Origin of the sequence: Pseudomonas sp. yb_5 (assembly GCF_043103865.1) — a bacterium.
Classification (GTDB): domain Bacteria; phylum Pseudomonadota; class Gammaproteobacteria; order Pseudomonadales; family Pseudomonadaceae; genus Aquipseudomonas; species Aquipseudomonas putida_Y.
In genome coordinates this window covers 1-45,703 of record NZ_JBICKE010000093.1, presented here as the reverse complement: position 1 = coordinate 45,703, position 45,703 = coordinate 1, and the positions used below count along the sequence as shown (strand labels likewise).

Below are 45,703 nucleotides of genomic sequence, written 5' to 3'. Positions count from 1 at the left end.
CACCACAAAACCTCAGTTTTTCTCCGCCCGCTCGCGCAGCCCTTTCAGGGTATTGAACGGCGCATCCACCACGAACTTGTTGGCCACCATCGCCGGCACGCTACCACCTGGCTCGGTGTGCACCTGGTAGGTCACTTCAGTGCTGTCACCCTTGGGCACCAGCTTCCAGAAGCCGTCGACTTTTGCCACCCGAACAAAACCCTTCTCTTCCGGCAGGTAAGTCGGCTCTTCTTTCAGGTTACGGGTCAGGCTGCCATCCGCCTCCTTGACGGTCGTAATGTGCAGCACGGAATCACGCGGCGTCACCGGCCATGGCGTATTGAACTGGGTATAGGTCCAGCTCTGGTCACCTTCGTGCTTGAGCAGCTTCTGCGACTTGCATTCGTGAATCCAGGCACAGGCCCCGGACACGTCCTCCTGCAGCGCCTCGACCTTGGCCAGCGGCGCCTTGATCACGGTCACACCGCGATAGGCCTTGTACTTGGACCCGGCCACCTCACTGAGGGACACCTTGATGCCCTCCTCGTCCTTGGCCACTTGCCAGTTTTCAGCCCAGGCCACAGGCGACAGCAGAACACCCACGCCACACAGCAGTGCAATACGCTTGAACGATCTCATCATGTTTATCCTTGTTGTCGAAGATCCAGCCTGTCACGCCGCCGTCATCTGCTCCCACCAGCCAAGAATCCTGATAGCGTCGTCACGATCACTGCCACACACCTCGACATCTGCCTTGAAACCACCACACACCGCGGGCCGCTCAGGCTTGCCGAACAGGTCGCAAAGGTTGGCCGCAGTCAGGTGCAGGCAGCGCTCTCCTGCCGGCTTGCCATTGGGCATTCGCGGCATCGCGGAAGTGATGGACGGGGCGATGCAGCAGGCACCACAGCCCTCACGGCATTTCATGACTGTTCACCAAAATCAGGACTCCCTGGAACAAAACGGGACGAACGTCCCTGGATAGTAACGGCTCAAACAGACGTTTGAAATTGCTGGCACGATGAAATCTGCTGTGACCCGGCAGTCAGTTCGCGCCTATTGGCGATACTCGAAATCGATGGCTGCTCCTTCCACGTCATGACGGCTGTCATTGCGCAGTTGCAGCTGCATTTCGTTGTTGATCAGCCGACCATTGAGCTGGAACGGGCTGTCATTGGTCTCTGGTCTTTCTGTGAACATGGGCGGCAACAATGGTTTGCGCCGCTGGATTGGCGAAGGCGCGCCCACATTCGGCTCAAGGTTGTTGACCATATCAACTGGCAGGCTGAGGTCCAGTTCCGTCTTGGGTAATGGTTTGGCAACCGCTTTGCTGAGCGGCTTGTGCGCGGGCTTGGCTGTCGCCTTTTTTGGCACCTGCTTACCCTGAGCGGCCTGAGCCTGGCTTGCCGGTTGCGCAGCCAAAGCGGGGGCGACCGGGCAGCAGAACGGCAAAAGGCACACGATCAGAACGAAGCAGCGCGAAGCGTTCATGGCAAATGGACAGACTGGCAGGAAAAGTGCGTATGCTCCCTGTTCCACAGACGGCTTGCAAGCCTTACAAAAGCGTGACCGCAGTCTCCCTGCACAACTGCTGCGCCAGCAAACCGAGCGTAATCACAGCCCGTTCGGCCTCTTTATTCCATGGAATGCCGCAATTGAGTCGTACACAGTGGTTGAACTGCTCTGTGTTACTGAATATTAGTCCTGGTGCAATGCTGATACCCTGCTCCAGCGCGCGCACATGCAGCTCCTGGGTATTGACCCGACCCGGCAGGCTTACCCAGAGGATGAAGCCACCTGTCGGCCGAGTCATCTGGGTGCCCTCGGGGAAGTGTTGCTGCACTGCCAGCTGATAGGCGCTGAGGTTCTTGCGATACTCCTGGCGCATGAAGCGAAGATGCCGGTCGTAGCCGCCATTTTCCAGGTAGGCTGCCACCCCCATCTGCGTCACGCTGCAGGCCGAGTGGGTGGTAAAAGTCTGCAAGCGCTGAATCTCGTCCTGGTAACGCCCCGCGATCATCCAGCCAACGCGCACGCCGGGGGACAACGTCTTGGAGAAGCTCGAACAGTAGATGACCCGGTCCAGCCGGTCGAACGCCTTCAGCGCCTTGGTCTTGCCCTGCTCGAACATCAGTTCACCGTAGATGTCATCCTCGATGATCTGGATATCGAAGTCCGAGGCCAGTCGCAGCAATTGCTTTTGCCGCTCTTCCGGGACGGTGCCGCCCAGCGGGTTGCTCAAGCGCGCAGTCAGCACCAAAGCCTTTATCGACCACTGGTTAGCCGCCAATTGCAAGGCTTCGAGGCTGATACCGGTGGACGGATCGCTGGGAATTTCGATCACTTTCAAACCCAGCAGGTCAGCCAGTTGCAGCAAGCCGTAATAGGTCGGCGACTCGGCGGCGATCAGGTCACCTGGACGGGTCAGCACACGCAGCGACATCTGCAGGGCGTCTACACACCCATGGGTGACGATCACTTCACGCGGGTCGACCAACACGCCGGCATCGCGCATGCGTATGGCGATCTGTCGGCGCAGCGGCTCGAAACCAGGGCTGAACATGTAGCTGAAGGCACGCGGGCTATGGAAGCGCGTCACCTTGGCGATTTGCTGATGCAGGGCGCGCACGGGCAGATAGTCGACATGCGGCACTGCAGCGCCAAACGGGAACACACCATCGCGACGCGCCTCAGTCAGCACCTGCTGAATGATGCTGGCGCGCGTGACCAGGCCGGGGCGCTCCACCCGGGCGATGTCCGGCGTTTGCGCGGTCAAGGCAGGTGTCTGGTGCACGTAGTAGCCAGACTGCGGCCGCGCCCGGATAAGCCCTTGGTCCTCGAGATTGGCATAGGCCTGCAACACCGTGGCATGACTGACATTGAGCTGGGCGCTCATCTTGCGCACGGAGGGTACCCGCTCGCCTGGCTGGTAGACACCGCGACGGATATCATCGGCCAGTTGCTGGGCGATACGCTGGTACAGCAGCAGGTTGGTCATGTCGACATGCTCGTTGTTCTTGTACGGGTCACTGACGGTAAAGGATACCGTAACAGTTGCAAAGTGTACTGGGACAGATTGCAACATAGTCGACAATACAACAGCGTGGCAGCTATCGAAACGATTAAACCGACATAAAACGGGCCGCAAAGCGGCCCCTTTTCCGAAAGACTCAGCGCGCTGGCGCGAGCCGCCCCTTGTCATCGGAGAATACGATCTCAACCCGTCGGTTCTGCGCCCTGCCCCGCTCCGAGGCATTGGCCTCAATCGGGTACTGATCGCCATAACCTTCAACCTGCAGGCGCTTTTCGTCGATACCCAGGTCTACAAGCATGTCGGCCACGGACTGCGCCCGATCGCGCGACAGCTTAAGGTTGTCCTCGCCCGCGCCAGTGCTGTCGGTATAGCCCTCGATGCGCACTACCCGGCGCGGGTTGAGCTGCAGGAACTGCACCAGCTTGAGCACAGTCCGGCTGGCCGAGTTCTTCAGGTCGGCACTGCCGGTATCGAACAGCACATCGCCCAACGTCATCACCAAGCCACGGTCGGCCTGTTCCGAAGCCAATGCGGCAATCTGCGATTCGACCCACTGGCCCTGCTGCTGCACGCTGGCCAGCTTGGCCTCACGCAAAGCCAGCTGCAGGCGCTGACGCTCCAGGTCAAGCTTGGCCTGGCGTTCCTGGTTCAGCGCCAGCTTGGCATGCTCGCTGGCAATCTCGCTGTAGCGCTGACTGAGGTACGCATAATGCCGCACATCAGAACCGGTGCCGATGTAGCTGGACAAGCGCTCGGCGCGGGCCAGCGATTCGCCCGCGCGAATCACGTCGCGCGGCGCGCTGCGCAGCACATCGGAATCATCCTTGACCCCCTGGAAGGCGACAGCGGCCTCATCCAGCGCGGCACTGCTGCGCTGGCTGGCGCAACCTTGCAAGCCTGCCGTCAGCGCCAACAATACCAGTGCAGCCAAAGGCGTACGCCGGATCATGGCTGCACCCCCAACTGCTTGCGCAAGCGCTTGATCCGCGACTGCAGTACCTGCAACTGCTCTTCGCTCTTCTGGTTCAGCACCTGGGCCTCGGCCAGGCGTGCATCCAGCTCGGCTTGCTCGGCGCGCATGCGCGCATCGCGGTAGTCTTGGGTAAGCATGTTGGCCTTGGCGCGGGCCAGCTTGTCTTCAGCCAGTTTCAGCGTTTCGACCTGCTCAGTGGCGCCGACGGCCTTGGCCTGGTCCAGTGCCTGTTCGGAAATGCGCATCTGCTCGTCAGGGGCCGGATCATTGGCGCAGCCAGCCAGGCCGAGCACGGCCAGGGCAAGGATTAGTGGTTGGGTTCTCACGCAATCTTCCTAGTGTTTGGGGGCTTCCGCCGGCACCTGCAACTGCGCTTTCCAGCGCTCGAGATTACGTTGCAGTACAGCTTCGGATGCACCAGAGATCGGCAATTCTGTCAGTTTTTTTGCCAATTGCCCACGCAACCAGCTGTCATTGCACGCCGAGTTGTGCGACAGCGCCAGGTACAGGCCCGGCCTGTCCACCGGCAAGCCGCGGGCTATCAGGTCATTGCTCATGCCCAGGCTCTGGGCCATGGCCATACCGGAGTAACGGCCAGCCAGCACATAGTCCACCTGGCCGAGTACCAGCTTCTGGAACGCCTGGGTCAGGTTCTGCGCCGGCACCAGCTTGAGTTGGGCCTTGGCGAACGCCGTAAAGGCCGGGGTCAGGCGCGCACGGTCAGACAAACTGCCCTGGTACCTGGCCAGATCGGCCGGGCCATCAAAGATCACCACTGCATCATGGCGGGTCCACACCAGGTACTCATTGAGCTGCAACGGCGGATGGATGTAGTCCAGCGCGGTCAGTTGCTCCACCTGCATAGGGGTGTCGAGCAGCAGGTCCATGCGCCCACTGCGTACCTCTTCCAGCGCCTGATCACGGCGACCAGCACTCAGCACCTCGACCTTCACACCCAGTTCGCCAGCCACCTGGCGCAACAGGTCAACGTTGGCGCCTATCAGGTGCCTGGGATCTTTCGGATCTTGCCAGGAATAGGGCGGCGCATCAGGACTGCCAGTCGCCACCAGGCGTTCGCACTTGCCTGCTGCCATCGCCAGTGGCGGCAGCAACAGCGCCACGCATGCCAGCACCCTGCCCGTTCCGCGCAACGTCATGCCTTACTCCTCAACCCATAAAAAAACCCGACCCTCAAAATGAGGGCCGGGTTCTTTATAAGTGAAGCAGGCGGATCAGACCAGCTTTTCCAGCTCTGGAACCGCTTCGAACAGGTCAGCGACCAGGCCGTAGTCGGCCACCTGGAAGATCGGCGCTTCTTCGTCCTTGTTGATCGCCACGATCACTTTGGAGTCTTTCATGCCGGCCAGGTGCTGGATCGCGCCAGAGATACCGACGGCGATGTACAGCTGTGGCGCAACGATCTTGCCGGTCTGGCCGACCTGCATATCGTTCGGCACAAAGCCTGCGTCGACTGCGGCGCGCGAAGCACCGACAGCGGCACCGAGCTTGTCGGCCAGGCTGTACAGGTGTTTGAAGTTGTCACCGTTGCCCATGCCACGGCCGCCGGAAACGACGATCTTGGCAGCGGTCAGCTCTGGGCGGTCGGACTTGGCCAGCTCTTCGCCAACGAAAGCCGAAATACCGGCGTTGTGCGCAGCGCCAACAGCTTCGACAGCAGCCGAACCACCTTCGGCGGCCACGGCGTCGAAACCGGTGGTACGTACGGTGATCACCTTGATGGCCGCGCTCGATTGCACGGTGGCAATGGCGTTACCCGCGTAGATCGGGCGCTTGAAGGTGTCGGCGGACTCGACCGAGATGATCTCGGAGATCTGGTCCACGTCCAGCAGCGCGGCAACGCGCGGCAGGATGTTCTTGCCATTGGTGGTAGCCGGGGCCAGCACATGGCTGTATCCCTTGGCCAGCTCGACGATCAGCGGCGCGACGTTTTCCGGCAGCACGTGGGCATAGGCCGCGTTGTCGGCAACCAGCACCTTGGCCACGCCAGCGATCTTGGCAGCAGATTCGGCAACGCCACCGACGTTCTGGCCGGCGACCAGCACGTGCACATCACCACCGATCTTGGCGGCTGCGGCGACAGTGTTCAGGGTGGCCGGGGCTACGGCACCGTTCTCGTATTCAGCGACAACCAGGATAGTCATTTAGATTACCTTCGCTTCGTTCTTCAGCTTCTCGACCAGTTCGGCCACCGATTTGACCTTGATGCCAGCACTGCGGGCAGCCGGGGCTTCAACCTTCACGGTCTTGTTGGTGGAGGCGAGGGAAACGCCCAGTGCGTCTGGAGTAACAGTCTCCAGCGGCTTCTTCTTGGCCTTCATGATGTTCGGCAGCGACGCGTAGCGTGGCTCGTTCAGGCGCAGGTCGGTGGTGACGATCGCTGGCAGGTTCAGTGCAACGGTCTGCAGGCCGCCATCGATTTCACGGGTGACATTCAGCTTGTCGCCAGCGACTTCGACCTTGGACGCGAAAGTGCCCTGGGCGAAGCCAGTCAGCGCGGCCAGCATCTGGCCGGTCTGGTTGTTGTCACTGTCGATAGCCTGCTTGCCGAGGATGACCAGCTGCGGCTGCTCCTTGTCGACAACGGCCTTCAGCGCCTTGGCCACGGCCAGGGAGTTCAGTTCGTCAGCGGCTTCTACCAGGATGGCACGGTCGGCACCCAGGGCCAGGGCAGTACGCAGTTGCTCCTGGGCAGTGGTCGGGCCGACGGAAACGACGACGATCTCGGTCGCAACGCCTTTTTCCTTGAGGCGTACGGCTTCTTCCACGGCGATTTCGCAGAAGGGGTTCATGGACATCTTGACGTTAGCAAGGTCGACGCCGGAGTTGTCCGCTTTGACGCGAACCTTGACGTTGTAGTCGACCACTCGTTTGACAGCTACAAGAACCTTCATGGATTCCTCGTTACTCTCCGGTGAATAGATAGTCGCCTGGGGCCATGCCCGGCGATGCGCGTGGGTACAAGGGCACCTCTAAAAACGTATCGGGTGGCAGCAACTTCACAGTGACCAAACAGTCTCGTTCGGACTCTTGCGACAAATCCTCACGGGTCATTTCCTGTCGTGGCGTGTAAACTCCACTACAAACCGGCCCAAGCCCGCAAAACCCTGCTCCACACCTGGTCTTTAGAGGTGTACCTGCGCCCGGCTGCAAGCCTACGGCGAACGTAAAACCGCTCGTATCTTGACCGTAACACCCATTCCGGTCAATACGGCAAATCGGTCACCCTCCAGCCGCGTTCCTGTGATTTTACTGGCCTGCGGCAAATTCAAACAAACGTTTGTATTGGACCCGCCAAGTGGTGTAGATATAATGCGCGGCCAAGACAAAACGGTGTAGTCCGTCATTTGCCCAGCTACAGTTCCGCCGTTGCGTAGAACCGCCGCGAATGCCCCGCACCCATAAGACAAAGCAACAGCACGAGCCTTGATGAGTAGGAGAGAACCAGTGGAACGCGAATACATGGAATTCGACGTGGTCATCGTCGGCGCCGGCCCGGCGGGCCTGTCCGCCGCCTGCCGCCTGAAGCAGAAGGCCGCCGAAGCCGGTAGCGAAATCAGCGTCTGCGTGGTGGAGAAAGGCTCTGAAGTCGGCGCCCACATCCTCTCTGGCGCGGTGTTCGAACCCCGCGCCCTGAACGAGCTGTTCCCCGACTGGAAAGCGCTCGGCGCACCGCTGAACACCGAAGTGAAGCGCGATGACATCTACGTGCTCAAGGACGCCGGCAGCGCGACCAAGGTGCCTGACCTGTTCGTGCCCAAGACCATGCACAACCATGGCAACTACATCATCTCGCTGGGCAACCTGTGCCGCTGGCTGGCCCAGCAGGCCGAGAACCTCGGCGTGGAGATCTACCCAGGCTTCGCCGCCCAGGAAGCGCTGTTCGACGACAACGGCGTGGTCCGCGGCATCGTCACCGGCGACCTCGGTGTCGACCGTGAAGGCAACCCCAAGGATGGCCTGTACACCCCAGGCATGGAACTGCGTGCCAAGTACACCCTGTTCGCCGAAGGCTGCCGTGGCCATATCGGCAAACAGCTGATCAAGCGCTTCAACCTCGACAGCGAGTCCGACGTCCAGCACTACGGCATCGGCCTGAAGGAAATCTGGGAAATCGACCCGGCCAAGCACGAACAGGGCCTGGTGGTGCACACCGCCGGCTGGCCGCTGGACGTGGTGGCCAAGGAAAACACCGGTGGCTCGTTCCTTTATCACCTGGAAAACAACCAGGTGGTGGTCGGCCTGATCGTTGACCTGTCCTATGCCAACCCCTACCTGTCGCCGTTCGACGAATTCCAGCGCCTCAAGCACCACCCGGTGATCAGCCAGTACCTCGAAGGCGGCAAGCGCATCAGCTACGGCGCCCGCGCCTTGGCCAAGGGCGGCATCAACTCGCTGCCGAAAATGGTCTTCAATGGTGGCGCGCTGATCGGTTGCGACCTGGGCACCATGAACGTGGCCAAGATCAAGGGCAGCCATACCGCGATGAAGTCCGGCATGCTCGCCGCCGAAGCAGTGGCCGACGCTTTGATCGCCGGTAGCGAAGGCGGCGATCAGTTGAACAGCTATGTCAGCGCCTTCAAGGCCAGTTGGCTGCACGAAGAACTGTTCGCCAGCCGCAACTTCGGCCCGGCCATGCACAAGTTCGGCCCGCTGCTGGGCGCGGCGTTCAACTATGTCGACCAGAACTGGTTCGGTGGCAAGCTGCCGTTCACCCTGCATGACACCAAGCCGGACTATGCCTGCCTCAAGCTGGCCGCCGACTCGAAAAAGATCGACTACCCGAAACCGGACGGCAAGCTCAGCTTCGACAAGCTCAGCTCGGTATTCCTCTCCAGTACCAACCACGAAGAGGAACAACCCTGCCACCTGAAGCTGACCGATCCGAGCGTACCGATCGCCAGCAACCTGCCGCTGTACGACGAGCCTGCCCAGCGCTACTGCCCGGCAGGTGTGTACGAAGTGGTCACCCAGGAAGACGGCAACAAGCGTTTCCAGATCAACGCGCAGAACTGCGTGCACTGCAAGACCTGCGACATCAAGGACCCGGCCCAGAACATCACCTGGGTCACCCCTGAAGGCGCTGGCGGGCCGAACTACCCGAACATGTAAGGCCCCTGCCCTTGCGGCAACAAAAAGCCCCCGGTTCTCATGGGCCGGGGGCTTTTTGTTGGCTGCCATTATCAGGCAGTACGCACTTCCTCAAAGAGTTCTGGATGGCGATCCAGCAGCTTGAGCAGTTTCACCAACGCCACTGGCGGGGTGGTCTTGCCGTTTTCATACCGGGAGAACGCATTGACCCCACCACCGAAGATTTCCCCCGCTTCACGCTGGTCGAGGTCGAACTTTCTGCGTATGGAGGCAATAAAGGAAGGATCCACAACATTTGCGTTGACCTGGCGCTCGAATGCCGTCATCAAGTGACTGACGCGCATGGCTTCATCATGACTCAGTACGCATTCACCACATGCGGAGCAGTAATCGCCACTTACCTCCGGGATCACTGTCATCTCGCCTTTGTAGCTATAGGGCATGCCCTGAATGTCAGGTGCAAGCTCCGAGCCGCCGCATATTGGACATCTCATGGTTACAACTCCTTGAAAGACACGATGAGCACGTCGTCTACCACGGACAATTTCAAATAAACGTACCCAATTGCTGTAAGCGGGCGATACACATCCTGCCAAACCCGGTGGTCAATATGGCTGGTCATGCTCTTGTAGAAATCAGTGCGCTTCAAGCTGGTGATCACCTCAAGCATGCCCGGAAAATCCATTCCCAGCGCCTTGGCGCCTTTCAATGCAGCACCCGTAGGACGGATTCGCCTTGCCGCAGCCAGGGCTTTTACCCGCTCCAGCGGGCAATGAGGCATTCTCTTTTCCATGAGAAATTAACCTTCCAGGTTAAATTTGGCTAATAGGTTATTCCAATAGCCCCCACCTGGAAGTCTGCCCCAATGCCCCGCAGCCGTTACCGGCTCATTTGTCGCCGCACATGACCGGCATCGGCTCCGCAGCAAACACCAATGGCTCACGACGCCCGAAATACAAGGCCGTCAGCAGCCCTACCGCGCCCATGATCAGACAAAACCCGACACACACCCATGGGCTCCACGGCATCAGCGCAATCAGTGCCAGCGGCGTGGTACTGGCCCACACTGCGTAGGCCACGTTGTAGGTGAAGGAAATGCCCGATACGCGGATCTGCGCCGGGAACAGCCCCACCATCACCGAGGGCACCACACCCACCACGCCGCAGCTCAATCCCGCCAGCGCATAGGCCAGCCAGGTCATGCCCCACTGCCCCACCAGGCTGGCGTACAACGCGCCGATACCCAGCGGCAGCAACAGGCTATACAACATCAGCGCGCGCCAGGCACCCACACGGTCGACCAGCAGCCCGGCCAGCACGCAGCCAATGTTGAGGAAGACGATGCCCACGCTGCTCAGGGCGAAGGTTTGGCCGGCACTCATGCCGAAACGCTGCTGCATCACCGTCGGGGTGATCACCACCAGCACCACCACCGCCGAGGTCAGCACACAGGTCAGCAACGCGGCAGGGATCAACGCCCGGCGGTGCTCGCCCAGCACTCGCCGCAGCGGAAACGTCACAGGTTGCTCCTGGCGCGCGCGCAAGGCGAGGAACACCGGTGTTTCACTGAGCCAGCGGCGCAGCCACACACCAATCACACCGAACACCCCACCCAACAGGAACGGGTAGCGCCAGGCGTAATCGAGGATTTCCTGCGGAGTGAACAGTTGCGCCAGCAAGGTTGCGGTCAGCGCCCCCAGCAGGTAGCCGAAGGTCAGCCCGGCCTGCAGAAAGCCCAGGGCATAGCCGCGCCGCCCGTTTGGCGCGTGCTCGGCAACGAACGTCCAGGCGCTTGGGACTTCACCGCCTACGGCAGCACCCTGGAGGATGCGCAAGGCCAACAGGATCAGCGGGGCGGCATAGCCGATGTCGGCATAGGTCGGCATCACCCCGATCAGCAGGCACGGCAGGGCCATCATCAGGATGCTCAGGCTGAAGACCCGCTTGCGCCCCAGATGGTCGGCGAAGTGCGCCATCAGGATGCCGCCCAGCGGCCGCGCCAGGTAGCCGGTGACGAAGATCCCGAAGCTTTGCAGCAGGCGCAGCCATTCGGGCATCTCCGGCGGGAAGAACAGCTGGCTGAGGGTCAGCGCGAAGAACACGAAAATGATGAAGTCGTAGATTTCCAGCGCGCCGCCCAGCGCCGCCAGGCCCAGGGTCCGATGGTCGCCGCGGCTGAACCGGGGCGGGCGAGCGGTATCGATGGCAGTCATGGCAGGGTCCGCAAATCGGCAAAGGGCAAGAGCATAACAAATAGCTGCCCGATTGCCCCGCCGGCAGCACTGCTAGCGGTTGAACACCGTATGCGCGAAGTTGGCTCGCGGCCGTGGCCGCGCTGTACTGGCTGGCAGCGTGCCCGGCAGCGGTAGCTTGCCGACCACCACCGGGGCGTCGATGATTGCCATGAACGTCTCCAGCGCCTCGTTATCGGGCGCCTGAGGCAGGCTCAGGCTGACCGCCTGGCGCTCGGTCTGCGGCACTGCTGGCACTTTCAACTGGCTGGAATGGTAAAGCAGGGAATGCTGGATTTGGGTACTGACGCGACAAAAACGCTCCAGGTCTACCCCGGCATGGCTGGCCAGTTCGATATTGCCCAGCAGCAAGTGAAAAGGCTGCAAGGCGCACTGCACCAAACGCTGCAGCTCCTCGAAGCTGTCAACGGGGGCGATCCGGTAGTAGCCCAGGCCATTGAGCAGCCGCTCCAGCTGCAACCGCTGGCAGGGGTGGGTATCGGCAATGAGAATGCGCAGGGTCTTGTTTGCCATGGTCGGGCCTGGGCAGCTGGGTAATGGGTACATTCCATGACCTTACTGCGCCCGTTAAGGCTACTGCCAAGGCCATGCCTGGCAGCGGTCTACTTTGATAGAAGTCGGGAACGCCGCATAAATCAAGTGATTGACTGACGGAATTTGCATTTGCCTTTAGCCCGGTACTCCGGTTTGCCACTTGCGCTCACCCCGTCAAGCCGTGCAGGTAACCGCGCGCCTAAACCCAGACGCTCGCACTTCGTTTAAAGGAGGCTCATGCCCCAAGGCATCGCCTCTTACATTCGCGGAGACCCCAGATGTTTCGCCCGGCCCTAGCCTTTTTCGCCCTGACCCTGTCCAGCGTCGCATGGTCCGCCGAGCCCTGTTCGGTAGACATTCACAGTACCGACCAGATGACCTACGACCTGAAAACGATCACCGTACCGCAGACCTGCCAACGCTTTACCGTTAACTTGCTGCACACCGGCATACTGCCCAGGAATATCATGGGCCACAACTGGGTGCTGGCCAAAAAGGACGACATCAAAGGCGTGACCACCGATGGCGCTGCGGCAGGTGAGGCCGATAACTACCTCCAGCCGGGCGACAAGCGCGTGCTCGCCCATACCCGACTGATCGGGGGTGGCGAAAAAGATTCGGTCACTTTCGACACCGGCATGCTGCAGGCAGGCCAGGCGTACGCGTTCTTCTGCTCCTACCCTTTCCACTCCACCATGATGAAGGGCACCCTCACATTCGGTACCTCGTCAGGCAGCTGACGCTATCGAAAAGTGGGCCGACAAGCCGAACGTGCGCTCAGGCCTCGGCCCACTCACGCATACGCAGCCGGCAATGCTTCATGGCGTTGACGATGTGCTTCTCCACCATGGCCTTGGACAGGCCCAGACGCGTGGCGATCTCCCCATGTGACAGGCCTTCGAGCTTGCGCAGCAAGAAGCACGCCCGGCAGGTTTCGCTCAGCTCCGCCACTGCACGCTGCAGCAACTCCAAGCGCTCTTCCTGGCGGCAGGCGCCGTGCACGGGGGCGACGAAGAATCGCTCATCGGTTTCCAGAATCTCCAGAGGCTCGGCGCGACGAAGCTGGTTGCGCCGATGTCCATCGGTCACCAGGTTAAGGGCGGTGCGGTAAAGGAAAGCGCGGGGATGGGAGATCTGCGTGTCGTCACACCGCTCGAGCACCCGCAGATACGCCTCCTGCGCGATATCTTCAGCAGCATGGTGGCTACCCAGACGCGAACGAAGGAACCCGACCAGTTCACGGTAGTAATGCTCGAGCAGTACACCCGAAGACGGCATCGAAGCGCTTTCCCTGTTGTCCGAAGATGGTAGAAGACCGCTGCAGGCCAAGTAATGGCACCGCTGGCGCATAAAATATAATAATTATCATCAAGCTTAAAGACGTTGTTACATTTCCACGCCCGCAACGCGCGTTCCCCGCTAAATCCGCCTTGATCGCTTTCGTTTAATCGGCAGCCTCCCTAGCTGATCCTTGGTGACAGCGGCCCTCTCATGGTCGGAAATCCTGCATGATCCCTCAACGCCTTACCCGTCGTGCCGTAACGTTCGCGCTGTGCCTTATTCCGGTGGCCGCATTCGCCACCTGGCAACTGTTGCCCGGCGAGGCCGAGCAGCGGCCGTTCGTCAGCGTCAGCCGTGGCAACATCGAATCCAGTGTCACCGCGCTGGGCACCCTGCAGCCCCGTCAGTACGTCGACGTGGGCGCGCAGGCCTCCGGGCAGATCCGCACGTTGCACGTAGAAGTCGGTGACACCGTCAAGCAGGGGCAACTGCTGGTGGAAATCGACCCTGCCACGCAACAGGCCCAGCTGGATGCCGAGCGCTATGCCATCCAGACCCTGAAAGCGCAGGTCAAGGAGCAGCGTGCCGAGCATCTCCTGGCCGAACAGCAGTTGCGTCGCCAGCAGCGGATGGCCAGCGACGGCGCCACGCGTGAAGAGGATGTGCAGACGGCCCAGGCCAAGGTGCTGACAACCCAGGCGCGCATCGACATGTATGAGGCGCAGATTCTCCAGGCGCAGGCCACGTTGCGCAGCGCGCAAGCTCAGCTCGGCTACACCCGCATCTACGCCCCGATCGGCGGTACCGTGGTAGCTGTCGATGCACGAGAAGGGCAAACCCTGAACGCGCAACAGCGCACCCCGCTGATCCTGCGGATCGCCAAGCTGTCGCCGATGACGGTATGGGCCGAGGTCTCTGAAGCCGACATCGGCCAGGTCAAGACCGGCATGCAAGCCTACTTCACCACCCTGGGCAGCGGCGGCAGGCGCTGGACCAGCACTGTCAGGCAGATTCTACCGATCCCGCCCAAACCGCTGGATCAGCTCAGCCAGGGCGGCGGCAGCCCGGTTGCCGCCGGTACGGCAAGCGGCAGCGGGACCGGCCGCGTGGTGCTCTACACCGTGCTGCTGGATGTCGACAACGATGACAACGCGCTGATGGCCGACATGACTGCCCAAGTGTTCTTCGTCGCCGGATCTGCCAAGGATGTATTGACCGTGCCCATCGCGGCGCTTCAGGGACGCGGCCAGGGCGAGGGGCTGCAGACTGCCCATGTTCTGACCGACAAAGGCGACGTACAGACGCGCCAGGTACGTACCGGGCTCAGCGACCGCCTGCGCGTGCAGATACTCGACGGGCTTGCGGAAGGTGACAAACTGCTGATCGGCCCTGTCGGCGGTGAGGGTTGACATGAGCACTCCGCTGATAGAGCTGGTCGGCATCCGCAAATCCTACGGGGGCGGCGACAGCCCCCAGGTCGATGTGTTGCGCGGCATCGACCTGAAAGTCCATGCCGGAGAGTTCATCGCCATCGTCGGCACCTCGGGCTCTGGCAAGTCGACCCTGATGAACATCCTGGGTTGCCTCGACCGCCCAAGCGCCGGGCAGTATCGCTTCGCCGGCCAGGATGTTGCCGGCCTGAACAATGACGAACTGGCCTGGTTGCGCCGCGAAGCGTTCGGGTTCGTGTTTCAGGGTTATCACCTGATCCCCTCCGCCTCGGCGCAGGAGAACGTGGAGATGCCGGCGATCTACGCCGGAACCACGGCGGCCCCGCGCGCCGAAAGGGCCAAGGCCCTGCTGCAACGCCTGGGCCTGGGCGAGCGCACCGGCAATCGCCCGCGCCAGCTCTCAGGCGGCCAGCAACAACGGGTGTCCATCGCCCGGGCATTGATGAACGGCGGCCACATCATCCTGGCGGACGAGCCCACCGGTGCGCTGGACAGCCACAGTGGCACCGAGGTCATGCGCCTGCTGGATGAACTGGCCGAGCAAGGCCATGTGGTGATCCTGATCACCCACGACCGCGATGTGGCCGCCCGGGCGCAGCGCATCATCGAGATCCGCGACGGCGAAGTGATCAGTGACAGCGGCGCCGACCAGGCGCCGCCACCGCGTCGCCCAGGTGCGCTGCAAGCCGTCGATCTGGCCGGGCGCCTGGTGCGTGCCGACAGCCAGGGCAGCCCCTGGCTGGGCGAGACCCGGGACGCCCTGCAAGCCGCCTGGCGGGTCATGTGGAGCAACCGCACACGCACCGCGCTGACCCTGTTGGGAATCATCATCGGCGTCGCGTCGGTGGTCGTGATGCTGGCGGTGGGTGAAGGCAGCAAGCGCCAGGTCATGGCCCAGATGGGCGCGTTCGGCTCGAACATCATCTTCATGAACGGTGCCCCTCCAACACCGCGCGCTCCGCGCGGCAACGTTCGCCTCAGCGACGTGCAGGCGCTAGCCGAGCTACCGCAAGTGAAATCCATCATGCCGGCCATGACAGTGGAAGCGCAGGTGCGCTTCGGCAATCGTGACCTGGAGTCGACCATCGGTGGCTATTCGCCTGTGTTCCCGACGCTGATGAGCTGGCCCGTCAGCGAAGGCAGCTTCTTTACCGACAACGACCTGGCCACGGCTGCGACCGTGGCGGTGATCGGCTCGGAGGTGCGCAAGAAGCTGTTCGTTGACGGCCAGGACCCGATCGGCCAGTACATCCTCATCGAGAACGTGCCCTTCCAGGTGATCGGCGTGCTCGCCAGCAAAGGCTCCAGTGGCGCCAACCAGCGAAACGACCTGCGCATCGCCGTGCCGTACTCAGCGGTTTCCATACGTCTTTCCGGCACGCAACACCCGGAATACGTGATCATCGGTGCCGCCGACAGCACCCAGGTGCATGACACCGAACGCGCAATACGCCAACTGATGCTGAGCCTGCACGGTGGCATCGAAGACTTCGAGATCGACAACAGCGCGGCGATGATCCAGGCCGAGGCGGCGACACGCAACGGGTTGTCCCTGATGCTTGGCGCCATTGCCGCTATTTCGCTGCTGGTCGGCGGGATCGGCGTCATGAACGTGATGCTCATGACCGTCCGCGAACGCACCCGCGAAATCGGCATCCGCATTGCTACCGGCGCCCGACAGCGCGACATCCTGCGCCAGTTCCTGACTGAAGCCGTGGTGCTTTCGCTGACCGGCGGCCTGATCGGCGTCTGCCTGGCGTTGCTGATCGGCGTGGTACTCAGCCTGGCTAAGGTGGCCGTCGCGTTCTCTGCCCTGGCGATAGCGGGTGCCTTCGCCTGCTCGGTAGCCACGGGCGTCATCTTCGGCTTCATGCCCGCGCGCAAAGCCGCCGCCCTCGACCCTGTCGCCGCCCTGACCAGTGAATGACCATGACCAGAACCCCGTTTTTACTGCTACCGCTGCTGACCCTGCTGGGTGCTTGCAGCCACACCCCTGCGCCACTGGACAGCGGTATCGCTGCACCTGCCAGCTGGCAAAGTCCGGCTGGCGGCACGGCGGCCTCCGCGCAATGGTGGACGACTTTCAATAGCGCTCAACTGAGCCAACTGATCGAGCAGGCGCGCCAGGGCAGCCATGACCTGCGCGCCGCCATGGCCAGGGTCAGGCAGGCACAGGCCGACCTGCGTATTGCCGGCGGCCCCCTGCTACCGCGCCTCGACGCCAGCGCCGACGCCTATCACCAGCGCTTGCTACGAGGCCAAGGGTACAGCGAGCAGGACACGTCGAACCGCGAGCGGACCTACCGCTACTTCAACACGGCCCTGACGACCAGCTACGAGCTGGACTTCTGGGGTAAAAATGCCGCTGCGCGTGACAGTGCCCGCCTTGGCCTGCAAGCCACTGCACGTGACCGTGACACGCTCGAACTGAGCCTGACGAGCAGCGTTGCCGATACCTACCTGAGTGCCCTCGCCGCTCGCGAGCAGGCACGCATCGCCGCGCTTAACCTGGAAAACGCCGACAAGGTCCTGAGCCTTGTGCGCACGCGATTCCAGGCCGGGTCGTCGACTGCCCTGGAACTGGCCCAGCAAGAGAGCCTTGTGGCCAACCAGCGACAACAGTTGCCGCTCTACCAACAGGAGGCCCGCGATGCGCAGATCACCCTGGCAACCCTGCTTGGCGTGCCGGTCCAGGCGCTAGAACTGGCCGATCAGCCTTTCGATCAACTGAGTGGCCCGAGCATTGCCGCCGGCATTCCCAGCCAACTGCTGACGCGCCGCCCGGATATCGCTGGCGCAGAGGCGCGCCTGGCTGCGGCTCAGGCGGATGTCAGCGTTGCGCGGGCAGCACTGTTCCCCACGGTGAGCTTGACGGCCAGCCTGGCCACAGGCGACAGAAAAGCCATCGACCTGCTGCGCAATCCGGCGCTCAACCTCGGTGCCGGTCTGACGGCGCCCATTTTCAATAATGGCGCCTTGCGCGCCGAGCGTGATCGCGCCATCGCTCGCCAGGACGAGCTGCTCGAGGCCTATCGCAGCGTGCTGATCACCAGTTTCGGCGAAGTCGAGAAGGCCTTGAACAGCGTCGACGGCCTGGACCGCCAGACACACTGGCAGCATGAAGCGCTCACCCAGGCGCAACGCGCCTTCGATCTGGCCGAGAACCGCTACCGGGCCGGGGCCGAAGACCTGCTCAGCGTGCTGGAAGCGCAACGCAGCCTGTTTACAGCACAGGCCGAACGGGTACGGCTGCGCAAAGCGCGTTTGCAGGCCAGTGTTGCGCTTTACAAGGCATTGGGCGGCGGCTGGACGGCGTCGGACACACTGATGACAGCGAGGTAGGCAAGCCCCCTGACGGGAGCCCTACCCGCTGCAACACCGGCCAAAAATCGTCAACGCTACAAACCGTCACGTCGCGGGCCGGGTGCCAGATGGCGGGCATACCAAGGCCGCTGAGGCACCCTGCCGGCCAAGCGATCGCCGTCTTCTTCAGGGCTGAAAATGACTTGCAAGGCCAGCTTCATGGTCTCAATGTCCAGTTTCCCGGTGCCGCCGCCATTGCCCAGCCCCCAGGCACCGCAACCTTCACGCGTAGGCCCCAGCCAAGGCTCGGCCACACGCACCCAGCGCCCTGGCGCAAACCACGGAATGCCATCGATCATCTGCGGCTTCACTTCCCCCGGGTGCGCCTGCTGGTGGGCCAGGTACCAATCGTTCAGGCGGTCGTCGATCCAGCCATGAAAGGCCCAGAACACCGGGTTGACATGGGAGGAAAACGGATCGCCGAGGAAGTCGTTCTCGGCGCGGAACCAGCGTTCGGAAAAATCGTAGTTGCGACGCCCGTAAGGCATCGGGTAATCCGAGTTCGGGTCACGCCCCAGGGATGCCCAACGCATGTGCAGCCAATCATGGATTCCCAATTCGATGCGTGAACCCAACTCTCCCAGACACAGGGTGCTGAGGTATTGCGGATCATGCAACTGGGCTTCCCACAGCTGGAAGTTGGCGTGCAGCCCCTGGCTGCTCTTGACGTAGTACAGCCACTGGCTGAAGGCTTCATCGCCGGCCGCCTGCCAGTTGGGCGGGACGCTGTAGCCGTCGCGGTTGTCGAGGTAATCGAAAAACGCCTGAACGCCCTGCCCGATCGATGGGCGTGCCGCAGGCAGGCTTGCCCAGGAACGCAGGTCCTGGACCTCGCGCACGCCATGCAGCATGTGCCGATGCATGAACAGAAAATCCTCGCCGGAGCCGTTGCGATGGCGATCATGCCCGCGTGCGTTGCGCTCCTTGCCCAACGGGCCGACCTGCCAACCCAGCGCACGCACCATCTGCCGCCGGGATTCATCGATGCGGTGCCAGCGATCGCGACTGGCGTGCCAGAGCTGGTGATAGTAGCGACGCTGCGGTGAAATCAGGTCCTCGTGCAGCGCCGCCACGTACGGCAGCCGCTCACGCGCCAGCACGAACGGTCGGCGGACGGCGACAAAGCTCGCTTGCGCCCCGGAATGCCCCGCCTGCGTCCCTGCCAGGCGTACGTGCCCACTCAGGGTCGCGCTGCCTCCACCCTCGCTCCAGTCGCCCCATATCTCATCCAGCACGGCATCGCAGTCATAGGCCTCGCCAGAACCCGCCATCATCTTCAGTTGCACCTTCGGCAGCCGGTCGGCAGCCAACGGGCCGTATACCTGCAAACCCTGACCGCCATAGGGCGCAGTACCCAGGTAGCCGCGCACGGCACGGGCACCCTGCCCTACGTCGAGCAGCAGCTGCTGCGGTCTGGCCAGCTCGGCCAGCGCCGGGTGATCGCTCGTCATGCGCCAGTCCCAGATCCCGACCAGGCGTTCACCTAACAGCGCATTGGGCAGGTCGTCGACCGGCACCGCAGGCTCGTCACTGCTCAGCTCCGCTTCCTCGGCCCGCTGCCACGCCTGCCGTGCGTAATAGCCGGCAGGCAGTGCTACACCGGCGGCCACCAGGCCCGCCAGGATCTTACGACGTGACACTTTCATCCACTGTACTCATGACGTGACTCCTGCTGCGAAAACGAATGGTTGAGGGAGCGATTTAGAGGGTTGCTAAATTCTCTTGGGCTCGGCTCGTTTCACCCAGCAAGTTCGAACGGCATGGGGCCGTCGTGCAGGTGGTCGAGTACGCAATGAAGAAACAGGCTTTTTTTTCGCGCAGATGGCCATGGGCTTTGGCATTTCTGCTCTTGCTCCTGGCGGCCGCAGGCGCCTGGTGGTATTGGGTCTACCTTGCCAAACACCCCTACGGCCGGGAAATCGAACAGCGGGCCAACGCCCTGCAGGCGCGCATCCCGGCCCTGGATGCGCACCTTGACGTGCCGCTGAGCTATGGCACCGATGGCGAGGAAGCAAACCATGACGGCCCGACCCAGTTCGACCTGGTGAAAGCCGCCAAAGGCCGCCTGAGCGGCGCCTCGATCGCAATCTGGTCATGGCCGGAGTTCTGGAGTGGGCCCAATTGGCCGCACCGCCCCACACCCGGGTTCGAGGCGGCGATGGCCAACGAACTGGAAGTTCGCTATCGGATCATCACCAGCATCGCCAAGGACTACCCTGCGCAGGCCGGCATCGCTTACACCCCTGCCGACTTCCGCCGACTGGTCAGTGAAGGCAAGTTCGCCATCATTATCAGCCTGCTCAACGCCGCCCCCCTTGGCGACGACATCGACAAGCTGGACCACTGGGCCGCACGCGGCATGCGGGTGTTCGGGCCAGGCTACGTCGGTAACAACAGCTGGGTCGACTCGGCGCGCCCACTGCCCTTCCTGGGCGATTCGGTCGACCCGCTGGGCGGTCTTTCCGACATCGGTCGTCGCGCCATCACCCGGCTCAACGACCTTGGCGTGGTCATCGACGTCTCGCAGATGTCCAGCCAGGCCCTGACCCAGGTCACCCAGCTGAGCCGCGCACCGGTCATGGCCTCGCACACGGGGGTGCAAGGCATGATGGACATTCGCCGCAACCTCAGCGACGCGGACTTGGCACACATCAAGGCCACCGACGGGCTGGTCAACATCGTGGCCTACTCACACTACCTCAAGCCGTTCTCGCGCCCGACCATCGAAAAGATGAACGCGTTACGCGCCAAGTATGGCCTGCCAGACGTACAGAACCAGACCCAGATGGGCACCACCACCGACCCGGTGTTCTCGATCTGGTCGGAGAAAAAGTTCGGTGAATACCTCACGCCGTTCTACGACATCCTCGGCGCCGAGCCCGAAGCGACCCTGGCCGACTACGTCGACTCGATCGACTACGCGGTGAAGAAGATCGGTATCGACCATGTCGGCATCAGTTCCGACTTCAACGACGGCGGCGGTGTGGTTGGCTGGGAAAATGTCAGCCAGAGCCGCAACGTCACTGCCGAACTGATGCAGCGCGGCTATTCCGACGAAGACATCGCCAAGCTCTGGGGCGCCAACTTCCTGCGTGTGTGGGAAGCCGCCCAGAAGGCCGCCAGGCCGGCCCCTCCTCCCGTTGCCCACTACCCGCAAGGAAACCCATGAAACGGCTGACCTCACTGATTGCCCTCGGTTGTCTCTCGCTGTCGCTCGAAGCCCTCGCTGCCGACCCGGCTGCACCGGGCAAGGTTTTCAAAGACTGCAAGGATTGCCCGGAAATGGTCGTGCTGCCTGCCGGCAGCTACGTGATGGGCACCCCCGATGACGAACTGGGCAAACAGGACGATGAAGGTCCGTTGCACACCGTGACATTCGCCAAGGCTTTCGCCATGAGTCGCTTCCATGTGACTGCCGGGCAATGGCAGGCCTATGCCAAGGAAACCCACACGGTGCTGCCCGACGGCGACGACCGCCCGGGGCGGCTGTGCAAGAACGGCAAGCCCAGCTACCCGCAAAGCCCGACGCAGCCTGCGGTCTGCATGACCTGGGATGAGGCGCGCGGCTACATCGCCTGGCTCGCCAAGAAGACCGGCAAGCCCTACCGCATGGTCAGCGAGGCCGAACGCGAGTACGCCGGCCGCGCCGGCTCCACCGGCCCCTTCCCGTTCCCCTTCGACCAGGAAGGGGAATATCAGATCAGCAAGCATGCCAACACCTACGGGCCGCGTGATGGCTTCACCTACACGGCACCGGTCGGCAGCTTCCCTGCCAATGCATTCGGCATGTACGACATGCATGGCAACGTCTACGAGTGGGTCGAGGACTGCTGGCATATCGATTATGTCGGTGCGCCCACCGACGGCAGCGCCTGGACCACCGGTGGTACCTGCACACACCGGCAGATTCGCGGCAACGACTACCTGGAACCGCCCATCTTCTCCCGCTCGGGCAACCGCAACGAGCGCGAACCCGACGTGCGCGGCGACTGGCTGGGCTTTCGGGTAGCCCGCGCCCTTCAGGACGGTGAACCCAACTGACAATCCACAGGGAGAGTGACCATGCCCACCTTGAGCAGACGCCGTTTCGTCGCCGCCGCTACCTTGACCGGCCTCGCCCCCGCCATGCCCGCCTGGGCGGCGGGCGCAGCGAGCGACCCACCGGCGGACGACGCCATTATCCGCCTGGATTACAACGAGAGCCCGTATGGCCCCTGCCCTTCGGCACTCGAAGCAATGCACCAGGGCGCTCGCCAGAGCGGGCACTATTTTCCGGAACACGAATACCGCCTGGCTGAGCTGTTCGCCCGGCAAAACCAGGTACCCGAAGACCATGTAGCCGTCTTCTGCGGCTCCCGCTCGCCGTTGCAATACGCCTTGGCTCGCCACGCCGACAACCGCACCGTGGTCACCGCCGCGCCGACCTATGACTCGGTGGCCAATGGCGCCAGGGCTGTCGGCGCAACCGTGCATGAGGTGCCGCTCGATGCCCGTCACGCCCATGACGTACGCGGCATGCTTGCCGCCACCCGGCAACCCGGGGTGCTGTACCTGTGCAACCCGAACAATCCCACGGGCACGCTGACGCCACGCGCCGACATCGAGCACCTGGTCACCCACAAGCCGGCAGGCAGCCTGGCGATCATCGATGAGGCCTATATCCACTTTACCGACGCGCCCTCCTGCCTGGACCTGGCGGTCAGCCATGACAACGTCATGGTCCTGAGAACGTTCTCCAAGCTCTATGGCATGGCCGGTGCCCGCCTGGGGCTGGTGGTCGGCAAACCAGCATTGCTCGCCGACCTGCAACGCCTGAACGGCTACAACTTCGTACCACTTGCCGCTGCTATGGGCGGCATCGCCAGCCTGCAACAAGAAGACCTGGTCAGTGAACGAAAACAGATCAATCGAGGCATTCTGTGGAACACGATCGACGCCTTGCAAAAGGCCGGCTACCGCTGCACCGACGCCCAAGCCAACTGCTTCATGGTGGCCCTCGGCCGCCCCGCCAAACCTGTGATCGAGGCACTCGCGCAACGCAACATCCGGGTCGGGCGGGTATTCGAGACGTGGCCGCAATGGATGCGTGTCAGTGTCGGCACGCCGGCGCAGATGCAAGCCTTCCTGAAGGCGTTTCTTGACGTCATGCACGGCTGAAGGCAGCCGCCTAAATCCACCCTCCGCGGCTTCGTTTAACACCTACCCAACAGCAGCGCACGCAAGGCGCTGCTCCCCCCGCCAGCGTCGGCTGATCTACTCAGGAGTACATCATGTCCCAGTCCACCCGCGGCGCCATGCAGGACCTCTTCGCCCTGCTCAAGCCGTTTAAATACACCGTCGCGCTTTCCGTCATCCTGGGCATGGTCGGCGGCCTCAGCATCACCGTCCTGCTGGCCACCATCAACCGGGCCCTGCACGACGACACCGGCTTGACCCAAGGCGTGGTCTGGGGCTTCGCCGGGCTTTGCCTGGTCGCCCTCACCAGCTCGGTGTTTTCCGACATCGGTAGCAACCGAGTGGGCCAGAACATTATTGCCGCCTTGCGCAAGGCGCTGGGCGAGAAAGTCCTGTCGGCCCCCATCGAACAGATCGAGCGCTATCGCAGCCATCGGCTGATCCCGGTGTTGACGCACGACGTGGACACCATCAGCGATTTCGCCTTCGCCTTCGCGCCCTTGGCAATCGCCCTGACCGCCACCCTCGGCTGCCTGGGCTACCTGGCCATGCTGTCCTTGCCCATGTTCCTGCTGATGCTGGCGGCCATCGCGCTCGGGACCATTGTCCAGTACATCGCCCGGTCCAAGGGCATTCGAGGGTTCGTCGCGGCGCGGGATGCCGAAGATGAACTGCAACGGCACTACAATGCGATCGCCGGAGGCGCCAAGGAGCTGCGCATCCACCGTGCACGCCGTCAGCGCATGTTCAGCCGCAACATCCAAGGGACGGCCGACCAGATACGCGATATTCAGATCCGCTCCATCAATACCTTCGTCATTGCCAAGACCTTCGGCTCCATGCTGTTCTTCGTAGTCATAGGCCTGGCGCTTGCCCTGCAATCCCTGTGGCCTAACGCCGACAAAGAAGTAATGAGCGGATTCGTGCTGGTGCTGCTGTACATGAAAGGCCCGCTCGAATACCTCGTAGGAACGCTACCCATCGTTAGCCGGGCCCAGATCGCCTTCCGCCGGATTGCCGAGTTGTCCGAGCAGTTTTCCTCCCCGGAGCCGCACCTGCTGCTCGAAGACAAGGCCAGCCAGCTGCCCGCCTTGCACAGCCTTGAGCTGCGTGACGTGCGCTTTGCCTTCCCCCCGGTCGACGGCAACGCACCGTTTACCCTGGGGCCGGTAAACCTGCAGATCCGCCAGGGCGATATCGTCTTCATCGTCGGCGAGAACGGCTGTGGCAAGACCACCCTGATCAAGCTGCTGCTAGGGCTGTACCCGCCGCAACAAGGCGAGATTCGCATCAACGACCAGCCCATCACCGCGCGGGATCGCGACGATTATCGCCAGCTCTTCACCACCATCTTTTCCGATTACTACCTGTTCGACGACCCCTTCCTGGGCGCCAAGCAGGTGCCAGAGAGCGCTGAGGTCTATCTCAAGAGGCTGGAAATCGCACACAAGGTCAGCATCCGCGACGGCAGCTTCACCACCACCGACCTCTCGACCGGGCAACGCAAGCGGCTGGCGCTGATCAATGCCTGGCTCGAAGAGCGCCCGGTGCTGGTGTTCGATGAGTGGGCTGCAGACCAGGACCCGACCTTCCGGCGCATCTTCTACACCGAGCTGCTGCCCGAACTGAAGCGCCTGGGCAAGACAATCATCGTCATCAGCCACGATGACCGCTATTTCGATGTCGCCGACCAGCTGGTGCGCATGGCGGCCGGCAAGGTGGTCGTCGAGGCGTGCGTCGCCTGATGCAGTGAAAGCGAAACATTTGCATTCCGGTTTGTCATCAGCCGTGCGTCATACCCCTAGTCACCCTAAAAAAAGATCTGCCCAGCCTATCCACTCAACATCTACAACGAGCACCGAAATGCCCACCCACCTTCGATTGAATCACTTGACCCGGGCGCTTGGCCTTCGACGCGCATTCAACGCCCAACTGCCAGCACTGGCCCTGACCCTGGCCCTGCCCTTGGCCGTCCAGGCGCAAGATCAGCAACTGACCTTGAATATCCCGGCACAGCCCTTGAGCTCGGCGCTGAAGGCATTTGCAGAGCAGACCGACGTGCAGGTGTTGTATGAACCTGATGCCATACAGAACCTGCGCTCGGGTGCATTGAGCGGTCGTTACAGTCTGGATGAATCGGTCCGTATCCTGCTCAGGGAGAGTGGCCTGCGCTATCAGTTGCGCGACAACACCTTGACCTTGCAGGCGGCCTACGAAGGTGGCAGCGCAATGTTGCTCGATGCCACGAGCATCCAGTCCGCTGCCTTGGGTGCAACGACCGAGAACACAGGTTCGTACACCACGGGCGTGACCAGCACAGCCACCCGGCTGGGGCTGTCGCCCCGCGAGACACCCCAGTCGGTCAGCGTCGTCACCCGCCAACAGATGGACGACCAGAACATGCAGTCCCTGGAAGACGTGGCCATGGCCGCGACCGGGATCAATACCGTCAAGGGTTTCGGCACCGAGCGTCCACTGTATTACTCGCGCGGTTTTCAGGTAGACGACCTGCAGGTCGACGGCCTGCCGACCAGCGTCACCGAGAGCTTCTCGATGGACGTCATGTCCGTGAACAACATGGCCATGTATGATCGGGTCGAGATCGTGCGTGGCGCCAATGGCCTGCTGCAAGGTGCGGGCAACCCGTCGGCGGCCATCAACATGGTGCGCAAACGGCCTACCCGGGAATATCAGCTCAAGGCCGAGGTCGGTGCGGGTTCATGGGATAACTACCGAACCCAGCTGGATGTCGGCGGCCCGTTGAACGCCGAAGGAACCCTGCGCGGTCGAACGGTACTGATGTATAACAACCGCAATAGCTACCAGGACTACGCTGGCAAGGAAAACCAGCTGTTCTACGCCATCGGCGAAGCGGACCTGAGTGATTCGACCACCCTGACAGTTGGCGGCTCGTTGCAGCAGGATAACAACAACGGCTACGACTGGGGTGGGCTGCCAACACATCAGGACGGCAGTTTCTACGATTTCTCCCGCTCGACCTCGCTGGCCGGTAAATGGGCCTATCTGGACAAGCTGAACCGCAACGTCTTCGCCGATATCAAGCACTCGTTCAACGAAGACTGGAACCTGACAGTCGCGACCAATCTCATTTGGTCCAATGCAGATTTTCTCGCGCAGGTCGGCTACCACACCGGCGAGACCGACTCGACGATGAAGTACTACCCTAATAGCGCCCGGTACGATGACGAGCAGATCAACCTGGACGCTGCACTGAACGGTGCGTTCCACTTGATGGGCCAAAAGCATGAAGTCGTTATCGGCACAAGTGTGCGCCGCGATCGCCTGCAGTATGTGACCGGCTCGCCAGCTATCTTCCCTGAAGTGGATGTCCTCGACTTCGATTCTTCGCAATTCCCCAAACCGGAAATAGTCGGGAACCTCACACCGAGCCACCATGTGCGCAAGGACAAAGGGATCTACGCGGCTACCCGTCTCAATCCAACCGACGACCTCCATGTGATCCTCGGCAGCCGCTTGAGCTGGGTCGATTACGATACCCAGGGGCCATGGGAAACCGACCGTTTCAAGGAAGACCGCAAGGTCATTCCATACGGCGGCATCGTTTATGACATCACCGATCAGACATCGGTTTACGCCAGTTACACTGAAATCTACAAACTGCAAAGCAACTACAGTGTCGACAACAAGCTGCTCGCCCCCACGACGGGTAGCAACTACGAGATCGGCCTGAAGAACGAGCTGTTCGACGGCAGGCTCAACACTTCTCTGGCGCTTTTCCAGGTCGATCTGACAGGGCTGCCCCAGGTCGTGCCCGAGGCCGGCCGTGTCTGCGGACCGAACCGCGATGCACGCTGCTATACCGAAGGTGCCAAGGTGCGCAACCAAGGTTTTGATGCTGAAGTGTCTGGCGAGCTGATGCCAGGGTGGAATGCCTCGATGGGTTACACCTACAGCCATCCCAAGTACGTTGCCGGTGCCAACAAGGGCGATACCTACGGTACGGAAAACTCACCTCAGCGACTGTTCAAGGCGGCTACCACCTATCAGCTGCCGGGTGAACTGGACCAGTGGCGAGTGGGTACCAGCATTTATCACCAAAGCAAGCTGTACCTGAACAACATCACCCAAAGCGCTTACAACCTGGTCGATCTCAACGCCAATTTTCGCGTCAACCACAATGTCAGTGTTCAGTTGAACCTCAACAACGTGTTTGACGAGAAGTACTACACTGCCATCTTCAGCGAAGACACCGGCAACTACTACGGCGCCCCGCGCAACTTTGCTATTACCCTGCGCTACGAAAACTGATTCGCCTCGATGTGAACTGCGCCCCAGGTGCTGGATGAAAGTCCAACACCTGGGGCGTTTTACATGAGCAGCTATACCAGGCAGGTTAAGCGATCAGGGCAAGGAGGCTGCCGACCAATCGATCGTAAACTGTCGAAACTTCTTCAGTCACTGACATCATGCGCAGCAGGTCATGGGGCATGTCCGGTGCCAGGATGATTTCCACTTTCACCCCGGATGCTTGCAAGCGCTCGGCGTACGCTTGCCCTTCATCCAGCAATGGGTCCAGGCCGGCCAGCAAGACAACGGCAGGAGCGACACCGCTCAGGCTCTCGGCGCGCAACGGCGAAAAGCGCCAGTCGTGACGATCCAGCGGTTCGCGTGCATAGAGGTCGTAGAACCACTCGAGCGTTTCGTCCTCCAGCAGATACCCCTCCCCGAACAGGGTACGAGAGGCGTATTCGCCTCCCGCGTCCGTGACTGGGTAACACAGCACTTGCCCGATTGGCCGGACCGCAGCAGCCTGGCCTTGCATGGCGCAATACAGGGCCAGGGCGGTGGCCAGAGTGGCGCCTACGCTGTCGCCCGCAAGGACGACGCGTTGCAGGTCCAGGCCCTGTGCCTGGGCCAACGAGGGCAACGCCTTGAGCACATCCCAACCGTCCTCGAAAGCCGTTGGGAAACGATGTTCGGGGGCCAGACGATAGCCCACCGAAACCACCGCGCAGCCCGATCGTGCGCACAGCTCACGACATACGCCATCATGGGAATCCAGACTGCCGACGACAAAGCCGCCGCCGTGAAAATATACCAGCGCCGGCAGCGGCCGGCCATCGGCCTGCGCAGGTTTGTACACACGCAGCGGCAAGGCCACACCATCGCGCGCGGTACAGGTCAGCGTACCGATCTCCAGGTCCTCCGGTGCCTGCCAGCGCAGACGCTGCGTGGCCAGTTCGAAACTCGTGCGAGCCTGAACCGGGCCAAGCTGATGCAAGGCCTGGTCCTGTGGGTTCATGGCAACCAGATCGAGAAACGCTTCCAGATCGTTGTTCAACTTGATATTCCTTGAAAAAAACCGCCTGGCGCTTGCATTCAAGCAGCGCCAGTCACGGAGAGACAGTGGTCGATCAGCAGTTCAAGTTCTTCGCGGTAGCTGTCCATCAAGGCGTCGATGGTCTGCGCCCGATAGCGGCGCTTGCTGTACACGCACCGCAATGAAAGTGAGCCATCGTAGACTTGACCGACGATTTCCAACCAGTTGGCCAGGCGCGCCCTCGGGCTGTAGCAGTCGCCCGAACCTTCCGGCGCGGGCTCAAGCAAGGCGTGTTTGTCGAAGCTTTGGTCGAACTGACCGAAATAGTTGAACGTCACACGTGGTTGAGCGGCAGCGGCAAGGCGCTCACGCATCCTTGGCTCGCCCAGATAACGCAACACGCCATAGCCGACACCTTTGTCAGATACCGCCGCCAGTTGTCGTTGCGTCGCCTGGATCGACTCACCGACCGCCGCCGCATCCCCAGGCGCAAGACGTACCGGGAACATGCTGGTGAACCAGCCCACGGTCCGGGACAGATCCACGCCTTCGTAAAGGTCTTCGCGACCATGCCCTTCGAGTTGAATCAATGCGGCATCTTCGCGGCTCCAACGGCACAACACACGTGCCAGAGCCGCCAGCAGAATGTCGTTCACCTGGGTGCGATAGGCTGCAGGCGCCTGTTTGAGCAACTGCGCGGTCTTTTCCCGTGTCAGGTACAGATGGGCGGCCGCCTGCTCGCTCACCTCGTTGCGCCCCCGCGGGTTGTCGCAAGGAAACTCGTTCGACAGCGGCTCGAGTTGAGCGAGCCACCACTCACCCTGTTGCGCGGCAATCGTTTCCGCCTCTGTTCGCAGCCGCTCTGCCCAAGCCCTGTAGCTCGTGGTGCGAGCAGGCAATACTGGCCTGTCACCTTGGGTACAGGCTTGGTAGGCCTGCTGCAGGTCTTCGAGCAATACCCGCCATGAAACACCGTCCATGACCAGGTGATGAATAACCAACAACAGTCGCGCCTGCCCGTCGGCAAGCTGAACGTGCAGTGCTCGCCAGACAGGTCCATCGACAAGCCCCAGACTGCGTTGCGCCTGATTGGCCAGCGTCATCAGCGCCTGCTCATCACCAGCCTGTTCACGTTGCAGCAGCGGTTGCCTGACCTCACCGGGCGTCAGGTAGCGTTGCATCCAACGACCGTTCTCCTGGACGAAGCGCAGCCGCAAGGCGTCATGGTGCTCTTCGATGCATGCAAGCGCTTGCTCGAGCGCCTCCAAGTCTAGAGCGATGCGCGGCTTGAGCATCAGGGCCTGGTTGAAGTGCGACGGGTCCGGAAGATCCTCGGCGAACATCCATTCCTGGATGGGCAGCAGATTGAACAGGCCGTCGACCGCTCCGGTCTCGGCGACCTGCTCGGGCACGCGATCGGCCAGATCCTGCTTGCCGATAATCGCCACGATGGTCTGATAACGCAGCACATCACGCAGTTTAAGATCCATGTCCAAGGTCGGGTGGTTTCTCACTCGAGACACAACCTGCAGACTGAGGATGGAGTCGCCGCCCATTTCGAAAAAGTTGTCCGTTATGCCGACGGAATCGACCTGCAACACCTCTTCCCAGATCTGTGCCAGCAACCGCTCCTGTTCGTTACGAGGCGCGACATGCCCTGTCGATTCGAAGATCGGCGCCGGGAGGCGCTTGCGATCGAGTTTGCCGTTTGGCGTAACCGGGAACGCGGACAACACGATGATCTGCGACGGCACCATGTACTCCGGCAATTCAGCGGCCAATGCAGCTTTCAATGCCTTCGCCATGCGCGTGTCTTCGCCTACCACATACCCGATCAGTTGCTTGCCCACCGGCGTTTCGTGCACCACCACTACGGCGTCCCGCACACCGTCCCGGGTGCGCAGCACCGCTTCGACTTCACCGAGCTCGATCCGGAACCCCCTGATTTTGACCTGATTGTCGATACGGCCCACGTAGTCGACCACGCCATCATCCCGTCGACGTACCAGGTCACCACTGCGGTAGATACGCGCTCCGTCCTTACCCAGAGGGTCGGGCACGAAGCGCTCCGCCGTCAGGGCTGCACGGCCGTGATAGCCGCGAGCCACCCCGTCACCGCCAATCATCAATTCGCCCGCGAATCCTGGAGGCAGAGAATTGAGCTCGTCATCGAGTACGCGAAGGGAGCGCAGACCTACAGCATGTCCAATAGGCGCATAGGCAGCCGCACAATGACCGTCAGCTGGCACCTTCCACAGAAGCGGCGTCACAACCGTTTCGGTCGGGCCATAGCCATTGGTCAGCCAGGAAGGCTTGAGCGCAATCCTGACCTGCTCGAATGTCTGTTCGGGTACCGCATCACCACCGAAGCAGTAGATCAGCACCGGTGGCGGCTGATCGCCACTGGCCTGCACCGCCTCTGCCAACTGTTTCAGGTAGGCCGGAGGGAAGCAGGCGATGGTGATGCGCTGGCGCCACAAGGCCTCCAGGGTCTGCTCCACGGTCCACAAGTCACCGTCGCGAATCACCAGCGTGCCACCGCTGAGCAAGGTACTCAGCCAGCGCTCCTGAGCACCATCGAAAGCGAACGACATGAAATGCAGCTCTCGCGTCGACGGCCCCATTTCATATCGTTCCACGATAGCCTGGCAATGCCGACTCAATGGTCCCTGAGCAACGGCCACGCCCTTGGGCTTGCCGGTCGAACCTGATGTGTAGATCAGGTAGGCCAGGTTGCTATCTTCGATGGTCGCCGGAGGCAGCGCGGGCTGCTGGACAGGATAATCGTCGTCAGGCTCGACCACTTGCACGCGTTCCAGTGACGGAAGGCACTGGAGCAGCGAGCGGCGTGTCACCAGCAGCTCCATGCCAGAATCTTCGATCATCCAGGCCAGACGATCGGCAGGATACTCAAGATCCAGAGGTACGTAGGCGGCACCCGTCTTCATGATCGCCAGCAATGTCACGACCAACTCTAGCGACCGTTCCAGGGCGACGCCGACGATCACTTCGGGCGCTGCCCCCTTGAGCCGCAGCACGGTGCAAAGGCGCTCGGCCTGCTGCTCCAGCTCCGCATAAGAGAGGCTGCGCTCGGCACACACCAGCGCGATGGCATCAGGTTGGCGCAGCGCTTGCGCTGCGATCGACTGAGCCAATGTCTGCCCACCGTAAACCGTCGCAGGTTCAGCGCCCCATCGCGCTGCCTGCTCCAGTTGTGCAGGCGGCAGGCACTGGAGATTGCCGATTCGAGCCCGAGGCTGGCCCAGCATGGCGTCGAGCGTGGCTTCCATGGTCTGGCGGATGCCGTGTACCGACGCCTCACTGAAACTGTTGCGCAGGTACAAGTATTCGATCGACAACGTGTCGTTGAGGTGTACAGCCAAGTCCATGGGGACGTTTGTGACACCCACGCCACTGGATTCGCCAAAGCCTACTTCGGTATCGGATGACTCACGCATGCTCTCGTCGATCGGGTAATTCTCGAACACGATGATGCTGTCGAACAGCGTCTGTCCTGGGGTACCTGACCACCTCTGGACATCGTTTAGTGGGGTATGCGACCAGTTGCGCAGCTCCAGGTTGTATGCCTGCAGGTCACGGAGCCAGTCTTCCAGGCACGCGGTCGGATCAAGTTCCTGCGATACCGGCAACGTATTAATGAACAGACCCAAGGTGCTGTCGGCGTCCGGCAGCGACTCCGGCCGACCGGCGACGGTCGCCCCGAAGGTAACTGCAGATTTGCCCGTGTAACGTTGCAGCAACAGCAACCAGGCGCCCTGGATCACGGTGTTGGGCGTGATCCTCAGGCTTCGGCAGTAATCCTGCAGACGCGTCGTCCACGCGTTGTCCCAGCGCGAATAAAGTGCGTTGTGCCCGGTTTCGGTAGAGCTGTGCCGCGGGTGAATCGTCTGGGCCAGCAAGGTGGGCTCGACACCGGTCAGACTTTCACGCCAGAACGCCTCCTGCCGCCCCTTGTCCTGAGACTTCAGCCACGCGATAAAATCACCATAGCGGCCGACAGTACCGGACACCGGTTTGTCGGCGTAGTGCTGCATGACCTCGGCAAACAGCCGGGAAGTGCTCCAGCCATCCATCAGGATGTGGTGGCTGGTCCAGATCATGTGATAGGTGTTCGAGTCCAGCTTCACCAGCAACAGCCGATGCAGAGGCGCCTGCGTCAGGTCGAAACCGTTCAGCCACTCTTCATGGGCAAGCGCCTGCAAAATGGCCTCAGGCGCCTCGCTGCCCTGCAGATCGACTTCCCGCACGGGCATCTGTGCATGTGCATGGACAACCTGCAGCGGCTCAGACAGCCCGGCCCAGTGGAAACTGGTGCGCAGTACTTCGTGACGGGCTGTCACCGCAGCCCATGCCCGAATGAAGCGCTCCGTCTTCAGGCCGGTCACCGGCAAGCTGACCTGATGGATGTACAGCCCTTCCCCCTTCTCCTCGATGGAATGGAACAGCATGCCTTGTTGCATCGGCGAGAGCGGGTAGACATCTTCGATGACGTCGGCGGGCAGCGGCAACAGCGCTCGTTGTGCTTCACTGACGACGACACGTGCAATGACCGGCGCTTCGGAAGCTGGCGCCTGGTGCTCCAGCGTCGCGGCCAGTTGAGCGATGGTCTGGTGCTCGAATACCCGTTTCGGAGAGACCTCGTAACCAGCGAGTCGCGCCTTGCTGGCGATCCGGATCGACACGATCGAGTCGCCACCGAGTTCGAAGAAATTGTCGTGGATACCTACCTTTTCCCGCTGCAGGACTTCTTGCCAGATCTGCGCCAGGGCGCCTTCGACTTCGTTACCTGGGGCGGTGTATTGCTGCACGGTAGCTTTGAGCTCGGGCATCGGCAGACGCTTGCGGTCCAGCTTGCCGTTGGGAGACAGCGGCATGCTGTCGAGCAGGACATAATGGTAAGGCACCATGTAATCCGGCAGTCGTCGGGCCAGCACAGCCTTCACATCGCTCAGGTGGTCTTCCTGGTCGATAACGACAAAGGCCACGAGCTGCTTGCCGGTCGCGAGATCAATTGCCAGAACTGCAGCCTCCTGCACGGCCGGGTGCTCCAGCAGGCTCGCCTCGATTTCGCCAAGCTCGATACGCAGGCCGCGGATCTTCACCTGGTGGTCGATCCGCCCAGCGTACTCGATCACCCCGTCTTCACGCTGTCGTGCCAGGTCGCCCGTACGGTACAGACGCTCCCCGTCACCGAAAGGGCTGACACAGAAACGCTCGGCCGTCAGCATCGCTCGTTCATGGTAGCCGCGCGCCAGGCCAATACCGCCCAGATACAGCTCGCCCGTGACGGGCGGCGGCACCGGATTGAGCTCATCGTCAAGAATGTAGGTACGCAGGTTGGCAATAGGCTTGCCGATCGGAACGCTGTGGCTCTGTTCGTCCACACAATGCCAATGGGTGACATCGATGGCCGCTTCGGTAGGCCCGTACAGGTTGTAGAACTGGGCACCCGGCAACAATGCCATCGCGCTGCGCTGCAACTCCAGAGGCAGCGCCTCGCCAGAACACATCACCCGCCGTAGCGACGTGCAAGCCGCCTGCGGGCTGTCGCCGCTGATGAAGGCGTGCAGCATTGATGGCACGAAGTGCAAGGTGGTGATCGCTTCGGACTCGATCAGACGCATCAGCATCGCCGGATCGCGATGCTCGCCTGGCTGGGCAAGCACCAGCCGGGCTCCCGTCATCAAAGGCCAGAAGAACTCCCACACCGAAACATCGAAGCTGAAAGGGGTTTTCTGCAGCACCTTGTCATCGGAGCCCAATGCGTAGGCTTCCTGCATCCAGAAGAGCCTGTTCAGAAGCGCTTCATGGGTATTGGCCGCACCTTTTGGCTTACCCGTCGAGCCCGAGGTATAGATCACATAGGCCAGGTTCCCGGGGTGCCCCGCAAACGTCAGGTTGTCAGCTTCGCGCGGCAGATCGTCGTCCGGCCCGTCTAGCATAATGGCCTGGATATGCGGACAAGCCGGCAACTGAACATCTCGATGGGTCAACAGCAGTTGGATACGGCTGTCTTCGATCATGTACGCCAGACGGTCCTGTGGATACTCAGGGTCGAGGGGCACATAGGCCCCTCCTGCTTTCAGGATCGCCAGCAACCCCACAACCATGTCCACCGAACGTTCCAGGGCAATGCCGACCAATACGTCCGGGCCCACCCCGCGATCCCGCAAGCTGTGCGCCAGGGCATTGGCGCGGGCATTGAGCTGTCGGTAAGTGAGCTGCTGCCCCGCAAAAACCAGTGCAATGGCATCGGGCCTTTGCAGAGCCTGTGTCTCGAATAGCTGATGCACGCAGTGCGAACCCGGATAGCTGACCGTCGTGTGGTTCCACTCCTCCACGATGCGACGGTATTCATCCACACCCAACATCGGCAGCTCGGCGATGAGGCGTTGCGGTTTCTGGATGATGGCATGCAGCAAATTGGCAAAGTGCCCGGCGATCTGCTCGATGTCACGGTCGCTGAAGCTGGAACGGTCATAGCTGTAGTGAACGGACAGTTGCGCACCCAAGCCTATGGCCAAGGTCAACGGGTAGTTGGTCTGCTCGTGAATGTGCGTATCAGTGAACGTCAAGCCTGCGGGAGCACCTTCGCGCAACGCCTCGGAAACAGGGTAGTTCTCGAACACCAGCAAGGTATCGAACAGCCCATCCGCAGCCACGCCCGCCAGACGCTGGACGTCATACAGCGCTGTGTGTTCGTGCTCACGCAATGCCAGGTTCCGGCCCTGCAACTCGGTGACCCATTGCGCCACGGTCATCGTCGGCTGTAGCCGGTTGATCACCGGCAAGGTATTGATGAACAGGCCCAGCTGATGTTCAGCGCCAGCCACTTCCGCCGGCCGGCCAGCGACCGTGGCGCCCACGGCGACGCATTCCTGGCCAGTATGGCGTTGCAGAAGCAACAACCAGGCTGCTTGCACCAGCGTATTGACGGTGACCCGTCGCTCACGGGCGAACTCACTCAGGGAGGGCTGCCAGTCCAGCACCTGATAATGATCGGCATAACCGCTGTCCTGGTTCGACTTGCCTTGTCGGAATACTAGCGCCAGATGTGTCGGCTCCTGCAGATCCTGCAATTGCTCCCGCCAGAAGACCTCGCTGCGATCCCTGCTCTGGGCCTGCAGCCACTGGATGTAGTCACGGTAACGTCCTGGCTTACGCTCGGCCGGCTGCCCCGCGTAGTGCTGCAGGACCTCGCCAAGCAACTGCGAGTTGCTCCAGCCATCCATGAGGATATGGTGGCTGGTATAGATCAGGTGATGGCTGTCGGGGCCAGTACGGATCGCGGTGATCCTGAGCAGTGGATCACTCAGCAGGTCGAACCCCCTGCGCCGATCATTTTCGGCCCAGACGGAAAGCTCCTGCTGCAGGTCTTCGTGCGCCGACCAGTCCAGCTCGATGCAGGGTATCTGCACCTGCTGGCGAATGATCTGAAATGGCTGCTCGTACAGCGTGATGAAACTGGCCCGCAGGACATCATGCTGCGCCGCCATCGCTTGCCAGGCCTGATCGAACCGCGCCACGTCCAGGCCCTGGACGTCGACGCGCATCTGGTTGATGTAATCTCCGGTCTGCTCATAGGCGCTGTGGAACAGCATCCCCTGCTGCATCGGCGACAGGGGGTAGATGTCTTCGATTCCGGAGACGGCGACAGGCAGCGCGTCAAGTTGCGACTGGCTCAAGTTGCACAGCGGGAAATCCGAAGGCGTCCTGCCAAATGCACCTTCGGACACGCAGTGGTCGATCAGGCTCTGCAATTCCCGAGCGTATTCGGCTGCCAGTCGTTCAACCGTCGTGATCTCGAACATGGCTTGGCTGAAGGTCCAGTTCAGGCTCAGCTCGCCTTTGAATATCTGCCCATCGATCGATAACCAGTTGCCCAGTGGCGCTGTCTCGGCACGGCTTGCGCCACTGTGCTCGGCAGCTGGCACCAGGAAGGCTGCGGCGCGGAGTTCGTCGGCAGGCTCGTCGAAGCTGGCATCGAACTGTCCAAGGTAGTTGAAGGTGATCCTGGGCGGTGCCAGCTCCGCCAAGGCCTGGCGGGTCTCCCGATCGCCCAGATAGCGCAGCGCACCAAACCCAAGCCCCTTGTTGGGGACCGCACGCAGTTGCTCCTTGATGGTCTTGATTGAGGTCTCCATCGATTCGGCGGTGGTGAGGTTGACCGGGAACATGCTAGTGAACCAACCCACGGTACGGCTGAGGTCGACGGTATCGCACAGCTCTTCACGACCGTGCCCTTCCAGTTGCACGAGCACATCATCCTGCTTCGTCCAGCGGGCGATCACCCTGGCCAACGCCGTCAGTAACAAGTCGTTGACCTGGGTGCGATAAGCCCCGGGGGCGTGCTGCAGGAGCTGGCGGGTGTAGCGCTGATCGAGCCGTGTCCGGGCGACGGCTGCATGCCTGGCCTGCAGCGAGCCGTCAGCATTGTCGCAAGGGAGCGTGGTATCGACACCCGCCGACAGCGCCTGCCAATACGGCAGTTCATTACGCAATACCTCGGTGTTGGCATACGTCTGCAGCGCCTCGGCCCATGCCTTGACGGAACTGGTCTTGGCCGGCAGAACAATGGTTTGACCGCGCTCCGTCTGTCGGTAGGCAGTCTGCAGATCTTCGAGCAGAATTCGCCATGAAACACCATCCACGACCAGATGGTGGATCACCAGCAACAACCGCTGGGTACCGTCGGGCAGGTCGGCCAGGACGGCCCGCAGCAGTGGCCCTTGCCCCAGATCGAGGCTGCGCTGCGCCTCTTCGCACAAGCCAGGCAGTTCGGACGGGTGCTGAAGTTGTGCTTGCCACAGACTGGCCGCCTGGGCTGGTTCGCCAATCTCGCGATACCAGGCGGACCAACCGCCGCTGTCCTGCTGCAAAAAGCTCAAACGCAACGCATCGTGATGGACCAAAAGTGCTTGCAGTGCACGGTCGAGCACGTCGAGATCCATGGTCTGCCCGGGCTTGAGCAGAAGGGCCTGGTTCCAGTGGTGACGGTCGGCGATGGCATCATCGAAGAATGCCTGGTGGATCGGCAGGAGCTGCATCTCTCCCTGCACAGCGCCCTGATCGATCTGCATGGCCTGGGTCTGACCGTTGCCGACCACTGCCGCCAGCCCTTCGACGGTCTGGAGCTGGAACAGCTGCTTGGGGGTGAACGTCATGCCCTCGCGCCGGGCTCTGCTGACCACCTGGATCGAGATGATCGAATCGCCGCCCAGTTCGAAGAAGTTGTCGGTAGCCCCTACCCGCTCAAGTTTGAGCACGTCGGCCCAGATCGCGGCGATTCGCTGCTCGATATCGTTACGCGGCGCCACATGGTTTTTCTGCCGCTGACGCGCATCAGGCCGTGGCAGTGCCTTGCGATCCAGCTTACCGTTCGGGGTCAGCGGGAGGGCATCAACAAGCAGCAGATGGCTGGGAACCATGTAGTCCGGCAGTGTGGCCTTGAGGTGCCGACGCAGATGTTCTTCCAGTTCTCGAGCATGCACATCGACAACCAGGTAGGCGGCCAGCTGCTTGCCACCTGGCCCATCGATGTCGATCACCACGGCCTCGCGCACGCTCTCGTGCTCCAGGAGCCTGGACTCGATCTCGCCAAGCTCGATGCGCAGACCGCGTATCTTCACCTGATGGTCGAGGCGGCCTGCGTATTCGATCACTCCACCCGAACGGTACCGCGCCAGGTCCCCGGTGCGATACAGCCGTGCACCGCCCTGCTCGCTCCGATCATATGGGTCGGGCACGAACCGCTCGGCCGTAAGCCCCGGTCGACGATGATACCCTCGCGCCAGCCCCACTCCCCCCAGGTAGAGCTCGCCTGCCGTACCTTGAGGTACCGGCAGCAAGGCGCTGCTGAGGATATGGGTCTTAAGGTTGTCGATCGGTGTGCCGATCGGCACGCTGCCATTGGCTTGGGTCTGACAGGTCCAGTGGGTAACGTCGATCGCCGCTTCCGTCGGGCCATAAAGGTTGAAGAGCCCCGCTTGCGGGAGCCTGGCCAGGACCTGCTCCGAAAGATCAGCAGGCAATGCCTCGCCGCTGCACACCACCCGCTTCAGGGTTTCGCACAGCTCCACATGCTCGCTGGTCATGAAGGCCTGGAGCATCGACGGAACGAAATGCAAGGTCGTGACCTTGTGCTGCCTGATCGCCTCGACCAGACGTTCGGGATCCCGATGATCGCCAGGTCGAGCCACCGCCAGCCGCGCTCCGGTGAACAGTGGCCAGAAGAATTCCCACACTGATACGTCGAAACTGAAGGGGGTCTTCTGCAGCACGGTGTCGCCGTAATCCAGACCGTAGGCCTTCTGCATCCACCAGAGCCGGTTGACCAGTGCCTGATGGGAGTTACCCGCGCCCTTTGGCTTGCCGGTGGAGCCGGAGGTATAGATCACGTAGGCCAGGTCGGCCGGCAAGTTGAGGTTGACAGGGTCTGCATCGCTGTAAGCAGCCAGCCAGTCATCTGCGCCATCGAGCACGATGCAGGCCACGCCAGGCCCGATCGGCAATTGGTGGAGCAGAGCAGTTTGAGTCAGCAGCAGACGGATGCCACTGTCTTCCATCATGTAAGTCAGGCGTTCAGCTGGGTACTCCGGATCGAACGGTACATACGCGCCCCCGGCCTTGAGAACGGCGAGCAGCCCGACCACCATCTCGAGCGAACGCTCCACCGCGATACCTACCAGCACGTCCGGGCCTACCCCTTGGTCGCGCAATGCGTGGGCGAGCCGGTTGGCGCGTTGGTTCAGTTGACGGTAGGTCAAGACATCCTCGCCGAACACGACCGCAGGGGCCTGCGGCGTCGCGCGGGCTTGCGCTTCGATCAACTGATGCATGCCCTGGTCGGCAGGGTAGGATGCTTGAGTGCTGTTCCACTGCTCCACGATCTCGCGATGTTCCTGCGCCCCCAGCATCGGCAACTCGGCGACACGTTGCCAAGGCCGCTCGGCGATCGCCTCCAACAAGTGGGTCCAATGCGAAGCCATGCGGGCGATCGACGAACCTTCGAACAGCGCGGTAGCGTAGTTGAGCTCTACCGCAATCCCATGCTCATGCTCGACAGTATTCAGCGTCAGGTCGAATTGCGCGGTCTGTCGCTCCCAGGCGATGCCTTCTACATGCAGCCCCTGGAGACGCCGAGCATCACCCCTGGACTGCGTCTGGTGGTTGTACATGACCTGGAACAATGGGCTGTGACTCAGGCTTCGTTCCGGGTGCAGTGCTTCGACCAGTTGTTCGAAGGGAAGGTCCTGATGAGCCTGGGCCGCCAACGTGGTCTTGTGCATCTGGCCAAGCAGGCCCGTGAACGTCAGGGAGTCATTGAACTCGGCCTTGAGTACCTGAGTGTTGACGAAGAAGCCGATCAGACGCTCGGTTTCAACCCGATTGCGATTGGCGACAGGAACCCCGACACGCACTTCATCCTGACCCGAGTAGCGATGCAGCAAGGTCTGGAAGCTGGCCAGCAGCAGTGTGAAAAGCGTCACGCCCTGCTGCTGCGCCTGCTGCTTGAGCACGCCGCAAAGCCCTGCTTCGAGCTCGAACTTCAGGCTAGCGCCTTCAAAGCGCTGAGTCGCCGGGCGTGGACGGTCGCTGGGCAGCTCCAGCACTGGATGCTCATCCCCCAGGTGCGCCTGCCAGTACGCCAGCTGGCGCTCCTGCTCGCCGGCCTCCATCCAGTGCCTCTGCCAGATGGCATAGTCGGCATACTGGATAGGTAGTGGTGCCAGTTCCACAGCATCGCCAGTACTGGCATGGGCGTAATGCTCGATGAGCTCGTCGACCAGCACCTGCATTGACCAGCCATCGGTAGCAATGTGGTGCAGGGTGACGATCACCACATGATCATGTTCATGCAGACGCAGCAACTTGACCCTGATCGGCCACTGCCGCTCCAGATCGAAAGGCGTCTGTGCCTCGGATTCGACCCATGCCTTGAGCTGAGGATCGCTTGCAGAAGCAGGCCCGATGTCGACTGGCTGCGCTTCGAGTTCGAACGACTCCGACGGGTGAATGACCTGCACAAGCTGCTCGTCGTCGAACGCGAACGTGGTGCGCAAGGTTTGATGCCGCACAATCAAGGCCTGGAAGGCCCCACGCAGGGCATCGATATTCAGGTCTCCCTGCAGTCTCAGAGCGATAGGCAGGTTGTAGGCCGTGCTCTGCGGGTCCATCTGCCACAGGAACCATTGACGCTGTTGGGCGAACGATACCGGGACGCGGTCGAACAGCGACTGGGTACAAGGCACTGGCAAGTTGGCCGGAGAAATGTTCTCGGCGTGCATCTTCTGCAGATACAGCTTGCGCTTGGCCAACGGCAGCGTGACAAAACGCTTGGCGATATTCAGCGCGGCATCATTACTCATTCATTCACCTCGAACTCTTCAAAAAGCATATCCAGACGCTGCAGTTTTTCGTCGAAAGCCGACGCGTCGCCGATGGATTCGATGTATCTGGCGAAATCGCCCAGGACCGGGTACTGGAACAGCACGGCCGGTTCCACGGTCAATCCCAGGGAAAGTTGCAAGCGCGAGAGCACCGACAGCGCCAGCAGCGAATGCCCTCCCAGGTCGAAGAAGTTGTCATTGAGACCGACCTTCTCGACATTCAGCAGCTGTGCCCAGACGGCAGCGACCTGCTGCTCGACCTCGCTCTGCGGCGCGACATGGCCTTGCTGCGATACGCCAAGGTCGGGCTGGGGCAAGGCTTTGCGGTCCAGCTTGCCGTTGGGCGTCAGCGGCAGCGCATCGAGCCAGGTCAGGTACGCGGGGACCATGTAATCCGGCAAGGACGCGCGCAGCTGCTCGCGCAGGTGCCGACGCAAGGCGCTGCGCTGTTCCTCCGTCGCGACCACTTCGCCGTTCGAGACCAGGTAGCCGGCCAGTTGCTTGCCGCTAGGCCCATCGATGTCGATGACCACCGCCTCGCGCACCGCAGGATCATCAATCAGCCTTGCCTCGATCTCGCCCAGTTCGATGCGATAGCCCCGCACCTTCACCTGGTGGTCGATGCGGCCCACGTACTCGAGCAGGCCATCGTTGCGATAGCTGGCCAGGTCACCCGTACGGTAGAGCCTGCCACCGCCCTGCCCGCTACGATCGTAGGGGTCCGGGACGAAGCGCTCGGCGGTCAGTGCGGCACGGCGCTGATACCCCCGGGCCAGGCCATCGCCACCGATCATCAGTTCCCCGGCCAGGCCGGCCGCGGCTGTCGAGAGATCGTGCGCCATGACCTGTAAGGTGGTGTTGGCGATCGGATTGCCCAGCAACGGCAAAGGGTGTTCGTTGTCCAGGCAGTACGCCGCCGACCAGATCGTCGTTTCGGTTGGCCCGTAAAGGTTCCAGATGCGCCCGCACAACGGCAGGAGCTGCTCGGCCAGGTCGACAGGCAGCGCCTCACCGCCACTGATGACCTTACAGCCACGCAAGGTCTGCGCCGGCAGCGCCTGCAGCAGCATGCGCCAGGTCGACGGTGTGGCCTGGATGGTGGTGATGGCGTGGCGCTCGATCACCGCCTGCAGCGCCGACGGGTCTTTGTTCTGGCGCTCGCCGAGCAGTACCACCGAAGCCCCGGCCAACAGCGGCAGGTAAAGCTCCAGGCCGGCGATGTCGAACGACAGCGAAGTCAGCGCCAGGACCCGGTCGCTGGCGTCGATCCCAGGCTCGACAGCCATGCTGGCGAGGAAGTTGACCAGTGCCTGGTGGCGTACCTCGACCCCCTTGGGACGACCGGTGGAACCGGAGGTGTAGATGCAATAGGCGAGATGCTCGGGGTGCTGCACGATGCCGAGATTCTCGCCATCGAAGCCTTCGACCTGATGCCAGTCGCTGTCCAGGCACCAGGCCTGCGCGCCGTGCGTGGGCAGTTGCGGCAGCAGATGACTGAGGGTCAGCAACAAGTGCGCCCCACTCTGCTCCATCATGTACGCCAGGCGCTCGCGGGGGTATTCCGGGTCCAGTGGCACATAGGCGCCGCCGGCCTTGAGAATCGCCAGCAGGCCCACGACCATTTCCACCGACCGTTCGACGACAATCGCGACCAGCACATCTGGCCCGACGCCCAACGTGCGCAGCTTGCTCGCCAGCCGGTTGGCACGCTGGTTGAGCTCGCGGTAGTTCAAGGTCTGCTCGGCAAACCGCAGAGCCGGGGCCTCAGGGGTACGCGCGACCTGCATTTCGAACAACTCGGGCAGGCAGTGCGCCTGCGGGTACTGCATCTGGGTACGGTTCCAGTCGTGGACGATGCGCTGTTGTTCCTGGTCATCGAGCATCTGCAGTTCACCGACAGGAGTATCGGCGTGTTGCACCAGCGCGTGCAGCAGATTGGCAAAGTGCCGGGCGATCTGTTCGACGCCGGTGTCGCCGAGGTGGCTACGGTCGTAGTGGTAATGGATCGTCAGCGCATTGCCCGACTCGATCATCAGCGTCAACGGATAGTTGGTCCGCTCACGATTCTGCGTGCCCGAAAACACCAGGCCTGCGCTGGAACCCTGCTGCAGGACTTCACCAACCGGGTAGTTCTCGAACACCAGCAGCGTGTCGAACAACTGCTCACCGGCCGAGCCCGCCCAACGCTGAATGTCATAGAGCGGCGTGTGCTCATGTTCGCGCATGCTCAGGTTCTGCGCCTGCAGACGTTCGACCCACTCCCCCACCCGCAGGTCAGGCTGCAGCCTGCCAGCCACCGGCAAGGTGTTGATGAACAGGCCCAGCTGCTGCTCGACACCGCGCAGGTCTGTCGGCCGCCCGGCAACCGTGGCACCAAATGCAACGCCTTCCTGGCCGGTATAGCGGTGCAACAGCAGTAGCCAGGCAGCCTGCAGCAAGGTATTGACCGTCACCCGCCGTTGCCTGGCAAACGCGCTCAACGCCTGGAAGCACGCCGGGTCGAGCGTCTGATGATGTTCGCCATGGCCAGTGTCCGCGCGGCTGCGATCCTGACGCAGCGCCTGAGCCAGCCGCGTGGGCTCGGTGAGGTGCAGCAATTGCTGACGCCAGAACGTCTCGCTCTGCCCCGCGTCCTGGCGCTGCAGCCACTCGATATAGTCGCGGTAGCGGCCTGCCGGGTGCTCCAGGGCAACGCCGGCGTAGTGTTGCAACACCTCGCCCAGCAGCTGCGCATTGCTCCAGCCATCCATCAGGATATGGTGGCTGGTAAAAATCAGGTGATGCCGGCCGCTGCCTGTCCGGATGCCCGTCAGTCGCAGCAACGGTGCGGCCTGCAAGTCGAAGCCACGCCGACGATCCGCCTCGGCCCAGGCATCCAGACGCCCCTCGAGGTCATCCTGGTCGGCCCAGTCCAGCACGTCGAACGGCAGCTCGACGTGCTTGCGAATCACCTGCACCGGGCGTTCCAGATGGGCGACGAATGCGGCGCGCAATACGTCGTGTCGATCCAGCATTGCCTGCCAGGCACGCTTGAAACGCTCGATATCCAGCCCCGAGACGTTGACTCGCATCTGATTGACGTACTCACCCTGGCCCTGCTCGAAGACCGTGTGAAACAGCATGCCCTGCTGCATGGGCGAGAGCGGATAGATGTCATCGATGGCAGCCGCCGGGATCGGCAACGCATCCAGCTGGGCCTGGTCCAGCGCTGCCAGCGGCACATCGGACGGTGTCAGGCCGACCGCGCCCTGGCTGACGCAATGGTCGATCAACGCCTGGAGTTCGGTCATGTAGTCGTCGGCCAGGGCCCGGACCGTGGTGCGGTCGAACATGGCCTGGCTGAACGTCCAGGCGAGGCTCAACTCGCCGGCATAGACCTGCCCGTTGATCGACAGCAGGTTTTCCAGCAGGGCCTCGGCAGACTGGCTGGCGCCGCTGCTTTCGCTGGCTGGCTGCAGGAATCGCTGGGTGCTCGGGCCCGCGCCTTCGGCAAAGGTACTGTCAAGCTGCCCCAGGTAATTGAAGGTGATGGGGGGCACTGGCAGGCCAGTCAGCACATTGTGCGCGTGCGAATCCCCCAGGTAGCGCAGCGCGCCATAGCCGATGCCCTTGTCTGGGATGGCGCGAAGTTGCTCCTTGATCTGCTTGATGGAGGCGCCGAGGTCCGACGCAGCGGTCAGCTTCACGGGGAAGAGGCTGGTCAGCCAGCCGACCGTCCGCGTCAGGTCGACCGCATCGAACAGGTCCTCACGGCCGTGTCCTTCCAGTTGCACCAGCACGTCTTCGCGTTGGGTCCAACGGGCAACCACCCGGGCCAGTGCGGTCAGCAGCAAGTCGTTGACCTGGGTGCGGTATGCCGTCGGCGCCTGTTGCAACAGCCGTGAGGTCTGCTGCCGGTCCAGGCGTGCATGCACCGTCGCGCCGTGGCGGCCATGCAACGACCCATCCGCCCTGTCCAGAGGCAGTTGCGGGTCAACCCCTTGCAACTGCGACTGCCAATAGCCGAGCTCTGCCTGCAGCGCTTCGCTTTGCGCGTAGGCCTGCAGCCGTTCGGCCCAGGCTTTGGTCGAGGTGGTCTTGGCAGGCAACACGGCAGGCTGACCTGCCACGTGACGGTCATAGGCGCTTTGCAGGTCTTCCAGGAGAATGCGCCAGGACACGCCATCCACCGCCAGGTGATGAATCACCAGAAGCAGGCGCTGGCTGCCATCGGGCAGGGTCGCCAATACACCGCGCAACAGCGGCCCCTGCTGCAGGTTCAGGCTGCGCTGCGCGCGCTCGCACAGGTCGTGTAGCGCGTCAGGATCGGTCAGGGTCTCGGCCCACAGCAACCCGGCCTCGACGTCGCCCGGCGCACAATAAGCGGCGTGCCAAGCGCCCGCGTCCTGGGGTGGCGTGAAGCGCAGGCGCAACGCATCGTGATGCTCAAGCAGCGCGTGCAAGGCCTTCTCCAGCGCGGCGCTATCGATGACCTTGGTCGAGGTCAGCAGGACCGCCTGGTTCCAGTGATGTGGCTCGGCGATCGACTGTTCGAGGAACGCCTGCTGGATCGGCAGCAAGCGTGTCTCGCCGATCACCGGCGCCTGGTCGATCTGCGGGCCGTTGCCTTCCATGCGCGTGGCCACCGAGGCCAGGTCTTGTACGGTCTGATGCTGGAACAGCGCCTTGGGCGTGAAGCGGATACCGGCCTGCCTTGCCCGGCTGACGACCTGGATCGAGATGATCGAGTCCCCTCCCAGTTCGAAGAAGTTGTCCGTCACACCGACCTGATCGAGCTTCAGCACCTCGGCCCAGATCGTCGCGATCTGTTGCTCCAGCGCGTTGCGCGGGGCCACGTAGC

Annotated in this window: 28 protein-coding genes and 1 pseudogene; 10 read left to right on the top strand and 19 right to left on the bottom strand. The window is 62.0% G+C overall.

Annotated features, from left to right (window positions below; all coding sequences use genetic code 11):
• Positions 1-12: 12 nt before the first annotated feature.
• The 9 genes from ACF8GF_RS16395 to ACF8GF_RS16355 form a co-directional block, all read right to left on the bottom strand.
• Positions 13-618: an START domain-containing protein gene (locus ACF8GF_RS16395; protein WP_043195569.1), complete on the bottom strand. Its 606-nt coding sequence runs from the start codon at positions 616-618 to the stop codon at positions 13-15.
• Positions 619-651: 33 nt separating this feature from the next.
• Positions 652-906, bottom strand: coding sequence for a YkgJ family cysteine cluster protein (locus ACF8GF_RS16390; protein ID WP_176682171.1), 255 nt, complete (start codon positions 904-906; stop codon positions 652-654).
• A 129-nt stretch (positions 907-1,035) separates the two neighbouring features.
• Positions 1,036-1,470 (bottom strand): hypothetical protein, encoded by a 435-nt coding sequence (locus ACF8GF_RS16385; protein WP_176682170.1) that lies wholly within the window; start codon positions 1,468-1,470, stop codon positions 1,036-1,038.
• A 64-nt stretch (positions 1,471-1,534) separates the two neighbouring features.
• Positions 1,535-2,977 (bottom strand): PLP-dependent aminotransferase family protein, encoded by a 1,443-nt coding sequence (locus ACF8GF_RS16380; RefSeq protein WP_176682169.1) that lies wholly within the window; start codon positions 2,975-2,977, stop codon positions 1,535-1,537.
• Between the two features lie 172 nt (positions 2,978-3,149).
• Complete coding sequence (locus ACF8GF_RS16375) at positions 3,150-3,962, bottom strand: OmpA family protein (protein ID WP_176682168.1); 813 nt, start codon at positions 3,960-3,962, stop codon at positions 3,150-3,152.
• Positions 3,959-4,312 (bottom strand): DUF4398 domain-containing protein, encoded by a 354-nt coding sequence (locus ACF8GF_RS16370; protein WP_392488197.1) that lies wholly within the window; start codon positions 4,310-4,312, stop codon positions 3,959-3,961. Before ACF8GF_RS16370 ends, ACF8GF_RS16375 begins: the two co-directional genes overlap by 4 nt.
• Before the next feature lie 9 nt (positions 4,313-4,321).
• Positions 4,322-5,143 carry an ABC transporter substrate-binding protein gene (locus ACF8GF_RS16365; RefSeq protein ID WP_176682166.1) on the bottom strand — a complete coding sequence of 274 codons (822 nt, stop codon included), beginning with the start codon at positions 5,141-5,143 and terminating at the stop codon, positions 4,322-4,324.
• 75 nt (positions 5,144-5,218) lie between these two features.
• On the bottom strand, positions 5,219-6,148 hold the full coding sequence (locus tag ACF8GF_RS16360) for an electron transfer flavoprotein subunit alpha/FixB family protein (protein ID WP_021784840.1): 930 nt from the start codon (positions 6,146-6,148) through the stop codon (positions 5,219-5,221).
• Positions 6,149-6,898 (bottom strand): electron transfer flavoprotein subunit beta/FixA family protein, encoded by a 750-nt coding sequence (locus tag ACF8GF_RS16355; protein WP_003254232.1) that lies wholly within the window; start codon positions 6,896-6,898, stop codon positions 6,149-6,151.
• Positions 6,899-7,433: 535 nt separating this feature from the next.
• Between ACF8GF_RS16355 and ACF8GF_RS16350 the strand changes: the two genes are divergently transcribed.
• Positions 7,434-9,116, top strand: a complete 1,683-nt coding sequence (locus ACF8GF_RS16350; protein WP_209967214.1) for an electron transfer flavoprotein-ubiquinone oxidoreductase — start codon at positions 7,434-7,436, stop codon at positions 9,114-9,116.
• Between the two features lie 71 nt (positions 9,117-9,187).
• Here ACF8GF_RS16350 and ACF8GF_RS16345 read toward each other — a convergent pair whose 3' ends face one another.
• The 4 genes from ACF8GF_RS16345 to ACF8GF_RS16330 form a co-directional block, all read right to left on the bottom strand.
• Entirely contained in the window at positions 9,188-9,589 is a 402-nt protein-coding gene (locus tag ACF8GF_RS16345; protein ID WP_003254235.1) for a type II TA system antitoxin MqsA family protein, read from the bottom strand.
• A 2-nt stretch (positions 9,590-9,591) separates the two neighbouring features.
• Positions 9,592-9,888 carry a type II toxin-antitoxin system MqsR family toxin gene (locus ACF8GF_RS16340; RefSeq protein WP_010954960.1) on the bottom strand — a complete coding sequence of 99 codons (297 nt, stop codon included), beginning with the start codon at positions 9,886-9,888 and terminating at the stop codon, positions 9,592-9,594.
• Positions 9,889-9,982: 94 nt separating this feature from the next.
• Entirely contained in the window at positions 9,983-11,308 is a 1,326-nt protein-coding gene (locus ACF8GF_RS16335) for an MFS transporter (RefSeq protein WP_020193862.1), read from the bottom strand.
• 72 nt (positions 11,309-11,380) lie between these two features.
• Entirely contained in the window at positions 11,381-11,860 is a 480-nt protein-coding gene (locus ACF8GF_RS16330; protein ID WP_392488196.1) for a histidine kinase, read from the bottom strand.
• 299 nt (positions 11,861-12,159) lie between these two features.
• Between ACF8GF_RS16330 and azu the strand changes: the two genes are divergently transcribed.
• Entirely contained in the window at positions 12,160-12,621 is a 462-nt protein-coding gene (gene azu / locus ACF8GF_RS16325) for an azurin (RefSeq protein WP_392488195.1), read from the top strand.
• Between the two features lie 37 nt (positions 12,622-12,658).
• On the opposite strand, the gene ACF8GF_RS16320 is transcribed toward azu, so the two are convergent.
• On the bottom strand, positions 12,659-13,159 hold the full coding sequence (locus tag ACF8GF_RS16320; protein ID WP_209967223.1) for a sigma-70 family RNA polymerase sigma factor: 501 nt from the start codon (positions 13,157-13,159) through the stop codon (positions 12,659-12,661).
• A 230-nt stretch (positions 13,160-13,389) separates the two neighbouring features.
• On the opposite strand from ACF8GF_RS16320, the gene ACF8GF_RS16315 reads away from it, so the two are divergent.
• Genes ACF8GF_RS16315 through ACF8GF_RS16305 form a run of 3 tightly spaced genes read left to right on the top strand, consistent with a single transcriptional unit; the run spans position 13,390 to position 17,955 of the window.
• The gene (locus ACF8GF_RS16315) at positions 13,390-14,571 is read left to right on the top strand and encodes an efflux RND transporter periplasmic adaptor subunit (RefSeq protein ID WP_392488194.1); all 1,182 of its coding nucleotides are present in this window, start codon (positions 13,390-13,392) and stop codon (positions 14,569-14,571) included.
• Between the two features lies 1 nt (position 14,572).
• On the top strand, positions 14,573-16,540 hold the full coding sequence (locus ACF8GF_RS16310; protein WP_392488193.1) for a MacB family efflux pump subunit: 1,968 nt from the start codon (positions 14,573-14,575) through the stop codon (positions 16,538-16,540).
• Complete coding sequence (locus tag ACF8GF_RS16305) at positions 16,537-17,955, top strand: efflux transporter outer membrane subunit (RefSeq protein WP_209967229.1); 1,419 nt, start codon at positions 16,537-16,539, stop codon at positions 17,953-17,955. The genes ACF8GF_RS16310 and ACF8GF_RS16305 overlap by 4 nt, the downstream gene beginning before the upstream one ends.
• Before the next feature lie 56 nt (positions 17,956-18,011).
• On the opposite strand, the gene ACF8GF_RS16300 is transcribed toward ACF8GF_RS16305, so the two are convergent.
• The gene (locus ACF8GF_RS16300; protein WP_244733735.1) at positions 18,012-19,622 is read right to left on the bottom strand and encodes a PvdJ/PvdD/PvdP-like protein; all 1,611 of its coding nucleotides are present in this window, start codon (positions 19,620-19,622) and stop codon (positions 18,012-18,014) included.
• Between the two features lie 146 nt (positions 19,623-19,768).
• Here ACF8GF_RS16300 and ACF8GF_RS16295 point away from each other — a divergent pair, with 146 nt between their 5' ends.
• The 5 genes from ACF8GF_RS16295 (at position 19,769) to ACF8GF_RS16275 (ending at position 27,441) form a co-directional block, all read left to right on the top strand.
• Complete coding sequence (locus ACF8GF_RS16295; protein WP_392488192.1) at positions 19,769-21,145, top strand: dipeptidase; 1,377 nt, start codon at positions 19,769-19,771, stop codon at positions 21,143-21,145.
• A complete protein-coding gene (locus ACF8GF_RS16290; protein WP_392488191.1) occupies positions 21,142-22,017 on the top strand; it encodes a formylglycine-generating enzyme family protein in 876 nt (291 codons plus the stop codon). The genes ACF8GF_RS16295 and ACF8GF_RS16290 overlap by 4 nt, the downstream gene beginning before the upstream one ends.
• Before the next feature lie 21 nt (positions 22,018-22,038).
• Positions 22,039-23,133: an aminotransferase class I/II-fold pyridoxal phosphate-dependent enzyme gene (locus tag ACF8GF_RS16285; RefSeq protein ID WP_392488190.1), complete on the top strand. Its 1,095-nt coding sequence runs from the start codon at positions 22,039-22,041 to the stop codon at positions 23,131-23,133.
• 113 nt (positions 23,134-23,246) lie between these two features.
• On the top strand, positions 23,247-24,896 hold the full coding sequence (locus ACF8GF_RS16280; RefSeq protein WP_392488189.1) for a cyclic peptide export ABC transporter: 1,650 nt from the start codon (positions 23,247-23,249) through the stop codon (positions 24,894-24,896).
• A gap of 118 nt (positions 24,897-25,014) precedes the next feature.
• Positions 25,015-27,441: a TonB-dependent siderophore receptor gene (locus ACF8GF_RS16275; RefSeq protein WP_392488188.1), complete on the top strand. Its 2,427-nt coding sequence runs from the start codon at positions 25,015-25,017 to the stop codon at positions 27,439-27,441.
• 85 nt (positions 27,442-27,526) lie between these two features.
• Here ACF8GF_RS16275 and ACF8GF_RS16270 read toward each other — a convergent pair whose 3' ends face one another.
• The 4 genes and pseudogenes from ACF8GF_RS16270 to ACF8GF_RS16255 form a co-directional block, all read right to left on the bottom strand.
• Complete coding sequence (locus tag ACF8GF_RS16270) at positions 27,527-28,480, bottom strand: alpha/beta hydrolase fold domain-containing protein (RefSeq protein WP_392488199.1); 954 nt, start codon at positions 28,478-28,480, stop codon at positions 27,527-27,529.
• A 32-nt stretch (positions 28,481-28,512) separates the two neighbouring features.
• Positions 28,513-40,842, bottom strand: coding sequence for a non-ribosomal peptide synthase/polyketide synthase (locus ACF8GF_RS16265; RefSeq protein ID WP_392488187.1), 12,330 nt, complete (start codon positions 40,840-40,842; stop codon positions 28,513-28,515).
• Entirely contained in the window at positions 40,839-45,476 is a 4,638-nt protein-coding gene (locus ACF8GF_RS16260) for an amino acid adenylation domain-containing protein (protein WP_392488198.1), read from the bottom strand. Before ACF8GF_RS16260 ends, ACF8GF_RS16265 begins: the two co-directional genes overlap by 4 nt.
• Positions 45,477-45,551: 75 nt before the next feature.
• Positions 45,552-45,703: pseudogene (locus ACF8GF_RS16255) on the bottom strand (phosphopantetheine-binding protein); the annotation flags it as partial.

Coding starts and splice junctions, on each gene's coding strand:
- ACF8GF_RS16305 (WP_209967229.1), top strand. CDS start 16,537: ATGACCATGACCAGAACCCCGTTTTTACTGCTACCGCTGCTGACCCTG.
- ACF8GF_RS16295 (WP_392488192.1), top strand. CDS start 19,769: ATGAAGAAACAGGCTTTTTTTTCGCGCAGATGGCCATGGGCTTTGGCA.
- ACF8GF_RS16275 (WP_392488188.1), top strand. CDS start 25,015: ATGCCCACCCACCTTCGATTGAATCACTTGACCCGGGCGCTTGGCCTT.
- ACF8GF_RS16385 (WP_176682170.1), bottom strand. CDS start 1,470: ATGAACGCTTCGCGCTGCTTCGTTCTGATCGTGTGCCTTTTGCCGTTC.
- ACF8GF_RS16300 (WP_244733735.1), bottom strand. CDS start 19,622: ATGAAAGTGTCACGTCGTAAGATCCTGGCGGGCCTGGTGGCCGCCGGT.
- ACF8GF_RS16320 (WP_209967223.1), bottom strand. CDS start 13,159: ATGCCGTCTTCGGGTGTACTGCTCGAGCATTACTACCGTGAACTGGTC.
- ACF8GF_RS16350 (WP_209967214.1), top strand. CDS start 7,434: ATGAGTAGGAGAGAACCAGTGGAACGCGAATACATGGAATTCGACGTG.
- ACF8GF_RS16365 (WP_176682166.1), bottom strand. CDS start 5,143: ATGACGTTGCGCGGAACGGGCAGGGTGCTGGCATGCGTGGCGCTGTTG.
- ACF8GF_RS16340 (WP_010954960.1), bottom strand. CDS start 9,888: ATGGAAAAGAGAATGCCTCATTGCCCGCTGGAGCGGGTAAAAGCCCTG.
- ACF8GF_RS16285 (WP_392488190.1), top strand. CDS start 22,039: ATGCCCACCTTGAGCAGACGCCGTTTCGTCGCCGCCGCTACCTTGACC.
- ACF8GF_RS16330 (WP_392488196.1), bottom strand. CDS start 11,860: ATGGCAAACAAGACCCTGCGCATTCTCATTGCCGATACCCACCCCTGC.
- azu (WP_392488195.1), top strand. CDS start 12,160: ATGTTTCGCCCGGCCCTAGCCTTTTTCGCCCTGACCCTGTCCAGCGTC.
- ACF8GF_RS16260 (WP_392488198.1), bottom strand. CDS start 45,476: ATGGAAGGCAACGGCCCGCAGATCGACCAGGCGCCGGTGATCGGCGAG.
- ACF8GF_RS16360 (WP_021784840.1), bottom strand. CDS start 6,148: ATGACTATCCTGGTTGTCGCTGAATACGAGAACGGTGCCGTAGCCCCG.
- ACF8GF_RS16265 (WP_392488187.1), bottom strand. CDS start 40,842: ATGAGTAATGATGCCGCGCTGAATATCGCCAAGCGTTTTGTCACGCTG.
- ACF8GF_RS16345 (WP_003254235.1), bottom strand. CDS start 9,589: ATGAGATGTCCAATATGCGGCGGCTCGGAGCTTGCACCTGACATTCAG.
- ACF8GF_RS16290 (WP_392488191.1), top strand. CDS start 21,142: ATGAAACGGCTGACCTCACTGATTGCCCTCGGTTGTCTCTCGCTGTCG.
- ACF8GF_RS16355 (WP_003254232.1), bottom strand. CDS start 6,898: ATGAAGGTTCTTGTAGCTGTCAAACGAGTGGTCGACTACAACGTCAAG.
- ACF8GF_RS16315 (WP_392488194.1), top strand. CDS start 13,390: ATGATCCCTCAACGCCTTACCCGTCGTGCCGTAACGTTCGCGCTGTGC.
- ACF8GF_RS16395 (WP_043195569.1), bottom strand. CDS start 618: ATGAGATCGTTCAAGCGTATTGCACTGCTGTGTGGCGTGGGTGTTCTG.
- ACF8GF_RS16280 (WP_392488189.1), top strand. CDS start 23,247: ATGTCCCAGTCCACCCGCGGCGCCATGCAGGACCTCTTCGCCCTGCTC.
- ACF8GF_RS16335 (WP_020193862.1), bottom strand. CDS start 11,308: ATGACTGCCATCGATACCGCTCGCCCGCCCCGGTTCAGCCGCGGCGAC.
- ACF8GF_RS16310 (WP_392488193.1), top strand. CDS start 14,573: ATGAGCACTCCGCTGATAGAGCTGGTCGGCATCCGCAAATCCTACGGG.
- ACF8GF_RS16390 (WP_176682171.1), bottom strand. CDS start 906: ATGAAATGCCGTGAGGGCTGTGGTGCCTGCTGCATCGCCCCGTCCATC.
- ACF8GF_RS16375 (WP_176682168.1), bottom strand. CDS start 3,962: ATGATCCGGCGTACGCCTTTGGCTGCACTGGTATTGTTGGCGCTGACG.
- ACF8GF_RS16380 (WP_176682169.1), bottom strand. CDS start 2,977: ATGACCAACCTGCTGCTGTACCAGCGTATCGCCCAGCAACTGGCCGAT.